The organism is Paenibacillus sp. 2TAB26 (assembly GCF_052115145.1).
Taxonomy (GTDB): Bacteria; Bacillota; Bacilli; order Paenibacillales; family Paenibacillaceae; genus Pristimantibacillus.
The window spans coordinates 1-42,850 of record NZ_JBFRGC010000047.1; the positions used below are offsets into that span (position 1 = coordinate 1).

The 42,850-nt window shown below is 41.8% G+C and carries 34 protein-coding genes and 7 pseudogenes; 15 read left to right on the forward strand and 26 right to left on the reverse strand.

Going from position 1 to position 42,850, the window contains the following annotated elements; genetic code table 11:
- Positions 1 to 440: 440 nt before the first annotated feature.
- The 3 genes and pseudogenes from AB4Z50_RS33970 to AB4Z50_RS33980 form a co-directional block, all read right to left on the reverse strand.
- Positions 441 to 611, reverse strand: coding sequence for a hypothetical protein (locus AB4Z50_RS33970; RefSeq protein WP_441886518.1), 171 nt, complete (start codon positions 609 to 611; stop codon positions 441 to 443).
- Complete coding sequence (locus tag AB4Z50_RS33975; RefSeq protein WP_441886611.1) at positions 608 to 1,924, reverse strand: alpha/beta hydrolase; 1,317 nt, start codon at positions 1,922 to 1,924, stop codon at positions 608 to 610. Before AB4Z50_RS33975 ends, AB4Z50_RS33970 begins: the two co-directional genes overlap by 4 nt.
- 57 nt (positions 1,925 to 1,981) lie before the next feature.
- Positions 1,982 to 2,540 (reverse strand): annotated as a pseudogene (locus AB4Z50_RS33980) (serine hydrolase); the annotation flags it as partial.
- A gap of 181 nt (positions 2,541 to 2,721) precedes the next feature.
- On the opposite strand from AB4Z50_RS33980, the gene AB4Z50_RS33985 reads away from it, so the two are divergent.
- Positions 2,722 to 3,354 carry a TetR/AcrR family transcriptional regulator gene (locus tag AB4Z50_RS33985; protein ID WP_441886521.1) on the forward strand — a complete coding sequence of 211 codons (633 nt, stop codon included), beginning with the start codon at positions 2,722 to 2,724 and terminating at the stop codon, positions 3,352 to 3,354.
- Between the two features lie 285 nt (positions 3,355 to 3,639).
- On the opposite strand, the gene AB4Z50_RS33990 is transcribed toward AB4Z50_RS33985, so the two are convergent.
- Both AB4Z50_RS33990 and AB4Z50_RS33995 read right to left on the reverse strand, forming a co-directional pair.
- Positions 3,640 to 4,170 (reverse strand): GNAT family N-acetyltransferase, encoded by a 531-nt coding sequence (locus tag AB4Z50_RS33990; RefSeq protein ID WP_441886614.1) that lies wholly within the window; start codon positions 4,168 to 4,170, stop codon positions 3,640 to 3,642.
- Between the two features lie 151 nt (positions 4,171 to 4,321).
- The gene (locus tag AB4Z50_RS33995) at positions 4,322 to 4,963 is read right to left on the reverse strand and encodes an FMN-dependent NADH-azoreductase (protein ID WP_441886524.1); all 642 of its coding nucleotides are present in this window, start codon (positions 4,961 to 4,963) and stop codon (positions 4,322 to 4,324) included.
- Positions 4,964 to 5,190: 227 nt separating this feature from the next.
- Between AB4Z50_RS33995 and AB4Z50_RS34000 the strand changes: the two genes are divergently transcribed.
- Complete coding sequence (locus AB4Z50_RS34000) at positions 5,191 to 5,697, forward strand: RrF2 family transcriptional regulator (RefSeq protein WP_441886527.1); 507 nt, start codon at positions 5,191 to 5,193, stop codon at positions 5,695 to 5,697.
- A 238-nt stretch (positions 5,698 to 5,935) separates the two neighbouring features.
- Here the strand turns inward: AB4Z50_RS34000 and AB4Z50_RS34005 are convergent.
- A pseudogene (locus tag AB4Z50_RS34005) lies at positions 5,936 to 6,403 on the reverse strand (IS110 family transposase); the annotation flags it as partial.
- A gap of 649 nt (positions 6,404 to 7,052) precedes the next feature.
- Between AB4Z50_RS34005 and AB4Z50_RS34010 the strand changes: the two are divergent.
- A complete protein-coding gene (locus tag AB4Z50_RS34010; protein ID WP_441886617.1) occupies positions 7,053 to 7,478 on the forward strand; it encodes an exosporium protein C in 426 nt (141 codons plus the stop codon).
- A 68-nt stretch (positions 7,479 to 7,546) separates the two neighbouring features.
- Here AB4Z50_RS34010 and AB4Z50_RS34015 read toward each other — a convergent pair whose 3' ends face one another.
- Positions 7,547 to 7,777 carry a hypothetical protein gene (locus tag AB4Z50_RS34015; protein ID WP_441886530.1) on the reverse strand — a complete coding sequence of 77 codons (231 nt, stop codon included), beginning with the start codon at positions 7,775 to 7,777 and terminating at the stop codon, positions 7,547 to 7,549.
- 556 nt (positions 7,778 to 8,333) lie between these two features.
- Here AB4Z50_RS34015 and AB4Z50_RS34020 point away from each other — a divergent pair.
- Positions 8,334 to 8,927 carry a hypothetical protein gene (locus AB4Z50_RS34020; RefSeq protein WP_441886533.1) on the forward strand — a complete coding sequence of 198 codons (594 nt, stop codon included), beginning with the start codon at positions 8,334 to 8,336 and terminating at the stop codon, positions 8,925 to 8,927.
- Positions 8,891 to 10,009: an S-layer homology domain-containing protein gene (locus AB4Z50_RS34025; RefSeq protein ID WP_441886536.1), complete on the forward strand. Its 1,119-nt coding sequence runs from the start codon at positions 8,891 to 8,893 to the stop codon at positions 10,007 to 10,009. The genes AB4Z50_RS34020 and AB4Z50_RS34025 overlap by 37 nt, the downstream gene beginning before the upstream one ends.
- A 1,522-nt stretch (positions 10,010 to 11,531) precedes the next feature.
- On the opposite strand, the gene AB4Z50_RS34030 is transcribed toward AB4Z50_RS34025, so the two are convergent.
- Positions 11,532 to 11,771, reverse strand: coding sequence for a hypothetical protein (locus AB4Z50_RS34030; protein WP_441886539.1), 240 nt, complete (start codon positions 11,769 to 11,771; stop codon positions 11,532 to 11,534).
- A gap of 494 nt (positions 11,772 to 12,265) precedes the next feature.
- On the opposite strand from AB4Z50_RS34030, the pseudogene AB4Z50_RS34035 reads away from it, so the two are divergent.
- Positions 12,266 to 12,808, forward strand: a pseudogene (locus AB4Z50_RS34035) (IS110 family transposase); the annotation flags it as partial.
- A 1,163-nt stretch (positions 12,809 to 13,971) separates the two neighbouring features.
- Here AB4Z50_RS34035 and AB4Z50_RS34040 read toward each other — a convergent pair.
- The 10 genes and pseudogenes from AB4Z50_RS34040 to AB4Z50_RS34085 form a co-directional block, all read right to left on the reverse strand.
- Entirely contained in the window at positions 13,972 to 15,645 is a 1,674-nt protein-coding gene (locus tag AB4Z50_RS34040; protein WP_441886542.1) for a cache domain-containing sensor histidine kinase, read from the reverse strand.
- A 155-nt stretch (positions 15,646 to 15,800) separates the two neighbouring features.
- Entirely contained in the window at positions 15,801 to 17,399 is a 1,599-nt protein-coding gene (locus tag AB4Z50_RS34045; protein WP_441886545.1) for a response regulator transcription factor, read from the reverse strand.
- 115 nt (positions 17,400 to 17,514) lie between these two features.
- Positions 17,515 to 17,925, reverse strand: coding sequence for an S-layer homology domain-containing protein (locus AB4Z50_RS34050; protein WP_441886548.1), 411 nt, complete (start codon positions 17,923 to 17,925; stop codon positions 17,515 to 17,517).
- A gap of 12 nt (positions 17,926 to 17,937) precedes the next feature.
- Positions 17,938 to 17,994 (reverse strand): annotated as a pseudogene (locus tag AB4Z50_RS34055) (S-layer homology domain-containing protein); the annotation flags it as partial.
- A 12-nt stretch (positions 17,995 to 18,006) separates the two neighbouring features.
- Positions 18,007 to 18,312 carry a hypothetical protein gene (locus AB4Z50_RS34060; protein ID WP_441886551.1) on the reverse strand — a complete coding sequence of 102 codons (306 nt, stop codon included), beginning with the start codon at positions 18,310 to 18,312 and terminating at the stop codon, positions 18,007 to 18,009.
- Positions 18,313 to 18,503: 191 nt separating this feature from the next.
- Positions 18,504 to 23,504 carry an S-layer homology domain-containing protein gene (locus AB4Z50_RS34065; protein WP_441886554.1) on the reverse strand — a complete coding sequence of 1,667 codons (5,001 nt, stop codon included), beginning with the start codon at positions 23,502 to 23,504 and terminating at the stop codon, positions 18,504 to 18,506.
- 163 nt (positions 23,505 to 23,667) lie between these two features.
- Entirely contained in the window at positions 23,668 to 25,233 is a 1,566-nt protein-coding gene (locus AB4Z50_RS34070) for a DUF3502 domain-containing protein (protein WP_441886557.1), read from the reverse strand.
- A 46-nt stretch (positions 25,234 to 25,279) separates the two neighbouring features.
- The gene (locus AB4Z50_RS34075; RefSeq protein ID WP_441886560.1) at positions 25,280 to 26,170 is read right to left on the reverse strand and encodes a carbohydrate ABC transporter permease; all 891 of its coding nucleotides are present in this window, start codon (positions 26,168 to 26,170) and stop codon (positions 25,280 to 25,282) included.
- Between the two features lie 13 nt (positions 26,171 to 26,183).
- Positions 26,184 to 27,107, reverse strand: coding sequence for an ABC transporter permease (locus AB4Z50_RS34080; protein WP_441886563.1), 924 nt, complete (start codon positions 27,105 to 27,107; stop codon positions 26,184 to 26,186).
- Between the two features lie 210 nt (positions 27,108 to 27,317).
- Positions 27,318 to 28,067: pseudogene (locus AB4Z50_RS34085) on the reverse strand (ISAzo13-like element transposase-related protein); the annotation flags it as partial.
- A 283-nt stretch (positions 28,068 to 28,350) separates the two neighbouring features.
- Between AB4Z50_RS34085 and AB4Z50_RS34090 the strand changes: the two are divergent.
- The 4 genes from AB4Z50_RS34090 to AB4Z50_RS34105 all read left to right on the forward strand — a co-directional run bounded on the left by AB4Z50_RS34090 (position 28,351) and on the right by AB4Z50_RS34105 (position 32,737).
- On the forward strand, positions 28,351 to 29,124 hold the full coding sequence (locus AB4Z50_RS34090) for a sugar phosphate isomerase/epimerase family protein (protein WP_441886566.1): 774 nt from the start codon (positions 28,351 to 28,353) through the stop codon (positions 29,122 to 29,124).
- Position 29,125: 1 nt separating this feature from the next.
- Complete coding sequence (locus AB4Z50_RS34095) at positions 29,126 to 30,217, forward strand: Gfo/Idh/MocA family protein (RefSeq protein ID WP_441886569.1); 1,092 nt, start codon at positions 29,126 to 29,128, stop codon at positions 30,215 to 30,217.
- A gap of 34 nt (positions 30,218 to 30,251) precedes the next feature.
- Positions 30,252 to 31,385, forward strand: coding sequence for a GNAT family N-acetyltransferase (locus tag AB4Z50_RS34100; protein WP_441886572.1), 1,134 nt, complete (start codon positions 30,252 to 30,254; stop codon positions 31,383 to 31,385).
- A gap of 98 nt (positions 31,386 to 31,483) precedes the next feature.
- Positions 31,484 to 32,737, forward strand: a complete 1,254-nt coding sequence (locus AB4Z50_RS34105; protein WP_441886575.1) for a carbon-nitrogen hydrolase family protein — start codon at positions 31,484 to 31,486, stop codon at positions 32,735 to 32,737.
- Between the two features lie 432 nt (positions 32,738 to 33,169).
- Here AB4Z50_RS34105 and AB4Z50_RS34110 read toward each other — a convergent pair whose 3' ends face one another.
- Positions 33,170 to 33,907: a hypothetical protein gene (locus tag AB4Z50_RS34110; RefSeq protein ID WP_441886578.1), complete on the reverse strand. Its 738-nt coding sequence runs from the start codon at positions 33,905 to 33,907 to the stop codon at positions 33,170 to 33,172.
- A gap of 589 nt (positions 33,908 to 34,496) precedes the next feature.
- Here AB4Z50_RS34110 and AB4Z50_RS34115 point away from each other — a divergent pair.
- Positions 34,497 to 35,766 (forward strand): annotated as a pseudogene (locus AB4Z50_RS34115) (IS110 family transposase).
- 623 nt (positions 35,767 to 36,389) lie between these two features.
- On the opposite strand, the gene AB4Z50_RS34120 reads toward AB4Z50_RS34115, so the two are convergent.
- Positions 36,390 to 36,575, reverse strand: a complete 186-nt coding sequence (locus AB4Z50_RS34120) for a hypothetical protein (protein WP_441886581.1) — start codon at positions 36,573 to 36,575, stop codon at positions 36,390 to 36,392.
- A gap of 137 nt (positions 36,576 to 36,712) precedes the next feature.
- The gene (locus AB4Z50_RS34125; protein ID WP_441886584.1) at positions 36,713 to 37,264 is read right to left on the reverse strand and encodes a hypothetical protein; all 552 of its coding nucleotides are present in this window, start codon (positions 37,262 to 37,264) and stop codon (positions 36,713 to 36,715) included.
- A 624-nt stretch (positions 37,265 to 37,888) separates the two neighbouring features.
- On the opposite strand from AB4Z50_RS34125, the gene AB4Z50_RS34130 reads away from it, so the two are divergent.
- Together AB4Z50_RS34130 and AB4Z50_RS34135 are read left to right on the forward strand one after the other, a co-directional pair.
- The gene (locus tag AB4Z50_RS34130; RefSeq protein WP_441886587.1) at positions 37,889 to 38,191 is read left to right on the forward strand and encodes an IS110 family transposase; all 303 of its coding nucleotides are present in this window, start codon (positions 37,889 to 37,891) and stop codon (positions 38,189 to 38,191) included.
- A 26-nt stretch (positions 38,192 to 38,217) separates the two neighbouring features.
- Positions 38,218 to 38,421 (forward strand): hypothetical protein, encoded by a 204-nt coding sequence (locus AB4Z50_RS34135; RefSeq protein WP_441886590.1) that lies wholly within the window; start codon positions 38,218 to 38,220, stop codon positions 38,419 to 38,421.
- A gap of 483 nt (positions 38,422 to 38,904) precedes the next feature.
- Here the strand turns inward: AB4Z50_RS34135 and AB4Z50_RS34140 are convergent, their stop codons facing one another.
- From AB4Z50_RS34140 to AB4Z50_RS34150, 3 genes are all read right to left on the reverse strand, one after another.
- Complete coding sequence (locus AB4Z50_RS34140) at positions 38,905 to 39,093, reverse strand: alpha/beta fold hydrolase (protein WP_441886593.1); 189 nt, start codon at positions 39,091 to 39,093, stop codon at positions 38,905 to 38,907.
- Between the two features lie 213 nt (positions 39,094 to 39,306).
- Positions 39,307 to 39,909 carry a YdeI/OmpD-associated family protein gene (locus AB4Z50_RS34145; protein ID WP_441886596.1) on the reverse strand — a complete coding sequence of 201 codons (603 nt, stop codon included), beginning with the start codon at positions 39,907 to 39,909 and terminating at the stop codon, positions 39,307 to 39,309.
- The gene (locus AB4Z50_RS34150) at positions 39,885 to 40,826 is read right to left on the reverse strand and encodes an alpha/beta fold hydrolase (RefSeq protein WP_441886599.1); all 942 of its coding nucleotides are present in this window, start codon (positions 40,824 to 40,826) and stop codon (positions 39,885 to 39,887) included. Before AB4Z50_RS34150 ends, AB4Z50_RS34145 begins: the two co-directional genes overlap by 25 nt.
- A 99-nt stretch (positions 40,827 to 40,925) precedes the next feature.
- Here AB4Z50_RS34150 and AB4Z50_RS34155 point away from each other — a divergent pair, with 99 nt between their 5' ends.
- On the forward strand, positions 40,926 to 41,837 hold the full coding sequence (locus AB4Z50_RS34155; RefSeq protein WP_441886602.1) for a helix-turn-helix transcriptional regulator: 912 nt from the start codon (positions 40,926 to 40,928) through the stop codon (positions 41,835 to 41,837).
- 206 nt (positions 41,838 to 42,043) lie between these two features.
- Here the strand turns inward: AB4Z50_RS34155 and AB4Z50_RS34160 are convergent, their stop codons facing one another.
- Complete coding sequence (locus AB4Z50_RS34160; RefSeq protein ID WP_441886605.1) at positions 42,044 to 42,397, reverse strand: immunity protein TriTu family protein; 354 nt, start codon at positions 42,395 to 42,397, stop codon at positions 42,044 to 42,046.
- 40 nt (positions 42,398 to 42,437) lie between these two features.
- A complete protein-coding gene (locus AB4Z50_RS34165) occupies positions 42,438 to 42,572 on the reverse strand; it encodes a hypothetical protein (RefSeq protein WP_441886608.1) in 135 nt (44 codons plus the stop codon).
- A gap of 112 nt (positions 42,573 to 42,684) precedes the next feature.
- Between AB4Z50_RS34165 and AB4Z50_RS34170 the strand changes: the two are divergent.
- Positions 42,685 to 42,850: pseudogene (locus AB4Z50_RS34170) on the forward strand (IS110 family transposase); the annotation flags it as partial.

Below are 42,850 nucleotides of genomic sequence, written 5' to 3' on the forward strand. Positions count from 1 at the left end.
ATACTGGTTGGATTGTGAACTAAAGCTCTGTTGTTCATGCAAAGCCTTCTTAATTAATTGCTGAAGCTCTTTGAGTCGCAACAATTCTGCATCTACCTCTCGTAAGGAGCTATGGAGAAGCTGCCGATATTGATCCGCTGAAAAGGAAGTCATACAATCTTTAATGGAATGAACAAGGCTCAGCATATGCTTGATTCGGTCACAGACCGTATCCTATTCAATAAACTGTGGGTCATTGTGAACTTGGAATAGGACGCCCCTGCCAGCATGAACCCGCTAATGCACAGCATGCGCTATCTGCTGCGTTCTCCTTTGGGAGCCACTGCATCCGGATGATCAGAAGGAGCCCAGAGAGAAACCAGAGGCCACAGCGAATGCCCCTGATTCTCCCCCTCCCTCCTCCGTCTATACTTCAGGCGGCGTTCACGCTAAATAGAAGCTTAACCCTTTTCCAGAATATAATCATCATGCGTGCCGACAGCATTGTTCAAAATCTGCAGAGGCTGCCCTTTCAGATAATGATTGAAGAAATCAAGCGTAAAATCGTTGACGAGCTGATGTGTCTCGCGCACATTCACTCCCTGTGCCCACTCTATAATTGGAGAGATCAAAAGAAATCGGAGAAGCTCATATGAAGCGTGTTGTGCAGCTTCAGCCAGTAATTCCCGCCAGCCTTTATCAGCGCATACCGAGCATTTAACTCTTTATTGTATCGTTCAACTTTGCTGTGGGTCATGTCCAAGGCGGCTTGCTGATCGTCACTTGTGGCGTTGGAGCCCGCCAACTCGTCCTCCTCGTCCGCACTGATCATCAGGAACGGCTTGTTTATGCCAGTCGCCGGAATGCGGCGTTCACCGTACAAGGCTCCGTCCATATTGATGCCTGCCCGAACCCGCGGATCACTTAGCAGCATCTGAACCGTAGTCGCCCCGCCGAATGAGTGTCCGAACATGCCAAGGCGCTTCATGTCCATTCGTCCCGTAAACCGCTGATCCGGGTCAGCGGCAGCGAGCTGTTTAAGTTGATCCAGCACAAACCGCACATCGTTCACCCAAACCTCATTCGTCCTGTCCGGTTTTTCAAGTGGCTCTATCTCAAATTCTGTATTTTTCACCGAATCGTACAACGCAACCCGCCCATCCGGAAATATCGAAGCCATACTGTCGTAAGTATGATTGATTCCCGCTACAATGTAGCCATGGCTCACCAACTGCTCGACCTGGAACATGCCCTGACCCTCGAATCCACCAGACCCGTGTGAAAAAATAAGTACCGGATACGCCGTTTCCGCATCGGACAGCACCGCGTGTTCAATCGCATGCGTACGGGCTTGTCCAAGGCTCGTCAAAAACAACTGCGGCAGACCAGACTCCTGCTGAAATGCCTCGGCATATACTTTGGAATCGGGCACATACGGCGCTCGGGTTCCCTTAGCGTCCTTGCTGGCCGGATACCAGATCTGTACTTTCAGTTCCCGCTTGGCCCCGGCTGCCGCCAAAGTGGACGTTTCTTTGCGGGTGTTGTCAATCCAGTGATAAGCGACCGTGCCAATCCCATACGGGCCTGCCGGTTCATCGAATGTAAACACCGGGAACAGCAACGGCGCAGCTACGGTTACAGTTCCGTAGAAAAAGGCGGATAACAACGCTGCAATTCTGCGTACGCCGCGCCTATGAATGCCCCCTTGCCCGGCTCGGGCGCGCCGCCGAAAGTCCAACACCAGCGCCCATAAAGGAGCCAGCGTCAATGCATAAGTGGGGATCAGGGGCCAGCGCCATCCCTCAACCCAGCCCTGCACAACGAGAAAAACTGCCGAGACGGCCAATCCTCCCCATAATAACTGTCGCGGCTTTTGTTGCCCAACAACCAACCACAGTAACACAACCACATTAAACGTCACCAGTACAACTTCCATGATTCTCATCTGTTGATGACCTCCTCGTGATGATGACCTCCTCAAATACTGTCCGCCGAACAGGCAGGCCGCATAATGGGACATTACTAGTTGCACAAATCCCGGCAACGTCTCATAGTCTCTCTGCCACAAATAGGTGCGTCCGTTCTTTTCGGTGACGAAGCTGACCATGGAGGTTCCGTTTTCGTTGATAAAGCTCCCATCCGAAGTATATATACTTCGTCCCCGGATCGTTTGCCATGGACAGTACTCCGTCCTCGGTAATCTCTACTCGGAACTGCGATCCACTTTTGGTGTAATAGCCTGCTTGCTTCACTACAACTTGGGGTATCTTGGCCCTAACGGGCTTGCCAAATGATTTGTCCGACTTGATGTTCTTGATCTCTCCCTTTTCCTTGAGCGCAAGCAGCAGTTTGCTTGCCATTAGTTGATCCGTGTCACTGCTACCGCCGGATGATAACACGGCAGCTGCAATCTTTTTCTCAGGAAGTACGACGAGAGAAGCAGAATATGTAGTCAAGTTCCCTCATTTGGCCAAGCCCTTTATTCCGAATTCATTGAACGGGTATAGCTTCACACTGTCCCAGCCGAGACCGTAATTGTTGCTATCATCCGTATCTTTTGGCCTTCTCCTTTCCTTTTATCAAGAGTTAAATCTCATAAAACTTAAAACTGGTGACACACAAAACTAAAAACTAACCGAACGGTCAATTATATTTTATGAAAAACTGACCTATCGGTCAACATTTTTGTTTTATGCTATAATAGCTGAAGAAAATGTGACAACCATTCAAGGAGGAACGGTAATGATAGATAGTAGAGAAAAAAAGGGGAACAAAACAAAAGAAGCTTTATTACACGCTACCGTCACTTTAATCGCAGAAAATGGTTTAGAAGTATTAAGTGCTAACAGCATAGCAAAGAAGGCAAATGTTAGTAAAGCAAGCGTGTTTCATCACTTTGGTTCTATGGAGACTATTCAACAAGAAGCTTTTTTTTATGCTGATGTGTTAATGGGTGAAGCACTGGAACAAATTTATCAAGAAGTTAAGGAAACGGATTCTTTTGCGGATATTATGCTCAAATATTTTCTCTTCTTCATTGAAAAAAAAAATAAAGACTATTTAAATTTAATTAATGTTCAAATGCAATTTTTAGTGAAGTCTTCATATGATACGGAGTTTGATGAGCTTATCTATGGTAAAGACAGCGAAAAAACACCGTTTGATTTCTTTGAGATTTTAGTGAATGATTTTTATGGTGATACACTAGACGCGAATGACTTGGAGTTAGTAAATGATTTATTAGGAACTTATATAAATGGATTTTCAACATTTTTCATTTCTAAAGCAGACACAGAATGGCTTGTTTTATTATGGAAAGAAAATATTAAAATGATTGAAATCTATATTCAATCATTAATTGAATCAAATTCATAATCCATAATCTAAAAATAGTAAAAATCCAACTTTGATATGCTAAAATTATCCAAAAACCCTCGTCTTAAAGGCCAGAGAAGTCGGGTCTCAAAGAATCAGAGGGATACTCTTCCTTTAGTAAAATAAAAGGGAGCAGCTGCCGCCGGCAAACTGCTCCCTTGTTCGTTGCTCTATCGTTCTCCTTCAATGAAATTATCTTTTGTAATAACCCAAAACTGCCGCTATGGTAAAGTATAAACGTTCCAAGTTATGCTACTTACAATTCAAAATAGGCAGAAAATTAAATCAATCTGATATTAATTTGGAATAGATATTGAGATCATTAAACTTTCCTTCTACTCTTTCATATTGTCTAAGAGTTCCTTCAAACGTAAAGTTGAGCTTTTGTAAGAGCTTTATAGAATTCACGTTTTCGGGGTCAACTTTTGCTTCGATTCGATTCAGCTTTAAAGATGAGAATGCGTGATCTAACAAAGAACAGATAGCTTCTGAAGCRTATCCTCTTCCCCAAAATGATTTAKCAATRTCATATCCAATTTCWGCTTTTKCATTTTCAAAATCMAAGGAATTAWAACCACAAGAACCTATRATTTCATTGGAYTCTWTTTTAATTATGGAGAAACGAATAGCYTTRCTGTCTYGAGAAAGRTCATCAAGAAGATTAATCATCTCTTTTGCTTTATTTTCATCAGTAAAACAACTAACATTCATAAATTTAGTAACATCTGGATCAGACCAAACTTTAAACAAACTAGACGAATCCGATACCTTCATTTTTCTCAAATGTAAACGTTCTGTGTGTAACTCTGTAATCAATACTTTTACCTCCATTTTATTTTAATGTCAGGTTTAAGATATTGACATCTGCGCATAGTTCAGTCCCTTCATTTTTGAAGTTAGTTTCATTATACAAGAGCTTATAGGATTTATCTACGATTGGCTTTTGTTGTTAAACTTTTCCGTTAGCTTATTTCACTACTAATTTTGAAGCGGCTTCTTCGGCTTCTTTATAAGCTTTTTTTAATACTTCATCTCTGTCCAGTTTATCAGTACCTTGCACTCGAAGAATTTGATAATCTTCAATACCAAAAAAATTGAACATCGACTTCAAGTATTTATGCGAGTATTCAACTTCGGTATACCAGTCATTATTGGTATAGATTGCCCCACTTCCTTGTATCACAAGCATACTTCTTCCATCTTTAAGAAGACCAACTGATCCCGTTTCTGTATATTTGAAGGTTTCCCTTGCAATCATAATATTATCCATATAATCCTTTAACTTTGATGGCACATTAAAGTTATGCACTGGATAAACAATTACATACTTGTTTGCACTTTTAAATTGTTTTAATACATCATTCATACGCTCTGTTACTTCTTGTTCTCCACTTGTTAGTTCTTGACCTGTTTTTAATTTTCCCCATGCACTTAAAACAGTTTGATCTATCATTGGTACTACGTCCTTGTACAAGTTAATTTGTTCAATAACTTCATCATCAGAATACTTCTCCTTATAAATTTTCAAAAAGTAATTGAATACATTTAGACTAAATGAAGATGTGGAATCGACTTCTGGATGTGCATTAATGACAAGCAGTTTGCTCATTGGATGTTTTCTCCTTTAAATTGAATTTACCTAATCTTAATTGTCGATAAATTCAATCGTCGATAATATCAATCGCCGATTGATATAATAGACAATATAAAGACTTCATAGCCTTTTGTCAAATTCTATAGATTCTAACGTTAGTTTTTGCTAATTTACAAAAAAACATTTAGGGATTATAATGATTTTTTTGATAGCCTTTTTACAATGAAAGCAGGTGAGTCTATATGCAGTATAGTGTTATGGTTGAATATGCGTTGCATAGCCTTGTTTATTTAATAGACATACCCGAAGAGGAAAGTATTGGAAATAAAGACCTTTCAGAATTTCAAGGGCTTTCAGAAACATATCTCTCAAAAGTTTTTGGTAAATTATCAAAGGCTGGTATCGTGAGTTCTACACCTGGTGTAAAAGGTGGTTATAAATTAGCTAAGTCCCCAGAAGAAATTTCTTTTTGGGATGTAATAGAAGCAGTTGAAGGAGTAAAACCTATTTTTCAATGCAAAAATGTTTTGAAAGATAATCTTATGCATTTAGATAAAAAATGCTCTTCCTGTATTTCCGCCAATTCTTCTTGTACGATTAACTTAACGATGCTTGAGGCAGAAGAATATATGCGTGAGTTTCTTCGTAATAAGACCCTTGCATGGTTAAATGATGAACTTAATCACGTTTTACCTGAAAAATTGCGGACAGATAGCCGAGAATACTTTATAAGAAAAAACTCAAACTAACTCAAAACGTAATTATTCATATAAACAAAGCCCTGAAAATCTTCTGCAAATTTTCAGGGCTTTATATATTTATTATCAGTTACCAACCTCGTCATCCGAAATTTTCGGATTATCGGATAGGATGAATATGATGGATAAACATCCGCGATCAGTAGATCACAAAACATTAGTAAAACTTACCTATTAACCAGTTATGGAAACATGCTTGCACAATGCAAAGTTCAGTTGTCAGGTGTTAGCGAATTTTCATGGCTTCCCGCAGTTCAGCATAAACGCCCTGTGGAAGGCTAGGTACAGTGTATCTCCCATCTTTGACCAAATGTGCAATCACTTTAGCGTCCTTGATGTCATTCTTCGTCGGAGAATTGTCATCTAGCTCTTTGCTTTTTTTCACGTGCAGTGGATTTACAACACCATACTTAACTTCCTGCTCTCTAAGATAATGAGCAAGGTTTAGCCAGTAGTGACCGGTCGGCTCCATGCCGACCAAAACGTCCTGAAACCCTTGTTCCGCAGTAATCTTTTGGAACCAACTAACGAATAACTCAAAACCTTCTCGATTATTGTCAAATGTGATTGGCTTCCCGAAYTCGACTCCGCGGTAGTCTTGTGCSCKRGCYAMATGTTTGAAYTTTGCRATGTCGACTCCGACAATTAAGGTAGAAGAAGTGATTTGATTAATTCGTTCATTTTGAGTAGAATGCATCTTGTACTCTCCTTGGTTTGTATTTGGATCCAGTAGCCGGCCAGCGTCGTGGACCCATTAACATCATACCAAGGAGTCTTTTTATTTTTCAAACCTCGTATTTCTTCATAATAGGAATGCTGCCCGTTCGTATTATAGTTCAACTTGAGATGGATCCTTATCATTGCCTTTAGCAGATAAGTCACTTAATGAGCAATAAAAAAAAACCACCCCGAAGGGTGGTCCGTACTCATGATGAGCACTATAGGATTTGGATAGGAGTGGAGAGTCCTGTCCTGAACCTGTAGCTTTTAGAGTAACGTTCTTTCATACCGTTCCTGATCTCTGTTCCTACAACTTTCAAATCAACTATTTCTTCATAATAGGAATGCTGCCCGTTAGCGCAAAGCAGGCTGACGTTGCTGTCGACAGCCTAGTATCGTTTTAGTATCTATCGTTTCCGTTAGAAATGAAACCGCTAAGACTCTTCTATTTCCTTCTCTTTAATCGTGAAGCCAGACTTCCAAAAATCGAAGAGAATCTACCTTGTCGCGACAGCACCATTGTTCACAGTCTATCGAGCCCAAATAAAGCAGTTAAGATGTTTGTCCAATCATTCTCTCTTAATCCAACATATCTTGAAGATATCAAACAAGAGGAGTTGATATTTTTGGTACGTATTATCGATAAAGCTTCAGTTCAGCCGCGCCGTAGCTTCAACTTAGCGAACTCATTTATTATCAGTCGTTCACCAGTAAGATCTCGCCTTGCAAGAATCACTATAAGGATTCCAGTTAATTCTCAACCTAACCGCGTAGATTTAGTAGCAACTGTGGGTGTTCGAGGTGTCACTGGTATTGCGCAAATACTCTTTAGAATCTTCCGCGATGATAAAGAGATTTTCAACACGCAACAAGGGATCGAATCTAACGGTTCTGAACAAAATTATGCAGTTACATTCCAGGCAGAAGATAGAAATGTTAGATCAGGTAACCATGTTTACACAGTGACAGCAGAAAACCGTACTGCAAATACAAGAGCCGATATTGTTGGGCCAATATCGTTTAGTGGTCTGGCCGTTAAAACAAGAACCTAACACCTAAGCTCTATGAACCTAACCATTCTTAGACTGACCCTATAAGGAAACAGCGGCAAGCTAGGCTCTCAAAATAAAGCCTTAGACTGCCGCTGCTTTTTTATTACGCTATTACCCATTTGTCTGATGATGAAGTATCGAGCGAGTACAAGCGTCATGCTGTTGAAGAAGACCGATTTGAACTCTCCGAGAGGAGCGTTGCCGGCATCGATGAGTTTCTGGTATGCGGTAAGTTGTTGTTTAACCGCATCCTTACCGTGATCGATTTCTTGACGATTATATTTTTTTCCATCAAGCATGGGCATATATTCCTTCACTTAGAGCTTGGCGCTAAGGCAAATGTCTGTAACGACAAGTTTTAAGGACCATCCTTTGTGGGATGGCCCTTTCTTTTTAAACATGACTTATACTATACACTATACTAACGTTTCCCGTTAGCATTCGCTTCCGCTTTTAAATGCGAAAAAGAAGCTCTTCATAGAGGCATTGTCATAATATTTGCCTCGGCGGGACATGCTGATTCGGGCGCCAACCTTCAGCAGCATGTCTTGGTGATCGTAGGACGTGTATTAGAATCCTAGGTCGCTGTGAACGATCAATCCAGTCACGTCCGTTTCCTTTTTAAAGGCTTTCTCATAGGTTTGAAAAACCAGCTGGTTATCATTCGAAGGCTCATATGAGAAGCTAGGAGTTCTCCGTTATACAAATCCTTAATGGCATATAAATATATCCATGTATCGAATACGCGGTATTGAGTGACATCTGTTACCCACTTTTGGTTATGCCTAGCCTAGTGAATACTCAAGAAACTATACTTGGGTCGAGGGTAATACCTTTAAGGATGTTGTAAATGGTATGCGTTCCGGTAAATCCTACTCTGTTTATGGCGATCTCATCAATGATCTTGACTTTAAAGTAACTGGAAATGGCAATCAAGCCGAGATGGGTGAGAATCTTCAAGTAACAGAAGGGGATCTTACGACAATATCGATTCGCTTCAAGAGTCCAGACCATAATAACTATGAACAAATTACTGCGCATGAATCGACTGTTACTAATAATGTAAATGTCGATCATGTTGACCTAATCTCTGGAGAAGTGACTGGCAAAATAGACAAAAGTGAATATGCTAGTAATACAACAAATGAAACGACTAAAGTGATTAAACGTTTTACGAAAGAAGATTGGGGACAACCAGATGCTGAGGGCTATTATACGGTCTCCTATAAAGTGCCCGCAGATAAAAACCGCTATTATCGTTTGCGTGGTACGAACCTGGGTACAGATGTTGAAGGCTTCACAACTAACGGCGAGCCTTTAAAAGATAAATCGTATGACTATTCAAATACTCCAACTGAGCAGGAGAACGAAGAACGTGTTTCAATAATATTAACGACCGTAGCTATACAGGCTTGTGGTTTTACTCCAACCCGATCTTTGTTAATGTAGCGGCATTCAGTGACGAGCAGGCAATTACCGATACGATTGCTAATGTAACGTCAACACTTGGTAATACAAGTGCGATTACCAGTAATGTTGCTCTTCCTGCTGAAGGCGTGCACGGAACAGGAATTGTATGGAAGAGCAGTAATGTGAATGTCATTCGCATCGATAACAATAATGCGGTAGTTACACGTCCATCCGCTGGCATGGGTGATATGACTGTCACGTTGACTGCAACGATAACTCGCGGTGAGAAAAGTGAAGATAAACAGTATACCTTTATTGTGAAGGCATACCCTATTATCAGCGTGCCGGATAATGGATCTAATAAGCCGAATGCTTCCGTTTCAGGTAGCGGAGGAACTGTTGCGGCATCTTCAAACGGAACGGTTACAATAACTCCAGATAAAGGCTATCAAGTGAAAGAAGTAACAATCAATGGAGTATCTAAAGGAGCACTCACTGTATTGACTGGTCTGAAATCTTCTGATCTGGTTGTTGTGACCTTTGAGATCATTCAAACTGAGCCTACTAAACCTGCTGTTACGTTTAATGATGTTACAAACCACTGGGCGTCTTCATCCATCAACTATGTTGTAAAACGTGAATTGTTCACGGGTACCGCGGCAAATACGTTTAGCCCAGACGGAACCATGACTCGTGGTATGCTGGTTACGGTTATGCACCGCTTAGCTGGTAAGCCTAATGCAGGGTCAACTCACTTCAAAGATGTGATTAAGAATGCATATTACAGTGATGCAATAGCTTGGGCAAGTCAAAATCACATCGTAAATGGGGTTGATAGTACTCATTTTGCTCCAGATCAGGCAATCACTCGTGAACAGCTTGCACAGTTGTTCTTCAATTATGCAAAAGCTAACAAATTTAATGTTAACGCTAGTCAGTCCTTATCCGCATTCACAGATGCAAACCAAATCTCTACTTGGGCAACTGATGCGATGAAGTGGTCCGTTAACAACCATTTACTTTACGGTAAAGGGAAAGGGCTACTTGATCCGAAGGGTATCGTGACGCGTGCTGAAGTTGCAGCGATTATAAATCGTTTTATGATTAACTTCAACATGTAATTACCTTTTTTGAAACCTAGTGCACCCCTTAGAATATTCATGTGGCAAAAGCCCAGCAGGCTTAACTGATGAATGCTAAGGGGTGCATTTTTTGTGACTTGATTTTCAAGCCTATTTTATAACTGATAGGGGTAGATCCAACATTTTGAAGGTTTTATACGCTAAGCATTAGCGGACGCTCCAAGCAGCTTTGCGAGCCTCATGGACCTGCTTAAAATGCACTCTGCGATTGTAATCAGACATGTCTTACACCCTGCTTTCCTTTGATACGCTCCAAACGTCCAAAAACGATGTTGCCTTTCCTGATCGTCTCATAGATGCTGGTCAGACAATCAAGGTTCTTTTAGTTTTTCTCCGCAATTTTCATCGCGGCCATAATGTTTTGCGACTTCTATCATTTTTGAGGTGGATTGAATATGAATTTCATACTTAGGAAAGTCCATGTCAGAGAGACCTACAGCTAAGTCTTTACATGGGCTGCCGCCGTTACAGGTTAAACAGAGAGGTTCTTCTGCATATGGGCAATTACCATTTTCATGTGCCCTATAGGAGCCATAGGGATTATCGATCACATTTAGCTTTTGATCACGCTAGAGTGTTTCCTGGATATCGTATGGAATTTCTTCATCCTTATGAATCTCGTGGATTTCCCCATTCATATCAAAGCTAATTACACCTTGTTTGACATCCGTTTCAAATGCGCTAGGCAAAGGATTATCTTCGTATCCCAGTCACACGCCTCCCCCATTCGATAGGACTTTTTTTCCACAGGTAACCATCTATGACAACGTTAGATTACAGCATCGGCTGGTGACCGAAAAATTCGGAATTCAAAAGATTGCTCCTATAATCCTAGACCAATTACGAAGCGGAAATGAGCTCAAGCTTTATAGTCAATTATAGAAATAAAAAAAGCCACCCGGAAGAGTGGCCTGCACCCAAGAAGAGTGCAAAAGTATAGATAGGAGTGGAGAGTCCTGTCCTGAACATGTAACTTTTTGGTGTTACATACGTTTTTATCTTTCTACATCATTCTAGCCAACGGTTAATAATGAATTTATTCGACAGAAAGTATCCTCCTACAATATAAAACCTGTAAAAGCAATGAATCCAATCAAGGGTTTTTGTACTAAATTACTTACTTCATAAGAAATTCTCACCTTTATTCCTGCATACCCTATCCTATGTTTCCTTCTTATCTATCATTTAGCTAAAGGTGAAATCCTGTGAATTCATGAGTCTGAGTGAGAAAACTATTTTATTCCAAGGGAGTTGAATAATGAATTAATTGAGTATTTCAACACTAATTTACTGCATTCCAGTTTTCATCGTATTTAACACCTTGCTTACCAAGAATAATAACAACTGCATTTTCTGTGCGTACAAACGAATTATGGAGTTTTTGTAGCGGTTTTACATGGAATAAGTGTGTTATTGGTCGAAAGATAGATTCATTCGGCATTGGGTAGCCCCACCAAAAAGTAACCCTTGAAAGGCACGAAGCCAATCAAGGGTTTTATTATTATTGGCTTTTTTCCGAGATTCTTCTTTTTATATTTTCTAATCTCGTCCGTGATAGTTTTGTATACTTTATGACTACATTCAAGTCCATTCCATCAGCAAGCATTGCTGTTACTACCGTAACCTCTCCACTAAGTTCACCAATTGGTAAAGCTGCTATCCATCCTTCATCTCTTCCTTCCTCTCTTTCGAGAGATACAGGATATTCTACACTATCACTAATGTCAAGATACCATTCCATCTCTTCAGGATAAGCCTGGTCAATGCCAATGATTCCTTCCCACTCCTGACTATCTTGAAATCCAATTACTTTATCACCTGCGATCAGGTAAAATCGAGAAATAACAAATGGTGAAATTGTCGGTCTTGTTGGTCCAAAATAATGAAAATTGGTGTCAATCGATATCTTTTTCTTACATTATTCCTCCTTATTTATTCAATGTAGGATTAGGAACTTGAGTAAACAGTTTTGATAAGTTTGCAGCTTCCGTTCGTATTATAAGGTCACCAGATCTTTCTGGTCGACCTTATTTTTATGTGGTCGTAAGATAGCGGTAATCGGGGATCGAACGTTTCTGCCCGTGGGAGTTGGATCCCGAGAGCTATTCCGTTCATCCACCCTACTTGTTAAACCATGATTAGGCTGGTTGGGACAATGATCCCGAATAACAAGCGATAATGTGGACGACAAGAAGGTTAGGGGCTACCGGCGAATATCAGATTAGGAGTGGTTGAATGAACCCTGTTATTGGATTGGATGTATCGAAAGGAGAAAGTCATGCACAAGCTTTTTCAGATCGGGGAACGCCCTACGGAAAGACCTTTCGGTTTAAGCACGATCTTGACGAATTAGCTTCCTTCCTCCGTTACGTTCAAGACTTGAAGTCCTTTACTAGGGTCCTTTACTAGGCAGCGTCCTGCCGTTGTGTTAGAAGCAACGGGCCATTATCACATCCCGGTCATTCAGTTCCTGGATGAGTATCCGTATCTGTACATTATAATCAATCCGTTCCTTTCACACCAAGCAAAAAAGAGCCAATTACGAAAGGTGAAAACGGATGTTGCTGATGCGTACCAGTTGGGGAAATGTTCTACAAAGAAAAGCTGGAGCCTTACAAAAAGCGGGGTCAGTATCTGATGAATCTCCGTTACCTGACTCGGCAATATGAGTCTCTGACATTTATGTATGTCCAAGCAAAGCTGCAGTTTCAGGCGGTGTTAGATCAGGTCTTTCCGGAATATCATGGCGTCTTTGGCGACCTTTATTCGAAGGTGTCGCACTCCCAAACGAAGACTTTAAGTCAGCACGAACAGAACATCGAAGCTAAACCATTTCAATACTTTATTTGAGAACCGCAATGAACACCGATATATGAGGATAGTCATATTTCAAATACAATAAAAAAGAAGCCAAGCTTATTGGCAACGATAATATAACCGCGGCTACATTCTTAACTCTTGGTTTTTTCCTCTTGTTCTATTGGATTTTGAAGACTCCCATGCTGAACCGATAGGGTTCACTACCTATTTAGCATGTCAGGAATATGGGATCTATCTTTATAATTCTTTCTCCAAAAGGTCTTTTTGCCGATCGATCACCTGTGTAGCCGAACTGATCCTAATGTAGCCCCACCGTTTGCTTGCCATATCAACCACATCCTCAATTTTTTTAGAGCGACCTAAGGTCGTACAGAACCTAAAATTATATTGAGGTTTTTGGCTCAGTATCGAGAACTTTAGCAGTAATACAGACCACTAAGGTAGATTGAGGGAAGTTACTAAAGGGAATAGAAAAGGGAACGATATCACCGCTGTACTACCCTATTATGAGGTATTTTTTAGGGGTGCCGTTTTTGATAGTTTCTGGAACTCGATTTGAGAGGAGCCTCAGAGCCAAAAACCCTACATCTCACGAACGAGCCAACTCTAATTTTTGCTATATAGTCATAAAAAAGTATTAGAGAATACGCCTAAATAATTGACGATTTCACCCAAAACATTAGAGTCAGCTTCAAATTAGAGTTTTTTGAAAGCGAAAGGCTAACATTAACTCTAATATTGGGCGATCAAATTAGGGAACATTCCGTAAAGAAACCCTAGCCGTTGAAGGGTTTCCAGACAACTTGCCTACCGAAGCAATTAAACACTTCAAGATGATGTGGGAGTACTTGCAGTTTTAGAACAATACCCTCCCGCACCTTCGCTTCATCATCAATAACACATACCTTCATCCTTTACCCTCTCTCCCAAGCTAGCTTTAATACTTTAATTCTTATAGGAATAGCTAGTTATATGAAATGATAGTACTATTTCTTTTAAGCTGTCAATTTTATATCTGGTTCTAGGATATGATTTGCGTTAGTGTTGAGAACAGTGCGCACATCTGGTTAGCTCAGTATTCAGCGGAATCACTTAAGACTTCACTTCTAGAATCTGTAAAATCACATCCCCTTATGCGGAATTCGTATTTCTACCGTTGTCCCTATTCCCACTGTGCTTGTATAAGTTAAACCATAAGGGCTTCCGAAATATTGCTTCAGTCTTTCATTGACATTATTAATCCCGAATCCATGCAGGTCATCTGTTTCTTCATCTGGTTGACTAGGCTCAAGGATTTGTTTAATCTGTTGCTCCGTCATGCCCACTCCATCATCCTCGATATACAAAACAATGTGATCCATTTCCAGCTTGCCACTTATCCTAATCGTACCGGTGCTCCCGGATTTTTTATAAATTCCATGCATAATGGAATTCTCAACGAGTGGATGCAGCGTGATTTTTGGAATTTTATACTGTTGAATGCTGCTTACATCCAATTCCAGCTGCACGCAATTTTCAAACCGGTAATTCTGAATTTGGAGATAGGTTTGAATGTGCATAACCTCATCCTGAATCGTGACTATATCTGCCCCTTTTCTTAGACTAAGCTTATAGAATCTCGATAAGGAGAAAATCAAGGATTCAATATCAGAACAATCATATTTGATCGCCATCCAATTGATTAAATCAAGCGTATTGTAAAGAAAGTGCGGATTGATCTGAGCCTGTAATGTCTTGAACTCTGCTTGAACCAATTTCAGCTCTGCTTCCTTAACCTCCTGCCCGCTCTTGTATTGTTCCTCGTTCAATTGACTTATTTTTTTAATCATAAAATTAAAGTTTAGTGCCAGCTCGCCAATTTCATCTCTGCTCATCTTCGGAATGGTCACGGATAAATCACCTTTCTGAACCTGTCGCATTTTATCAACTAGATTATAGATTCGTTTGGTGCTTGAAGCTGAAATGAAATAAGCCAGCAGGTAGGCAACTGCCCCCATTACAACTAATAAAACGATCAAATAATTTCTTTGTTGATTGCTTGAAGCAAGAATTTCTTTTAAAGGAATGACCGAAACAAGCCGTAAATCCGTCTTTTCTATATTTTTATAACCGACAAAGGCGACTTCATTGTTAATCTTGGTTTTCTGCCATTGTGCTTCCTGCACAGTATTGTAATATGCCTGAGGGACTTTCCAGGTTGCTGTTATTCCCAAGGATGCGCTGGACTGAATGATACCATCACTGTTTTCGATGTAGACGATCCCTGTTTCCGTTAGTTCGGCAGCCTTTTTAAGCATCTTCTGAATATCGCTTTGCAGGATATCAATGCTCAAAACCCCGATATCTTTAGTATAATCCTCTGGTTTTTTCACTAGACGTAAAGCGGATAAGACCTTTTCTTCAATCGTTAGGCCGGAAGTAGCAATCGTTACAGATTTCGTTTGTTGCCAGAGAATATTGACAGACTTATTGTTTAAAGCCTCATACCACGGCTTATTATACGCTTCATTTAGGCTGAAAAAATTTTGATTTTCACCGGAATATATAAGGTTATCAGGGATAAATAGCCGAATACGGAAGTTATCTGCGTTTCGTTGTAAATAGGAAAAAAATCGATTCAAATAGGTAAAATCGTATATCTGATTGGGGATCTCTTTATCGGGCAATATCATGTTATTGAAGGCTCGAGTAGCCTCGCTATCTAGTATAATTAAATCAGACATATTCATAGCACCATTCACTTTGGATGAAAACGAAAAGACAACTTGATCGAACGATTGTTTGACAGAAAACATCGTATTTTTCTGGATTGTCTGAGCTATTTGGTTATAGGCTATCAAGGAAAAAATCAGCAGCGGTATGATGATTAATACAAAGTATGTTAAAAACAACTTCTTTTTAATTTTCAGATCTAGCATATACTGCAAAATTTTATTCTTCAGGTTAACTATCATAAGTAATGCCTTTCTCTGAATTCCGAAGGATTCATCCCCGTCAATTTTTTGAAGGTTTTAGCAAAATGATTGGGGCTGAGATAGCCTACGCGATGTGATATTTCCAAAAGCTTGATTTTTTCTTCCTTTAGAAGTTCCTTGGCTTTTTCAATTCTCACCTCGGTAATATATTGATTTATCGTTTTCCCTGTTTTGTTTTTAAAAATTTTGCATACATACGTTGGCGTCAAATACATATTCTGAGCAATTGCAGGAATGGTTATGCTTTCTTCAGAAAAGTGCTCGCTGATATATTGCATGATTTGATAAATATTCTCCCCAATATTGTCCATCGTGTTTATTTTGGCGAACACAAAATCAATCTGCTCCAGCAAATAGACCTCTATTTCTGCCAATGTCGGAATCATATAAATAATCTCCCAGAAGAAATCCTTTTTGGCGTTATCCTCAATAATCGTTATATTAAATCCTTCAGCAAATTTATTTAATCCCACAAGCATGTTGAAAAATACATTTTTAATCGAATTTACGAGCAGGTTTGTATTTTTTTCAAAATCAGCATTCAAATTTCTAATGTACGCCTTGGCCTTTTCCTGCTCATGTTCTTTGATATATTCCAGAAACCTGTTGCTCAAAGATTCATCCAAATCATACACACTTTCGCACTCTTCCTCATACATGGCAATCTGGTTGTGTCCGATAAAAAACTGCTTTTGGAGAGCGACAGCGGCAGTAAAATAGGAATCTTGAACATCCGAAATCGTATGTACATGCTTTCCTAACGCCATAAATAAATTGGTTTTCAAACAGACAATATGTTCAATACTATTCCTAAGCTGCTCTAATAAACCCGCTGAAAAAAACGGATTACGGATACTTTCCCCATAAAAATGGATTAAAATATGGTTTGCATGCTTAAAACCCGCTAAATGCTTGATCTGCGGGTCTGTAAAGATGATTTCAACTGATTTGATGATTTGTTCTTTATGCTTCTGCTGCATCTCTATCGGACTATCCACTTGGATATCCAGCTTTATTAAGGCGGTGACAAAATCCCCGGTTAAAGGCATATCCAACTGTAAGGTAGTAAAATACATCTTAATTTCATCTAGTTGTACTTGTCTGTTGATCATATCCAAAACAAGCTTTTCCTTAAACACGGTGCTGCTTTCTGCAAGCCTTAACCTCATATCGATGTCATCTGCTCTTTTTCGCTTTTCCGCAACAATAGCTTGGACAGCATCCTTAATCGCACTTTTCACTTCTTCCCTGTTAACTGGCTTTTCCAGATAATGGAGTGCCTTTAGATGAATAGCCGATTTAAGATATTCCTTATCTGCAAAGGCACTCAAAAATAGGATCGTACATTGCGGTAAAATATCTCTAAGTTTACCTGCAAGCTCAATCCCGTCCATATCAGGCATCCTAATATCACTTAATAGAATATCGGGCTGCAAACGTTCAGCGATTTCCAATGCTTCAAAACCATCACTTGCAAGCTCAACAACATCAACCCCGAGGTCCTTCCAAGTGATATATTGGAGCAGTCCTTCCCTTGTTATCTTCTCATCATCTACAATAACAAGTTTTATCACAGCAAACGCTCCTTATCTGACTTTAATTTTTCTATGTTGGTAGTAGCCCCATTGTAGCATATATTCTCTTTTTGTATGCTAAGGGGGTTACCCTCAGCATACAAAAAGAGAATGCTCATCTTAACTCTATGTCAAGCGATAAACCAAGACTAATGTTAAGCAAGCTCATGATCATGAGCAGTGACTCTAATCTTGTAGCATTAGCTTGAGGCCTGAATGATCCCTCACCAGTTCCATTTACGATACCGATATCGAATAATGTATCAATTGCAATTTCCGCCCAGCTACCAGAAACATCATTGAACTTAGATGGCTTTGGAATTGAAGTCGTATTTATTACTTTGGAAAGCATGGATACAATTTCCGCTTTAGTGATGCTTTGATTCGGCTTGAATGTCCCATCCAAATAACCGTTAATAATACCGCTTGATTTTAATACCATGATTTCATTTTCTGCCCAATGCCCCTTGGCATCTTTAAAGTTAGCGTTGCCCGCAGGTTCTAAACCAAGTGCCTTTACCAGCATAGCAGCAAATTCCGCTCTAGTTACAGTAGAATCAGTACGGAACGAACCGTCCGCATACCCCTTTACGATTCCGAGCCGAGGTTAGTTGCTAGCTTGATTGATTTTTTCAAATAAAGCACCTTCAGGTACATCCTTGAATGTTACTGACTGTTCTAAATTTTCTTTTTCCGCTACAGCCCTAACAACGTCTAAACTTACCTTTTCGTTGTAGAACGGTAAAGGAGTTGGTGTTACTGGCGTTGGTACAGGTGTTGGCGAAGCTGTAGCTGTAGGAGTGGCAGTTGGTGTCGGTGTCGGTTCTGCTGCTGCGTGTACAATCTGAATGGGTGATACTGCCGCTACCCAAACAAACTTATAAACATACAGAATACTAAAAGCAACGAGCAAGAATTAAACCTTTTCATTTAATTTCATTCCTCTAATTAGATTTATAGGCAGCAGTTATCCTGCTGCCTATGCTTTTTCCACCTTTTTTCACAGCATCCAGGAATACGCCTAAATCATCCAACGACTTAATGTCGGGTATAATATACTTCTTCATTAAGTCGTCTCTGCCAAGGAATAAGTTGTAGTAATTTCTACTTCTTCACAAAGAACTTCATCTCAGAAAATGACGCCCATTCCGGATTCTCTGTAGCGTCTGGCGAACCGAAAACGGCCACTCTAAAGTATCTGCTATTCAGTGACGGGAAGTTGAAAGGTATAAAATCACTGGTGTCTCCCACGGTAATTCCTCCGTACACATTCGTCCAGTTTTCGCCGTCTTCCGAAACGGAGAACATCATCTTGATTGATCTCATATGACCGTCAAAGATCGCTACGTCCAGTCTTTCAAGTTGAATCGTTTCTCCGAAATCGAATATGATCTCGGAGCCAATATCGCCTGCCCAGCGTGAATAATTGGTCTGGTCATTGTCAAACATCTTCGGAACAAGCTCCGCGTTAGTGGTTGCCGTGTAGCTGTTATACTCCTTTTCTTTTAGGTCTGCAATTGGAATCGGCGTAACTGGATCAAGCGCTTTTCTCTCCCATTGGAGCATTTCTACCGGCGGTAGGGTGAAAATCTCAACGATTTGATTTTCACTATCCCAGGTAACTGTATAATCCATGCTGGTCACAATAAATGTATATGGAATAAGCATTTGGTTATTAACACCGGTTGCCGGTGCGTCCATGGTCATACTCTGACCGTTGACCTTAGCCATATTACTGCCCTCTACAAGCTCAATCCTCAAGCTTCCTTTGATTGCCGTTGCAGTTTTTGTGGTATCATCCCAATCCACTCCCATGCCCAACGCTTCCAAGGTACCTTTCATCGGAATCATCGCGATGTCATTGATTAGCATAGGGGCTACATCATATTCCTGCCCCTGAGAGTCGATCCTGACGCGGATCTTTCTCTCCACCGGTTCGGACGGAACCTTGTCCGCGAGCGGAAGCGTACTTGAATCTGCTTTCTGTAAGGTATAGGTGCCTGGCGTACCCTCAAAGTAGATCGTATTTCCTTCTTTGACCACTTTATACTTCACCGCTGCTGTCTCGCCTTCCTTCAAGGCTGTCCAATCTCCGTCCGCAAGGTCGGTAACCAAAATCTTATATGTCTGATCTTCCACTCCTTCGAAGGTAATTGTAGCTTCTTGATCAATCAGTTCAAAGCCTTTTGCAAAAAATACAACACGATCATGAATCGTAGCGCCCGCATAATCATCCGTCTCTGAATAATATACATTTTGCGGTTCAGGGCCATACACAGCATCCATCACCTGCATCACATTTAAGAACCGCGTTTGGTTAGCAGGAGCCTGATTGGAAAGCTCAAGCCTCCATTTACCTGCATCCGTGCTGGCAATGTTGGTGTCATTGTTGGACTCAATCGGCATATTAATTCCATCTACCTCAAATTCACGTCCAGGGCCGCCGATTTTTTCGACCTTCAGATCACTGCTCTGCGGCAGAAGCGTGTTGGTAACAAGCTTACCGTTATAGCCCCGCTCCGTCACTACGCTGGTGTATCTGCTGCCTTCAACCACAGGCTCGGAAACGGTATGGAGCAGCCATCTTTTCTCAGCGCTTGCATTCGGCGTGTTGATATTATCGTACACGATCATCGCAGCCGGATATTCATCATCCTTGAAATTCAAGAAGGCCATGCTTCTCGTATAATTCTCGGTTCTGGTCTTTCCATAGGCTAAACTGAGCTCACCCTTGATGTAAGAGTAATCGGGATACTTCTCGTCGTCTCCGATAGAGTGGGAAATCATCGTTCCTCTTTGGTAATTAGGGTCGGTATTCCACTGCTCGACCGTTCTTGGAATTTGTGTATTATAGAGCTGATTCGACGGGGAGAAGGTTCCCTTCTCAACAGCATTCGGATCGTCGATTTGCACGACATTATGTGCGATTGACTGCTTATGATATTCCAGGTCATGCTCAGTTCCGTATTCCATATTTTCTCCGGTAACCGGATCTTTACCCGCATAGATCCCGGAGTCAATCGCGAGGTAGCCTTTGTAGTACATGGAGAATGCGCCGGCATCGAAATGCTGGTGGTTGGTCTGCAGTCTTTCTCCGATATTCATGATTGCGACTACCGCTTTGGAATCCTGTCCTTCATCCCAGCCCGTTCTGGCCACGATGGAGCCATATGGCGCGGGGAAATATCTGGACAGCGGCGTATCGTATACGGACTGCGACGGCGCGTTTGGATTGAAGAAAAGCAAATAATACAACTCATCCTGATACGTATTCTGCTTTAAAAACTCGTTCTGCGCTCTCGGATTGTTGTAAATGCTGCCTGCGATCATGTTCGTGATATTACCGTGAACGAATCTTTTCCATGGCGATTGATAATCCGTATTAAAGTCATCGCCCTCTGTCATGATATAACCGTCCGATCTTCGGGTAAAAAACTGCCTGTCGAGCGCCAAGCCGACTTTCTCCGAGAGCGGCTCGACACCGATGGCCTTCCAAAGCTGATTGCCCATCATGAAAAACATTAGCCTGTTGTCTCCGTAGGCGGGACCTTCGAAGGGCATCTCCGCATCGAGCAATACGTTGAATCCGGGCATGCTCACATTCAAGAGAAAGTCCGCGAGGTCATTGTAGTACTCCGGATTCGTATCATAAAGCGCAATCCCCATGGCAAGCTTAAACTGATGATGTACATCTTCGTTGACGTGCCCGGCAAGAATTAATTTGTCGTTCTCCCTTATCGGATACGGGTACTCGAGGGTATTCCTTACCCAATTATCAAGCGCTTGGCGGATGCCCGATCTCTGTGTCTCGTTAAAGAGATCATAACACCAGTCATAGACAATAGATTCAACGAACATCAGGGTTCCTACTTCTCTGCCTACGTGATATACATTGGTCCCATCGTTTCGATCCGGGTTCCATTGTGCCGAATTCGCCATATTCACAGCAAGCTGGACCGCTTTTTGACCCGCTGCTATATCTCCATAAATCAGATATCGAAGAGCATTGGCTTTCAAGACCTCCACCGTTCTTGCATCAATATTGGTGTATGCGGTTCCTGTTCTAGGGAGAAGGTTGCCGTCCACCTGTCTTTGCGCTTTCATGTTGATGCTCGCCCATACATCATCAAAAGCGGCAAGCTTCAATCTCTCTTTCAGAGCCGGAAGCGTTTCCTTGTTTACCAAAACACGCGGACGTTCCATCGGCGGTTCCGGAATCGGATCGTACTGATTGGATAGTTTCGGAGCTACAACGCCTGCCGATATTTGAAACAATACTATCGGATTTGTTGCAAGATTTCTTACCTTCTGGGTTGTCTTTCCTTCGTAATTCATAGCGAAGGTATAGGAGCCGGGCAGCAGCTGCTTGCTCACCTCGCCATTGACGGTGGTGCCGATTGCTCTCCAGCTCCCCCCGTAATAAGAGGCAGCACCACCGTCTAGCGGATTCCCTTGACTGTCCTTCAACTGCACCTTGACATTCACCGTCTGGAAAGTGACGAGAGGAGCAAGTCCAGTATGCTGCGTTTTAACCGTTCTAGTCCCTTCATAATTGATACCAAACGTATACGATTTATCTGGTAGAGGCTTGCTTGCCATGCCCGCTGCATCGGTCGTTCCGAACGTTTTCCATCCTGCATCGTAATAATCAACGGTTGCTCCCGCGAGCGGATTCCCGTTGCTGTCTTTTAATTGAACTTTAACTGAAGGTGTTACACCGGGATCCTTATCTGGAACCGTTACAATAACCGTTGTTGGAGTCGGAGTAGCTGTTCCTTTATCTTCCGTTACTATGGGTTGTTTTTCAAAAGTTGTTCCCGCCTTAGCAACCATACTAACTGTTGCCTTAGCAATCGTACCTAATCCTAATAACTTAGCAACTGCATCCAAGATTAAGCTTACAATTTTCGCATCTGCTCCCAGAGTTAGCATCATACCCGTTGCAGTTGATTCGACAGTAACCTCTTTAATGCTACCTTCAGGGATATCCAATTGAATTTTAGCGCTTTTAACATTTAATGTATCAAAAGCTCCCTTTAACGTCACTATCGAATTGGCTGGTAATAGTTCAGATAAAGTTATTTTACCAAAGCCCGCTCCCGTAGTCCCCGTTTCTTGAACGGTTGTTGGAGATTGAATGATAACTTCACCCACGGTTGTTGAACCCTCAGCTACAATACGCACGATTCCTGTTTTCTTATCCACTGTAATCGTAAGAAGGATTGAGTTATTTAGATGGATGGAATTCTCGCCACCGCCTTCAACCTTGGTTCTGCCATTTACCGTTATACCATTCAGAGTTGCATCTCCACTGCCAATTCCAGCAGCAAATAATAAATCTCCATTAATAACTAAGTTTTGCAAAATAACGCCTGGTACATTAATCACTACATTGCCATTGATGGTTTCTGTTCCTGCTGCAGGGCCATACGTACCTGCTGAGTTATAAACCATAGCTTTAGACGCAACCGCACGATCCAAGGTAACTACCGCTTCTGCACGAGTAATGAAGTTACTCGGCTTGAAACTATTGTCATTTGCATATCCCTTCAGGATTCCTTTTGCTGCTGCTGCATCTACGGCTGCTTTGGCCCATGAAGCAATCGAGCTTGAATCCGTAAAAGCTGATGCAACGCTTGCTGTGCCCGAAAGCTCCAAAAGGCGATCTACCATTACAGCTACCTCTTGTCTGCTGATTGGCTTACCTGCACCAATGGTGCCATCTGCATAACCAGTGATGTAACCCGCTTTAACGGCTTTTGCCACTTCAGCATAAGCCCAATTACCTGCAGCAACATCGCTAAACGCGATTGATGCTGTTTGTGTGAATCCAAAAGAACGATTGACCAAAGCCACGAATTCCGCTCTAGTAATATTATTGTCTGGCTTAAAGATGCCATCTTCATACCCTGTAATAAGTCCTTTGTCCATCCATGCAGATATCTGAGCTTCCGCCCAATGTCCCTTGATATCCGATGTTGCCTTTGTTGATGCAAGCGCTTCCACTTTCTGTGGAGCTAATCCGAATAATAACTCTCCTAGCATGACCAAACATAACATCATAGAGAACCATTTTTTGTGCATCCCAGTCAATAAACCGATCATTTTCTTCACCCTTTCTTTATGAGCCCGGACTCTCTCTTCATCCGATTAGCTCGCTCTATGCGCTTCACTCTATTCGCTACTTCCCAGTGGTCAAAATTTCATCTCTCCTTATTAGATTTATAGGCAGCAGTTATCCTGCTGCCTATACTTTATCAAACACGATTTATTTTTGGTTCTTCAGATATTCATCCACCTGCGTTTTAGTTGCTTCCATGTATTTCTCCACGCCTGCTTCTTGCAACTTTTGTTTATACCTTTCAATGGCTTTGTCTACATCATCCACAAATCCCATAAAGAGCGGTGCGCCATATTGGGTGAAGAGGTTGGCTAGATTGGCTGCGACGTCGCTTATATCCTTTTTATTGAGTGTGAAATCCACCAATGGATTAGCTTTAAACCGCGTCTTTTCATCGTTAATCAAATCCGCATAGTTCGGCATTGTAACTGCTGGAGTTTTGATAAATTTATCGTTGGATACTCCCCATATTCCACCTTGAAAGCTTGGGCCAAGATAGCTTATTTTACCTTCAGCATCAAGCGTATAGTGCTTACCTTCAACACCATACTTGCTCAACATATTGTATTTTTCATTGTTCCTTAATAAATCTAAAACCATAAGGGCTCTTTCAGCGTTCTTGGATTTAGCCCCGATAACCATGGAGTTACCCGCAGCGGAGTAAGCATCTACATTCCCTTTAAAGAAGGCTGGAAATACCTTTACATCCCAATCCGGATGTTCCTTTGCAAAGTCAAAATAGGTTGTATTGGCTCCATCTACAGTACCGCTGAATGCAACAGCACTCTTCCCATTCTTGAATGAATCATATAAACTAACTGGATTTGCCAGTGCATTTTTAGCCCAGAAGCCTTTTTGGTTCCATTCTTTCATCGTTTTCATGAAATCAACAACTTCGGGTATGTCAAGTGAGTAATTGAGTTTAAGCGAGCTATCTTCCCTTCTAATCACAATCGGACTTGTCGAATTTGGAGCTCCAGGCGCTATGAGGTCGCTATTGCCGAACAGGACTGCTGGAAGCATCCAGCTCTCATTTTTACTTAAATTGAAGGGGATGATGCTTTTTTCGCCTTTTTTTACAGCATCAAGGAATACGCCTAAATCATCCAACGACTTGATGTCAGGTATATTATACTTCTTCATTAAGTCGCCTCTGACAAGGAATAAGTTGTAGTAATAGTTCGTTAGTGGCGCTGCCAAACCAAACATGGTTCCATCTACTAAGCCAGCATTAAGCGTCCCCGTTTCTTCATTAGCTGTAATGGGTGCATATTTCTGAAGCATTTCGGGTGTGATTTCTTTAAATGCACCTTTTCTGGCATTATCCGCATAATCCAGCCAATCGGCTGAATAGGCTAAATCAAAGTCTTCGCCTGAAGTTAACATGAGTTTATAGGCATCGGTTGTCAGTACGGATACTTTCACGGTCGTATTGATGTCCTGCTGCAGCATTTTATTCAGTTCGTCTTCCAAGATCTGAATATCCTCTGATTTATCATTGAGCAGATACATAGTCAGGTTAACTGCTTTTGAAGTGTCTGGCTTATCATCTGTAGGAGCTACCGAAGCAGGCTCAGATGCATCAGGTGTGTCAGTAATACTTGGTGTGCTCTCCGCTCCCTTATTGTCCGTTTTTGCACAACCGGAAAAAATCGACACCATAAGCATTGTAACGATTAAACACAGAACAGTTTTCGAAAAATTTCTTTTCATTTCTGTAGCCCTCCTGATTATTATAATGATAACCGGTTTCCCGGAATTATCCTTTTACAGCTCCAACAGTCATTCCTTTGATAAAATACTTTTGTAAAAACGGGTACAATACAATGATTGGGCCTATGGTAACCATGGTCATCGCCATTTTGAATGTTTCCGAAGGCATGTCGCCCATGGATCTCCCCGTTCGTTCAGCTACCTGCTGGGAAAATTGCATATCATTAAACACCTTATAAAGCTGATATTGCAAGGGGATCAATTTGTCCTTCGTAATAAACAGCATGGCTGGATACCAGTCATTCCAATAGGCAATAGCCAAGAACAAGCCAATCGTAGCTAGAGCGGGAACAGACATGGGCAGATAGAGCCTTAGATAAATTGTAAAATCCCCTGCACCATCGATTTTCGCGGATTCACCAATACTTTCTGGGATCGACGTAAAAAAGGTTCGCATAATGATAATGTTAAATACAGAGAGAAGGTTTGGAAGCAGCATCGCTAGATAATTATCTTTCATGCCTAAATTTGTCATGATAATGTACCAAGGAACAATGCCACCGCTAAACAACGTTGTGAAGAAAAAATAAAAGGCAAACTTGTTTCTAAACCTGAAATCCTTCCTATGAAGCACAAAAGCGGTCATTGTTGTCAAGAACAAACCTAATAGTGTGCCCATGATAACAAGCGAGATTGTAACGCCATAAGCTCCTATTATGACTTGAGGGCTTTTAAAGATCAACGCGTAAGCATCTATCGAAAATGACTTGGGGATTAGCCGGTAACCCTCTTCAAAAAGCGAAGCTTCTTTGGTAAATGATCCTGACAATGTAAGCAGAAAGGGAAGCAGACATAGGATAGAGAAAACAAGGACAACACTGTAACCAATAATATTAAAGGTAAGCATATCTCTTTTGGCTGAATTATTAAGCTTCATGGTGAACCTCCCCCTAGAATAATGCATATTCTTTATTCACTTTATTGGCCAAATAATTAAACGTAAGAATAACTACAAAACCAATTACATTCTGATACAAGCCTATAGCTGCCGATAATCCCATATCATTGGCCGAGATCAAAGCTCTGAATACATACGTATCAATGACATCCGTTGCATTAAACAGCGTCCCGTTATTTCCTACCAGCTGATAGAACATATCGAAATTCCCTCTGAGAACTTGCCCAATCTGCAATAATACCATCATCATAATCGTCACTTTTAATAACGGAAGCGTAATATAATAGATCTTCTTATAAACACTGGCACCATCCAAATCTGCCGCTTCATATAATTCAGGGTTTATCCCCGTTATAACCGCAAGGTAGATAATACTGCCATAACCAACGCTCTTCCACAGATGGAAACCAACAATAATATATTTCCAGGCGGATGGGGTGCCATAAACATCTACCGGTTGAAAATGGAGGGCTTTCAAAAGCGTGTTCACGCTGCCAAACTCATAGTTCAGCATACTGTAGACAAATGCGCCCACAACAACCCAGGAAATAAAAAAGGGTAAAAACATAGCTGCATGTGTAATTTTTTTGAAATACTTGCCCTTGAGCTCTGAGAATATAATGGCAATCACAATCGCGAAGATGACCCCTGAAGCGATGAAGACCAAATTATAAAGGATCGTATTTTTCGTCAGCAGCCAAGCTTGACCGGATTGGAAGAAGAAATCAAAGTTCTTAAACCCAATCCAAGGACTATGTAAGATGCCCTTGTCATATCGAAAGTATTTAAAAGCTACGATAATACCGCTCATAGGCAGATAATTAAAGATAAAGAAATAGATGACGGCTGGGGATAACATCAGAAACATGATTTTATTTTTCTTCAATTCAGATAATAAGCTAGTTGATTTATGCATGTAATCATCTCTTTCATGATGCGTTTTATTTAGGCACACTCAAATAAATAAATAAATAAATAAATAAGCAATTCAAGATGATACTGATCTGGAAATACATGCTCAGCGATTTCCGCTTATTAGAACTGGAAAAACGACCCTATTACGGGGCGGGGAAATGAGGCATCTCTTGATTTTGAATACACCTCCCCCTACCCCATCGGTGATTTCCTAGGGTGAAAATTCCAAATCTAATGCTTTTTTGCATTTTTCGGGGCACAGTGTAACAAACCATTTTCCAATAGCTGCATCGCGATCCATCAACTTTTCATAGGCGTCCATGGCCTTCTTGCTGAGCTTCTTGCCCGTTTCATACACCTGTTCCACGACCGATACTACCGGATGCTTTCCCTTCCATATCATCGTTTGCGCGAACGCGTAGACCGTTTCTTCGTCCCTCAGCAGATCGCCATTCCAATGCTGCTCCAGCCGCCCCCACCCCCGTTCGATCGCATCGACCATAAAATCGGCGGTCACTTTTCCGTGGGTAAACGATAGCGCGACTTGGTCTGTGGTCACATCCAGGATGCCTAACGGCGGGACGAATACCTTGGAAAAATCGTGATCCATCGCGCGTACCTCGACTCGGCTGGTGCCTCCTCTGGAAAAATCACCGATCTTCATACGGTCTTTCGTATCGATGGAGAGACGAACCACGTTGTTCTGATCCTTCGTCTCTTCATGCATTTCCTTCAATTTATTGAAGATCGCATCCTTTTGCTCGATTTTCTTGAGCGGCTTGACTTTCTTCACCTTCTTCAGCCTATAGCCGAGTTGGTTGACTTTGGTAGTGATCGTTTGGAGGGTCGGCAACTCCTCATCCTTGTAGCCTCTTTCCTGAATCAACTGGTTTCGGATTTCCTTTACTATCAGCCGCGTATACAGCTTTTCCGTTTTGAAGCTGGGGTCGGTCTGGCTCTGTTATTTTATTGGGTGTGCCTGATATGAACATCGTACAATACCCGATATTTAAAATAAATAATGCAGGATTATGATAATCAGCGGAAAACTATACTTTATAGCCATTAGCTTAATAATCTTTTTAATTGCAGAATCGAACATCCTCTAAAAGAGTATAATCTATCGTTTATTATCATAATCCAGCAGTATTTCTTCTAAAGCGCTCGTATTGTACGATGAGTTTATCGTTCTGTTAAAGAAGAATGACGTGGATTAATTAAATGATAGAAAGCGAGGAAACATTATGAAGCAGAAATTAGGAATTGGCCTGCAATTATACACGCTGAGAGATGAAATGCTGCAAGACATGGCATCGGTTTTACAGCAGGTGGCCGAGATGGGTTATGAAGGTGTGGAATTTGCCGGGTATTATGGCTATCGCCCTGAACAGTTAAAATCGTTTCTTTCCGAGCTGTCCCTGAAAGCCATCGGCAGCCATGTGAACATGGAACGACTGCAGAACCATCTAGAAGAAGAAATTGAAATGAACGTCGCGATCGGTAGTCAATATGTGATCTTACCCGGCTTAAATCAAGACCAGCGCCATGCGCTTCCTGAAACGATCGCTTTTCTACTCGAATGCAGCAATCGCTTTGCGAGCAAAGGCATTGCATTCGGGTTTCACAATCACTATGTCGAATTTACAGAAGCTTATGGAGCGCAGCCTTGGTTCGATGCTTTCTTTGGCTCTACCTCACCTGACTCTATGAAAAGCGAGCTCGATGTATGCTGGGTCAGTCATGCTGGCTGCGACCCGCTTGTTTACCTTGAGAAATACGCCGGACGCATACCTTTAATTCACTTGAAGGATATTCGCAAGTTCGCCGACGGTACCTATCAAACCATGGAATTAGGGCAAGGCGAGATGGATTTACCAGCTATTATTGCAGCGGCTGAGGCTGCGGGAACAGAATGGCTGATTGTTGAACAAGATGATTGCCAAGGTTCAGCATTAGATAGTGTGAAGATAAGCATGGAATGGCTTAACCAAAATTATAAATTTACGGAGGTCGTTTAAGATGACAAAAAAATTAAAAGCGGGAATTATTGGTTGTGGCGGTATAGCACTTGAGAAGCATTTACCGGTGCTTGCCAAGCTGAATGAGCTCGAAGTGGTCGCCTTGTGTGATATCATTATTGAAAAAGCTGAAAAAGCTGTTGAAAAATACGGTTCGATTGGTGCAAAGGTATTTTCTGATTATAGAGAGCTCCTCGTGGATAGTTCGATCGATATTATCTACGTGTGTACACCCAACGATTCGCATGCGGAAATTTCTATTGCGGCGTTAGAGTCCGACAAGCATGTCATGTGCGAGAAACCGATGGCCAAAACTGCAGCGCAAGCGCAAGCTATGTTGGACGCAGCCAAACGAACAGGTAAAAAGCTGACGATTGCTTATCAGAATAATTTCCGTGCCGATAGCCGTTATTTGCAGCAAGTCTGCGATAAAGGCGAGCTTGGTGAAATTTATTTCGCCAAAGCCCATGCTATCCGTAGACGTGGGGTTCCCACCTGGGGCGTTTTCCTCAATCAAGAGAAGCAAGGTGGCGGTCCACTCATTGATATCGGCAGCCATGCGTTAGATTTAACCCTGCGAATGATGAATAATTATGCACCCAAATGTGTTCTAGGTACAGCTTTCCACAAGCTGAGCCGTAAAGAAAACGCAGCAAATTTCTGGGGACCATGGGATCCGGAGAAATTCACAGTCGAGGATTCCGCTTTCGGTTTCATTACCATGCAGAACGGTGCGAGCATTATGCTCGAATCCAGCTGGGCGCTCAATTCACTTGACACTATAGAGGCAAAAACGACGCTTTGCGGTACAGAAGGCGGGGCAGATATGCGTGACGGACTCCGTATTAATGGAGAAAATCAAGGCAGAATGTTTGCAACCTCCATCGATATGAGCGCAGGCGGAGTTGACTTTTTTGAAGGCAACGAAGAAAGCGCAAGTGACGTGGAAGCGCGGCAGTGGCTGGATTGCATTATCAATGATACCGAGCCACTGGTGAAACCAGAGCAAGCGTTGGTTGTCACACAAATATTAGAAGCCATATATGAGTCCTCGAGAACTGGTAAAGCGATATATTTCGAGAATAGAAAATGATGAATTTAAAGGACTAATTCAGGGAGGTATGAGCATGGCAGAAATTCGACAATTACAGCTGATCGAAATGAACGACGCAGTTCGGCTCACCGATCTCGTATTCCGCGATCATGAGCACGTTTCGATGGGGGAAGCTTTTCCCTTCGTCTTCTCACCCAGTCTAGGCCAATCATTCGGAGCCTTCGAGGATAGCAAGCTCGTTTCTTTCATCGGCATTGTTCCTTGGCTCATTTATGTAGGTCGAGCACAACTGAAGGTATATTCTTTAGGAGCTGTATGCACGCATCCGGATTATCGGGGGAAAGGGTACGCCAGCACCCTTTTGGAGCATGTTTACCATCACGTCCGGCAAGCCCAAGCGTCCTTGCTACTCGTTTCGGGAGACCGATCGCTATATACGCGTAACCAGTGCTACCCGTTCGGTAGTTTTAACCGCTACTCGGTGAAGCCTAAGCATTGTGCCTCGATGGTCGCACAAAACGCTATGGTTGGCTACACATTCCGCGAGCGGACTTCAGCCGATTGGTATACACTGCATGAATTGGCTGCATCGAGGACTGTTCGCTATGATCAGAGCCTCTCCGAGCTCGCCCTGCTTATTCATTCTCAAGCAGTGGCGAGTAATTCCAAGCTGGAGTACCGGACGCTTATCGCCGAGAAAGACGGGAAGGTTCTATCCTTCGCAGTCGTTGCGGTGCCAGGTAAGTATATGCCGCTGGGAGCGCCTCAGGCGATCGAGTGGGCCGGCGACATCGAGGCAGTAGTGGCGCTCCTTGCTTATGCTGTGGAGCGCTACTCATTGCATCAACTCGATATCGCTGTTGCATGGCACGAAATCGGATTGCAGGAAGCCCTTCGGAACGTTGAGTTCCAAGCCAGTCACAACAACGGCACCATTTGCATCACGGACCCGCAGCTACTGCTTGATCAATTAGAGCCGTATTTGAAGGATGTGATCGACTTGCAGCAGGACAAGATGACTGTGACGCCTTCAGCGGACGGACGATCCGTGCTTCGTTTCGGGCCTGAAACGATTGACTTGGCACCGCAAGAACTAGTTTCGTTATTGTTTGACACCGAGCCACAGCTAGCAATGAAGCTTCAAGAGGGGCTTTCCTCATTGTTCCCGATCCCGTTCCCCTACGTAGGCGGTTTAAATTTCGTATAATTAACGACTAGCCCCATGGAGGGTCATGGCTTGTGAAAGACACCCAACAAACATCAGCAAATGCCGAGAGGCTATTATTCTGCTAGGAGGTTGTACAAATGAAACAAGGCAATAGTATCCATGATATAGGTTGGGTTTCTTGGACGCCTCGTCCCGAGATTTCCCCCGATTTCCATATAATTGAGCTCGATATAGGGAACCGACTTCAAATAAAAGGCACAGGGCATAGCGGGAGCTACGGCAGCTGGCAAAGCAGGTTAATTCAAGTTGCTGAAAAACGAAAATATGAATTAGGTGCAGAATATGAAATCAAGGATGTCGCTAATGAACAAATCAGCATCTATGCTATTATGACTTGGTTTGACGAACAAGGTACCTTGCTGCAACGAGATTATATCGACCATCTGACCCTCTTAAATGATGGGTGGCGCAGGCTCAGTAGAACGCTAGATTCACCTGAGCAGGCTGCAACGGCGCAGATTGAGCTTTCTTTTCGGTGGAGTGCGGATGGAATCGTTACCTGGCGTAATATGACTTTAGCGGAATGCAGCAAGCTGGATGAACGAGTCGTTCGCGTGGCCACCACTTATATAAAGCCGACCGATGACTTTACTAAAAATCTTGCTTTGATGCTAGAGGTCTTAGATAAGTCTGGCCCTTACAACCCGGATATCATCTGCATGACTGAAACCTTCTATGAAGGCTCTATCAATCTTCCCCTGGTCGATAAATGCCAGTCTATACCCGGCCCACTAACGAATGAGATTGGGAAAAAAGCGGCTGCCCTTAATAGTTATATTCTATTTACCATGTATGAGCGAGACGCGGAGCATATTTATAATACCGCCGTGTTAATTGGACGGGATGGCGGGATCGCAGGCAAATATCACAAAATGCATTTGCCACTTTACGAAGCAGAATTCGGAGTCATGCTAGGAACAGGTCATGGTATATTTGATACGGATTTTGGACGCATTGGAGTCATGATCTGCTACGACCAAGAGTTTCCTGAATCCGCGCGCATTCTTGCCCTGCAAGGTGCAGAAGTGATTTTTATACCAACAATTGGTGATGAGCCATTGCAAACAAGGGCTCGCGCAAGGGATAATGGCTTGCATGTTGTTGTTTCCGGCTGCAATGGCCCCGTATCCAGTCGAATCATTGACCCCATGGGTGATATTATCGGGCATGTAGCTGATGAAGAAACAGGTGCGTTTACGACAGAAATTCGCTTGGACGAACGGAAGTATACCTACTGGCTCTCTGTCGGAGCAGGTAATGGGGAATCTCGAAGTTTATTCAAAAAAGAACGCAGAACGGACGAATACGGCACTTTACTAAATACAAACTAGCTGATCTTAGCTAATAGGACATATCAATAAATAACCAAAATCCAACCTCCTCATCTCGAGTCCATTCCAGGTGAAGGAGGTTTTTTTGTCTCTAACTATCCTCAATAAATGTTGAAATATGCGAAGCACAAGTGTTTCGATAGCTTGTAAATGAATCAGATGTTTTCCATCGGCCTTCGCTAGCATGCTTAGCCCAGTAATCTGCTCATCCTATTATGAGGTCAACCAGTGAGCGTTTATCCTAAAGATACTAATGTCGTATCAAGATAACATTGGAAGTTGCATCTCAATATTTAAACCTCATCCCTTCCTCAGAAATCAAAAAGCGCTACCTGTCTCCACATCGCTATGCTCAACTTTTTGTATTCCTCGTAATGCCCCTCCCGAAGCGTGAAGATGGTGTTATAGGAAATCAGCGCCTTCATCGAGTCCTTATTCAAAAGATGTGAGTCTGTATCCCGAATTTATAAGAGTTTTTTCTATCTCTTTATCTACCTTAGCTTTGGTTGTATAGAAACCAAAAATCTTTAATGTTTTAGGAAGTGGTTCATTGATAAGAGAATTGAAATCAATATTGGTTTTATAAATTCTTATTTGGTTTATTGACCTTAAATTCTCAAGTCCAGTTAAGCTATTTAATTGTTTGCAGTTAAATAATTTCAAATCCACTAGTTTATTAAGATTAATTTGCAAGTTAATTTTGAAAATTTGTATCTGATCTTCTATTAACAAATTGCGAAGTCCCATAAATCGATTCAAACTGTCTAAATCACTTAATCCTCTAACTCTTATTATTTCAAGGGTTTCAATATAATTTTCCTTRATTTCATTTATATTTTCCCTRCCACCAAGAATTATTTTAAGTGTTTTAAGTTTTTTTAGTCTGTTTACAAAACTYAATGAAGAACCACTTATAGAATTCAACGATAAGAACTCTAAGTTTACTACATCTCCAATTGAATCTATGTTCCTGGTCTTTCCACTGATGATTAGGGCATTTAATTCCCTGTATTCTTTCAGGTAATCAAGGTTAATCGATTTCTTTGTACCAGAAATYATGAGAACTCTTAGCATCTTGAAGTTCWCAGATTTTAAAATTTCAGGGTTATCCAAATTGAAGATGTCGATACTGACCATCTTAAGCTCTTTCAACGATGTTATAGCTTCCAAGTTCTCTGCATCCTGTAARCARTCAATATACAGAGATTTGACATTTGGAATCTTTAAAAGTTCATTACAATTAAAGGTGGAGTTGTAATGACCAAAAAAACGTATAGCGAAACTATTATCATATTTAATGCATAGCTCATTAAGTTCATTTAAAAGAAGTGAGTTATAGTTTGCTTCAGAGAATTGGACTATTACATGACTCCCCGTCTGAAGCTCATTAGAAATTAACTCTTTATCAATTATTTCAGGATCATTGATTCGAACTTGTCGCTTTAAGAAGTTAATCATAATAACTCCCTTAAAAAGTATTTTAATTCTGATTTGCGTTGATTTCCTATAACGTCTTATTCCGAACTTCACAAATTCTCCGTAACTGAAGTATTCGTGAAGTGATTGAAATATCCTGCCAGTTAGTTGAGTGAAAAATGGAGCATCTGCACCGCGGCAGCATGCTCAACTATCGTTCCCCGTTAGCATTCCTGTAGAGCGTTAAATTTCCGCTTTGCATAAAAACGAGCGCCTCGGTACGATGGAAGTACGCAACGGGTCATAGCTCTAAAAATTCCATTATCCAGGAGGACGCTCTACTATGAAGTTTAAATCGCAAGCGAGACAAAATCAACTCATTGAAAAAAATACTGCTCAGCATTTAGTTATCGGGATCGACATCGCCCAGCAGATGCATGTTGCGCGCTGTAAATTTCCGTGGCATCATCATCGGAGACTACCTATCCTTTTCTAATGACGAGGAAGGATTTCACCATTTTTTGCTATGGATTCAAAAGCTGCAAACCACCCATAGTTTGAGTGCAGCCATCGTCGGGATGGAGCCAACCGGACACTACTGGCTTAACATATCTCGGTGGCTCACAGAACGTCATTTTGAAGTCGTTTTAGTGAATCCGCATCTCGTGAAAAAAAACAAAGAAAATCGCGACAATACGCCCTCAAAGAGTGACCGGAAAGATGCACTCGTTATCGCCGACATGATCAAGAACGGTTACTACTCGGTAACACGTACGACTCCCGAAGCCTTCGAGGATCTACATGTGCTTCTCTCTAACCGCGACTTCGTCGTCAAACGACTTGTTAGTGCCAAAAACTAGATACACCGCTGGGTTGACGTTGTTTTCCCTGAACTACGTCACGTATTCAAGGACATCACTTGTATCGCTTCCCTGGCAACGCTTCKCCTCTTTCCTACTCCAGCGGAGATCAGTAAGCTACAGACCCAGAACCTAATTCAGGGATGGAAAACCATCATGAAACGGCACTGCGGTGCTAGAAAAGCAAAAGCACTCATCGAGATTGCCAACCATTCAGTAGGATCTCAGTCAGCTTCTCATTACTACAAKCTCCACTTGAAACAATTRCTCGCCGAGTAYGACCTTGCTTGCGAACAACTRGAGGTTGTGGAGAAGGAGATTTCAACCGTATTAGAACGCATTCCYTTTGCAAAATCCATCCTYGCRATTAAGGGGATTARTGTCATTTCATTAGCTGGTATATTGGGTGAGGCTGGGGACTTAAGCGGATTTGTTCACGGAAATGCYTTGCTGCGCCATGCCGGACTCAACCTCGCAGAAGCGAGTTCTGGCAAATGGACCGGGCAAATGAAGATTAGTAAACGCRGACGATCCCGCCTACGGCGCTTCCTCTTTATGGCCACTATGAGTTTGGTCATGAACAATTCAGAGTTTCAAGCGATGCATGCATACAATGTGCAGGYTAAGAAGATGAAGAAAATGAGGTCCATTATGAAACTATGCGGTAAATTGGCYAGAATACTAGTCGGAATGGCTCGTAGCGGTAAAGCCTACATGCCACATAAAACGTTACCACTCTTACAAGCAGCTTAACCATACAACCCGTTTCGTTGTACGAGTWTTGGCTTATTCGCAGGATTTCAAAGAAAGCACGGAGTACCGGATRCATTAAACCAAAGGGCACCGACCCGTACCGTTAGMAAGACCGGCCTCCACCCCTTGGATAGGCGTAACRAAGGAATGAGAGGGCATAGACCCGTTAAGACATGGGAGTGAAAACCTCCAAGGGTGGCGTGGAGAATGCGTGCAGTAAATGGAAGTATATAGGACGGTATATCCCTCCTCTATTCCCGTGCGCCTTCATGTTACCGAAGTCTAACAGGGCATTCCCTTCATGTCTTCCCCCCCTTACTATCCGGGCGAAATCCTGCGAATAAGAAGCATTCGTGAGAAAATCATATCGTACAAAGGGAGTTCAATGATTTGGTCGAAATTATCAATTGATTATGCTGGTCTAAGTCGTTTAATGCATCATTGACTGATTCATATGAAAAACTCCTCACAATTATTTCGCTCTAAATAATCCAATAGCCCCGATTTCGTACAGATTGAACACCATCTCGTCTGACCATCATTAAATAAAATGGAGATCTCGATGTGTTCTAATGAATTCGTACTTGAATCCTCATCTGAATCGTCAAATTTCCAACTAACTATTACGGTACACTAATTCCAGAACTTACGAAAAAATACTTCTTAAACCACCTGGATCGGTTGTTGTCACCTTTTATTTTAAACTGTTCTTTTTCTTCATCCTCAGCTATCACTTCATATTCCTTACCACGAGTCAATGCTTCTAAATAAGGACCAACGTCATTACAAACTACAATTTTACTAGTCATTTTTCACACCCTCATCGTCCTAGAACATTTATTAGTGCTCGATAATAAGTATAACTCTGAAGTCGCATGCTGCGTTAAACTGCCTGTTAGCTCAACAAGCCGCCGAACGCCGACTGCCTGTTGTTTGTAATTCTGCATCAAAAAAAACACTTCGGACATTTTAACACTTTCCTATTAATCGGTTGCCACGCTTCAAAACAGTTTGAACATAGTACCCAACCATCCTCTAATTTCTCTACTGGGAAATAATTGTTCACTATAATTTCATCACCAAATCGACTTTCTCTTCCCATCCATTCGGAGACTTCGCGATATAACATTTTACGACAGACAAATACATTGCCATCGAGATTTATCGTTATTTCAGGAGTTTCATTGGCTTTAGAAATATGAATTGTACCAAAAGAATTGTATAATTCGTAATTCAATTTAGGTAAGTTCATTTCGACAACATCACCTAGAAGGAGTTCGACAGCGGATGGTTTTTCCCATTGACGTTGAATAAGGATTCTCATATTGTACTTAAAGCCGCAAACCATTGATAAATGTTTATCAATGTATGCGTCATTTATTAAGTGGAATTCCTTAATTAAACCATCATGAAATCCACTGACAGAATCAAAAAAACAATCCATCTCTTCTTGTGTTTGTATTTCAATATAACTTTCAACGGAATCCTGGATTGCCATGTTTCCACCTCTTTTTTTTGGAGAGTAACGCTTATCACTGTCTTCTTTCTATACAATTATTGAACAATTTCTAATTACAGTATTCTCGACAGCTCTTTAACTATCCTGCCCGTTCATATTATGGTTCAACTAGATATATCCTTATACCGCAGCCATTGTCAGATAGGTCACCTTATAAACAAAAAAAAACCACCCCGAAGGGTGGTCCGTACTCATGATGAGCACTATAGGATTTGGATAGGAGTGGAGAGTCCTGTCCTGAACCTGTATCTTTTTAATGATATACTTTCATACCGTACCTGATGCCAACCGTGCCGCTTTCAACAGCATTCAAAACCACTATTTCTTCATCATAATAGGAATGGTGCCCGTTCGTATTATGAGATCAACCAGTTCTTTCTGGTTTATCCTTTTTTCATTTGCATAGAGGATTAAAGTAGCCTGGTCGAACGTACCTGCCCGTGGGACTTGATCCCGAGAGCTATAATGTTCACCCCTACTTGTCATGACCATGATTGAGGCTAGTTGGGACGTAAGATCCCGTATAACAAGCGATGCTATGGAGCGACAAGAAGATCAACCTTAGGGGATGCCGGTGAATCTACACTTACAAGGGTAGATGAAATGAATCCAGTTATTGGTCTAGATATTTCTAAAGAAGAAATCCATGGACAAGCCTTTCTAGAGCGCGGAAAGCCATTCCAAGGGATATTCCACTTCGAGCACACTCGAGATGGTTTAGCAAACTTCCTTCAAGTTTTAACAGAAGTTGAATTTGCATCTCAACTACGTCCTTTGCTTATTCTAAAAGCAACCGGTCATTATCAAAGTCCCGTTGTTCAGTTCCTAGAGGAACATCATTATATTTATATTGTTATTAATCCGCTCATCTCAAATCGGCTTACGAAGTCTCAACTTCGTAAGTAAAGACGGATGCTGCTGACGCTTACCTATTGGGAGAGCTGTACTACAAAGAAGAATTTGAACCGTTTAAGAAAAGAGGTGTGCAACTTCTCAATCTGCGCTATCTTACAAGACAATATGAGTCTCTTTCAAAGATGTGTGTACAGACTAAACTACAATTCCAATCTGTTTTAGATCAGGTTTTCCCTGCTTACAAAGGTGTCTTTAGAGCTATGTATTCCGGTATTTCATAACAGTTTTTAGGTGAATTCCCAACCTCATATTCAGTATTACAGACGGATGAAAACACACTCAAATCTAAGATGAAAGAACTGCTTTCTTCAAAACGGGGGCGTTCAGAGGACTGGATTAACCACCGAGTGCAACGGCTGCTAGTTGCGGCAAAACAAAACCCATTTCAGCAAACCATGTATGCAAGCCACTTAATCAATTTGAAAGTCCTTATTACCCTCATTCTTCAGTACCAAGGGCATCTTACTGGATTGGAACAGACATAGAGTGATGCTTTTCTCTCCACCTGTTCAATTATTGCAGTATTTCTGCTTTGTTAGTTATACGCCTATAACTTGCGTGAAGTAAAAAACAAACGGCACGGGGCTTTCCCATGCCGATTTGAATTCCATTTTTATTCCCGTTCTTACCTTTGAGCTTAACTTAATGACATTGCCAGTTTGGGTGTCCTTATTGTTTTTCTAAGTTTTGCTTGCTAAGCGACTCTATTCAGCATCATTCTGCTCTTCCAGCCATCTCAAAATCGCTTGGTTTGTTTCTTCCGGCGTTTCTTGCTGGATCCAATGACCGCAATCCAGATTGACCACTTCCGCATTAGGCACGAACTTTGTCAGGTTTTCAGACTTCTGGACCGTATCCCGGTCACCATAGATCATGAGAGTCGGCTGTACCATAAAAATGAAGGGGGGTTGCGATTTTGGATGAGCTGTTTCATCCCTTCTTCATTTAGCGATTTGATTTATGCCTCGCATTAAAAACGTTCTGACTTTTAATGAGAATTAAACCCTAAATGATTGAGAAATACAATAACTCCTCTCTCCTAAAGATCAGGGAAACAATAGACCCAAATTTATGAAGTACCAAAAATCTTTTTAACGATTCTTTTGTTATTTATGTTTCCTTATTCTGTAATTTTTTTTGCAATGTTGAAATTTTAGCCCTTCTTCAGATGAAGCGATCAATATTCCAAGCCTTCTTAATCGTGTTTCTTCTTTCTTGGCGCTCATTACCCACCAGATAGAATCTCTTTTATAGGATGGTGATAAATTAGTGAAGAATAGCCAGGCTGTTTGATTTGCCTTGATTTGTTCTTCATATTCTTCGGCAAGATCCACGTTTCTTTGTTCAGAGGAATAGCCTTGTGCATCGGTTCTGTTGTTAAAGACGTGCATTCCTTCTGGTCTCATCTTTCCAAGCTGTATTAGTGCTTTTACCTTCTTTACGTTCACAGCACTCCATACACTATTTACTTTGCGCGGAGTAAAGCGAATCTTATAGGTTTGTTTATCAATGGTTTTTCGTATACCGTCAATCCACCCAAAACAAAGAGCGGAATCTACTGATGCAGACCAAGTAAGGCTTGCACGCCCTGTACTTATCCCAAAATAGCCCACCCAAATTTCACTAGCTTCAGCATGATGTTCTTCTAACCAATCGTTAAACTCTTCTTGGTTGTTGAAAAAAACTACATCTCCCATTGTTCCAGCCATTTTAAAATCGCTTGGTTTGTTTCTTGCGGCTTTTCTTCCTGGATCCAATGACCGCAATCCAGATTGACTACTTCCACATTGGGCACGAACTTTGTCAGGTTTTCAGACTTCGCAACCACATCCCGGTCGCCGTAGATCATGAGGGTCGGCTGCTGGATGATTGGGATCACTTTCGCCAATAAGCGCCAGTTGCGGTCAAGGTTCCTGTACCAATTTATGCTGCCCGTGAACCCTGATGTTTCAAAAGCGGAGACGTAAACGGCCAGCTCGCTTTCGCTCAATACGGGCTCACCGAGCGGTGTTTCTGCTCTGGCGAGATTGATCAACGCCATACCTGGCTCAGGTGCTCTGAGAGGCTCGTTCTTTCGGTACAGGTTGCGAAGGAACCTGTATGTATTGTCTTCGAATACGGCGTCCGCGACGCCTGGCTGTCGATTGAAGTGGACGAAATAGAAATCGCCGCCAAGTATTTCTTCCATGAACTCGATCCAGGGTTTTTCTCCGCGCTCTTGGTAAGGCAAACTCAGATTTATCACTTTATTGACGCGGTTTGGATGCAACAAGGTCAGTCCCCAAACGACGAATGCACCCCAGTCATGACCGACAAAGGTAGCGTCCTCGTATCCATAGTGATCGAGAAGCGCGATGAGATCACCCGACAAGTGTTCAATGTCATAGTCTGTTACTTCGGTCGGACGGGATGAGTTGCCGTAACCTCGCTGGTTGGGGACGATGACATGGTAGCCCGCTACGGCAAGTGCGTCCATCTGATGGCGCCAAGAAAAGGCATGCTCTGGCCAGCCGTGGCAGAGTACAATAGGTTTTCCTGCGTTTTCTCGGCCTGCTTCAAACACTTCGAGTTCCACACCGTTGGCTGAAATAAGGGTGGGCTTGGGAAAATCGGTTGGATTAAACATTGAATTAAAACCTCCTTCTTGTGATACTTGTAGTATAATGGATAAAAGGTGACATTAAGGTGTCACCATTCTGAAATCATGTAAAAAAAGAGGGCAATTATGGACAAAGTGGAGAGACTCATTTCGATTATCATGATATTGCTGAAAAAAGAGGTTGTTTCTACAACGGAATTCTCACAACTATTCAATGTCTCCAAAAGAACGATCCTTCGCGATATGGAAACATTGAGCTTATCGAACATCCCGATCTACTCTGTCAATGGGGTCAAAGGGGGCTACGGCATAATGGATGAATACAAGGTTGATAAACGCCTTTTAAGCAGCTCCGATTTACAGAATATATTAACTGCGCTCGGTGGATTGGAACAAATCCTCCGTACTGAAGAAGTTGAAAGAACGATAAAAAAAATAGAGGCAATGGTTAGTCCATTGTCTCTAAATCGTTCCATTCAACTGTCGTTTTATGATTGGGAAGGTCGGTCCGAGATTCTTGAAACCTTAAAGACATGTCAAGAATCCATTTCAAAAAAGAGGCTGGTTTCGTTTGATTATACAGATAAGGACGGGGCTGTAACGAATAGAATGGTCGAGCCCTATGAGCTGCATTTTAGCGAATCGAGTTGGTATTTGAAAGGATTCTGTTTACATCGACAGGGAAATCGAACTTTCAAGTTATCTCGGATCGATCATATTACTATGGATGAACGCGCGTTTCATCCTAGAGACGATTGGTCAGAGCAAATACACGAAGCAAATTATCTACCTGAATTCGTCACGATTAAGGCATGGATATCGCCTAGCATAAAAGATCAAATCATCGAAAGGTATGGTCGAAGAAGTATTGAAGACCATAGTTCTGGATTTTTATTAGCAACCATTTATGTCCCACAAAATCGAATGGGATTTCAACTTTTAGCAAGCTTCGGCACTCATCTAAAAGTTGTAGAGCCCAAAACCTATATTGAAGACTTTCGAAATTATTTATATCAAATGATGGAGAACTATTCCTGATAGATTTAGCATTAAAGCTTCAACTTCAACTCAACTTTTCGCCGTCACTTATGGTAAGGTTCAGCTTAACGGGTCTATCGGCGAAAAATGCGCCGCGGTGCATAATTGTCAACATTTTATACCCGATTCAAAGGCTATGACCAAGCTTTCATGACAAGCACAAAAGGCCACCGAAGTAATCGGCAGCCTGGTTGTCAGTGATTCAACTATCGTGTCCCGTTAGCTGAATGATTTTTGGCTTCAGGCTTCAATCCTGTTTGCAAGACATGAAAGTACTCAGCCAGTATTTCGTCAAAATTGGGTTCATCAGATAGCTTCTCAATATATCTCCATAAAATCATTTCTTCCGTTTCAATGTGAACAACCTCGTACTCCATCTGTGTAGATTCCCAAACAGTAACTTGACCCAAACATCGTTCAGACTCGTTAATTATGCCAGTAGATGGGTTAGGAACACTGTTTTCAGGATTCTTATGCTTCACATATTCTGTAGAGATTGATAAATATGCTAGATCACTCTTATTGGATTCTACCCAAAGCTTAAATTTATCTCGAATCATTTCAGATCCCTCCCTAATGGAGTAAGCATATCAAATCGACCTAACAATTGTAATACAGATGTCTAAAATTATGACTTTGTTTCATGGCATTGCTGCCCGTTACTTCAATGAACAACGGCAGCCGATCGCGTGGCCCGCTGCCGAATGTCGTGGTGTTATCGTTACCCGTTATCATTCCTGTAGAGCGTTAAATTTCCGCTTTGCATAAAAACGAGCGCCTCGGTACGATGGAAGTACGCAACGGGTCATAGCCCTAAAAATTCCATCATCCAGGAGGACGCTCTACTATGAAGTTTAAATCACAAGCAAGACAAAATCAACTCATTGAAAAAATTACTGCTCAGCATTTAGTTATCGGGATCGACATCGCCCAGCAGATGCATGTTGCGCGCGCTGTAAATTTCCGTGGCATCATCATCGGAGACTACCTATCCTTTTCTAATGACGAGGAAG

Coding starts and splice junctions, on each gene's coding strand:
- AB4Z50_RS34100 (WP_441886572.1), top strand. CDS start 30,252: ATGGCAGAAATTCGACAATTACAGCTGATCGAAATGAACGACGCAGTT.
- AB4Z50_RS33995 (WP_441886524.1), bottom strand. CDS start 4,963: ATGAGCAAACTGCTTGTCATTAATGCACATCCAGAAGTCGATTCCACA.
- AB4Z50_RS34165 (WP_441886608.1), bottom strand. CDS start 42,572: ATGATAACGGGTAACGATAACACCACGACATTCGGCAGCGGGCCACGC.
- AB4Z50_RS34040 (WP_441886542.1), bottom strand. CDS start 15,645: ATGTTTTCTGTCAAACAATCGTTCGATCAAGTTGTCTTTTCGTTTTCA.
- AB4Z50_RS34155 (WP_441886602.1), top strand. CDS start 40,926: ATGGACAAAGTGGAGAGACTCATTTCGATTATCATGATATTGCTGAAA.
- AB4Z50_RS34075 (WP_441886560.1), bottom strand. CDS start 26,170: ATGAAGCTTAATAATTCAGCCAAAAGAGATATGCTTACCTTTAATATT.
- AB4Z50_RS34150 (WP_441886599.1), bottom strand. CDS start 40,826: ATGTTTAATCCAACCGATTTTCCCAAGCCCACCCTTATTTCAGCCAAC.
- AB4Z50_RS34065 (WP_441886554.1), bottom strand. CDS start 23,504: ATGATCGGTTTATTGACTGGGATGCACAAAAAATGGTTCTCTATGATG.
- AB4Z50_RS34145 (WP_441886596.1), bottom strand. CDS start 39,909: ATGGCTGGAACAATGGGAGATGTAGTTTTTTTCAACAACCAAGAAGAG.
- AB4Z50_RS34130 (WP_441886587.1), top strand. CDS start 37,889: ATGAATCCAGTTATTGGTCTAGATATTTCTAAAGAAGAAATCCATGGA.
- AB4Z50_RS34160 (WP_441886605.1), bottom strand. CDS start 42,397: ATGATTCGAGATAAATTTAAGCTTTGGGTAGAATCCAATAAGAGTGAT.
- AB4Z50_RS34020 (WP_441886533.1), top strand. CDS start 8,334: ATGCGTTCCGGTAAATCCTACTCTGTTTATGGCGATCTCATCAATGAT.
- AB4Z50_RS34030 (WP_441886539.1), bottom strand. CDS start 11,771: ATGGAATGGTATCTTGACATTAGTGATAGTGTAGAATATCCTGTATCT.
- AB4Z50_RS34090 (WP_441886566.1), top strand. CDS start 28,351: ATGAAGCAGAAATTAGGAATTGGCCTGCAATTATACACGCTGAGAGAT.
- AB4Z50_RS34050 (WP_441886548.1), bottom strand. CDS start 17,925: ATGCTGGTAAAGGCACTTGGTTTAGAACCTGCGGGCAACGCTAACTTT.
- AB4Z50_RS34000 (WP_441886527.1), top strand. CDS start 5,191: ATGCAGTATAGTGTTATGGTTGAATATGCGTTGCATAGCCTTGTTTAT.
- AB4Z50_RS34015 (WP_441886530.1), bottom strand. CDS start 7,777: ATGCTTGATGGAAAAAAATATAATCGTCAAGAAATCGATCACGGTAAG.
- AB4Z50_RS33975 (WP_441886611.1), bottom strand. CDS start 1,924: ATGAGAATCATGGAAGTTGTACTGGTGACGTTTAATGTGGTTGTGTTA.
- AB4Z50_RS33985 (WP_441886521.1), top strand. CDS start 2,722: ATGATAGATAGTAGAGAAAAAAAGGGGAACAAAACAAAAGAAGCTTTA.
- AB4Z50_RS34120 (WP_441886581.1), bottom strand. CDS start 36,575: ATGACTAGTAAAATTGTAGTTTGTAATGACGTTGGTCCTTATTTAGAA.
- AB4Z50_RS34105 (WP_441886575.1), top strand. CDS start 31,484: ATGAAACAAGGCAATAGTATCCATGATATAGGTTGGGTTTCTTGGACG.
- AB4Z50_RS34070 (WP_441886557.1), bottom strand. CDS start 25,233: ATGAAAAGAAATTTTTCGAAAACTGTTCTGTGTTTAATCGTTACAATG.
- AB4Z50_RS34095 (WP_441886569.1), top strand. CDS start 29,126: ATGACAAAAAAATTAAAAGCGGGAATTATTGGTTGTGGCGGTATAGCA.
- AB4Z50_RS34080 (WP_441886563.1), bottom strand. CDS start 27,107: ATGCATAAATCAACTAGCTTATTATCTGAATTGAAGAAAAATAAAATC.
- AB4Z50_RS34125 (WP_441886584.1), bottom strand. CDS start 37,264: ATGGCAATCCAGGATTCCGTTGAAAGTTATATTGAAATACAAACACAA.
- AB4Z50_RS34140 (WP_441886593.1), bottom strand. CDS start 39,093: ATGGTACAGCCGACTCTCATGATCTATGGTGACCGGGATACGGTCCAG.